Annotated in this window: 53 protein-coding genes and 1 tRNA gene (1 of these 54 cut by a window edge); 24 read left to right on the forward strand and 30 right to left on the reverse strand. The window is 62.9% G+C overall.

Features of this window, described 5'->3' with window-relative positions; translation table 11 throughout:
- From ACIP21_RS27515 to ACIP21_RS27585, 15 genes are all read right to left on the reverse strand, one after another.
- A partial coding sequence (locus tag ACIP21_RS27515) for a thiamine pyrophosphate-binding protein (RefSeq protein WP_082477096.1) occupies positions 1 to 116 on the reverse strand: 116 nt, incomplete at its 3' end.
- Between the two features lie 71 nt (positions 117 to 187).
- Positions 188 to 916, reverse strand: coding sequence for a transporter substrate-binding domain-containing protein (locus ACIP21_RS27520; protein ID WP_400694591.1), 729 nt, complete (start codon positions 914 to 916; stop codon positions 188 to 190).
- A 74-nt stretch (positions 917 to 990) separates the two neighbouring features.
- Positions 991 to 2,244: an OprD family porin gene (locus ACIP21_RS27525; RefSeq protein WP_400694593.1), complete on the reverse strand. Its 1,254-nt coding sequence runs from the start codon at positions 2,242 to 2,244 to the stop codon at positions 991 to 993.
- Positions 2,245 to 2,353: 109 nt separating this feature from the next.
- On the reverse strand, positions 2,354 to 3,670 hold the full coding sequence (locus tag ACIP21_RS27530; RefSeq protein WP_400694595.1) for an MFS transporter: 1,317 nt from the start codon (positions 3,668 to 3,670) through the stop codon (positions 2,354 to 2,356).
- A gap of 62 nt (positions 3,671 to 3,732) precedes the next feature.
- On the reverse strand, positions 3,733 to 4,785 hold the full coding sequence (locus ACIP21_RS27535; protein WP_400694597.1) for a lactonase family protein: 1,053 nt from the start codon (positions 4,783 to 4,785) through the stop codon (positions 3,733 to 3,735).
- A gap of 258 nt (positions 4,786 to 5,043) precedes the next feature.
- Positions 5,044 to 7,722: an aconitate hydratase AcnA gene (acnA, locus tag ACIP21_RS27540; RefSeq protein ID WP_400694599.1), complete on the reverse strand. Its 2,679-nt coding sequence runs from the start codon at positions 7,720 to 7,722 to the stop codon at positions 5,044 to 5,046.
- Positions 7,723 to 7,873: 151 nt separating this feature from the next.
- Positions 7,874 to 8,761 (reverse strand): LysR family transcriptional regulator, encoded by an 888-nt coding sequence (locus ACIP21_RS27545; RefSeq protein WP_400694600.1) that lies wholly within the window; start codon positions 8,759 to 8,761, stop codon positions 7,874 to 7,876.
- A gap of 218 nt (positions 8,762 to 8,979) precedes the next feature.
- On the reverse strand, positions 8,980 to 10,527 hold the full coding sequence (locus ACIP21_RS27550) for an amidase family protein (protein WP_400694602.1): 1,548 nt from the start codon (positions 10,525 to 10,527) through the stop codon (positions 8,980 to 8,982).
- 84 nt (positions 10,528 to 10,611) lie between these two features.
- Complete coding sequence (locus ACIP21_RS27555; RefSeq protein ID WP_400694603.1) at positions 10,612 to 11,496, reverse strand: glycine betaine ABC transporter substrate-binding protein; 885 nt, start codon at positions 11,494 to 11,496, stop codon at positions 10,612 to 10,614.
- Between the two features lie 33 nt (positions 11,497 to 11,529).
- The gene (locus ACIP21_RS27560) at positions 11,530 to 12,192 is read right to left on the reverse strand and encodes an ABC transporter permease (RefSeq protein ID WP_400694605.1); all 663 of its coding nucleotides are present in this window, start codon (positions 12,190 to 12,192) and stop codon (positions 11,530 to 11,532) included.
- Positions 12,189 to 13,187: an ABC transporter ATP-binding protein gene (locus ACIP21_RS27565; RefSeq protein WP_400694607.1), complete on the reverse strand. Its 999-nt coding sequence runs from the start codon at positions 13,185 to 13,187 to the stop codon at positions 12,189 to 12,191. The genes ACIP21_RS27560 and ACIP21_RS27565 overlap by 4 nt, the downstream gene beginning before the upstream one ends.
- Positions 13,184 to 13,867 carry an ABC transporter permease gene (locus ACIP21_RS27570; protein ID WP_400694609.1) on the reverse strand — a complete coding sequence of 228 codons (684 nt, stop codon included), beginning with the start codon at positions 13,865 to 13,867 and terminating at the stop codon, positions 13,184 to 13,186. Before ACIP21_RS27570 ends, ACIP21_RS27565 begins: the two co-directional genes overlap by 4 nt.
- A 366-nt stretch (positions 13,868 to 14,233) precedes the next feature.
- On the reverse strand, positions 14,234 to 15,217 hold the full coding sequence (locus ACIP21_RS27575) for a GlxA family transcriptional regulator (RefSeq protein ID WP_400694611.1): 984 nt from the start codon (positions 15,215 to 15,217) through the stop codon (positions 14,234 to 14,236).
- Positions 15,218 to 15,371: 154 nt separating this feature from the next.
- Complete coding sequence (locus ACIP21_RS27580) at positions 15,372 to 16,337, reverse strand: alpha/beta hydrolase (protein WP_400694612.1); 966 nt, start codon at positions 16,335 to 16,337, stop codon at positions 15,372 to 15,374.
- A 24-nt stretch (positions 16,338 to 16,361) separates the two neighbouring features.
- The gene (locus ACIP21_RS27585) at positions 16,362 to 17,276 is read right to left on the reverse strand and encodes an amidohydrolase family protein (RefSeq protein ID WP_400694613.1); all 915 of its coding nucleotides are present in this window, start codon (positions 17,274 to 17,276) and stop codon (positions 16,362 to 16,364) included.
- Between the two features lie 459 nt (positions 17,277 to 17,735).
- Here ACIP21_RS27585 and ACIP21_RS27590 point away from each other — a divergent pair, with 459 nt between their 5' ends.
- Positions 17,736 to 18,989, forward strand: a complete 1,254-nt coding sequence (locus ACIP21_RS27590) for an OprD family porin (RefSeq protein WP_400694704.1) — start codon at positions 17,736 to 17,738, stop codon at positions 18,987 to 18,989.
- Between the two features lie 931 nt (positions 18,990 to 19,920).
- On the opposite strand, the gene ACIP21_RS27595 is transcribed toward ACIP21_RS27590, so the two are convergent.
- The 11 genes from ACIP21_RS27595 to ACIP21_RS27645 form a co-directional block, all read right to left on the reverse strand.
- Positions 19,921 to 19,996 (reverse strand) — tRNA-Gly (locus ACIP21_RS27595).
- 63 nt (positions 19,997 to 20,059) lie between these two features.
- The gene (gene pgsA, locus ACIP21_RS27600; RefSeq protein WP_400694615.1) at positions 20,060 to 20,620 is read right to left on the reverse strand and encodes a CDP-diacylglycerol--glycerol-3-phosphate 3-phosphatidyltransferase; all 561 of its coding nucleotides are present in this window, start codon (positions 20,618 to 20,620) and stop codon (positions 20,060 to 20,062) included.
- 33 nt (positions 20,621 to 20,653) lie between these two features.
- Positions 20,654 to 22,477 carry an excinuclease ABC subunit UvrC gene (gene uvrC, locus ACIP21_RS27605; protein WP_400694617.1) on the reverse strand — a complete coding sequence of 608 codons (1,824 nt, stop codon included), beginning with the start codon at positions 22,475 to 22,477 and terminating at the stop codon, positions 20,654 to 20,656.
- 6 nt (positions 22,478 to 22,483) lie between these two features.
- Positions 22,484 to 23,122, reverse strand: coding sequence for a UvrY/SirA/GacA family response regulator transcription factor (gene uvrY, locus ACIP21_RS27610; RefSeq protein WP_400694619.1), 639 nt, complete (start codon positions 23,120 to 23,122; stop codon positions 22,484 to 22,486).
- Between the two features lie 63 nt (positions 23,123 to 23,185).
- Positions 23,186 to 23,575 (reverse strand): helix-turn-helix domain-containing protein, encoded by a 390-nt coding sequence (locus tag ACIP21_RS27615; RefSeq protein ID WP_400694621.1) that lies wholly within the window; start codon positions 23,573 to 23,575, stop codon positions 23,186 to 23,188.
- Between the two features lie 352 nt (positions 23,576 to 23,927).
- On the reverse strand, positions 23,928 to 24,359 hold the full coding sequence (locus ACIP21_RS27620; RefSeq protein WP_400694622.1) for a GNAT family N-acetyltransferase: 432 nt from the start codon (positions 24,357 to 24,359) through the stop codon (positions 23,928 to 23,930).
- Positions 24,349 to 24,735: a DUF488 domain-containing protein gene (locus ACIP21_RS27625; RefSeq protein WP_400694624.1), complete on the reverse strand. Its 387-nt coding sequence runs from the start codon at positions 24,733 to 24,735 to the stop codon at positions 24,349 to 24,351. The genes ACIP21_RS27620 and ACIP21_RS27625 overlap by 11 nt, the downstream gene beginning before the upstream one ends.
- Positions 24,736 to 24,780: 45 nt before the next feature.
- Positions 24,781 to 25,479 (reverse strand): glutathione S-transferase N-terminal domain-containing protein, encoded by a 699-nt coding sequence (locus ACIP21_RS27630; RefSeq protein ID WP_400694625.1) that lies wholly within the window; start codon positions 25,477 to 25,479, stop codon positions 24,781 to 24,783.
- Positions 25,480 to 25,585: 106 nt separating this feature from the next.
- Positions 25,586 to 26,329 (reverse strand): OmpA family protein, encoded by a 744-nt coding sequence (locus tag ACIP21_RS27635; protein WP_400694627.1) that lies wholly within the window; start codon positions 26,327 to 26,329, stop codon positions 25,586 to 25,588.
- A gap of 11 nt (positions 26,330 to 26,340) precedes the next feature.
- Positions 26,341 to 26,730 (reverse strand): DUF4398 domain-containing protein, encoded by a 390-nt coding sequence (locus ACIP21_RS27640; protein ID WP_400694629.1) that lies wholly within the window; start codon positions 26,728 to 26,730, stop codon positions 26,341 to 26,343.
- Positions 26,731 to 27,075: 345 nt separating this feature from the next.
- On the reverse strand, positions 27,076 to 27,378 hold the full coding sequence (locus ACIP21_RS27645; protein WP_400694630.1) for a hypothetical protein: 303 nt from the start codon (positions 27,376 to 27,378) through the stop codon (positions 27,076 to 27,078).
- Between the two features lie 237 nt (positions 27,379 to 27,615).
- On the opposite strand from ACIP21_RS27645, the gene ACIP21_RS27650 reads away from it, so the two are divergent.
- Together ACIP21_RS27650 and fusA are read left to right on the forward strand one after the other, a co-directional pair.
- On the forward strand, positions 27,616 to 28,041 hold the full coding sequence (locus ACIP21_RS27650; protein WP_400694631.1) for a hypothetical protein: 426 nt from the start codon (positions 27,616 to 27,618) through the stop codon (positions 28,039 to 28,041).
- Between the two features lie 73 nt (positions 28,042 to 28,114).
- A complete protein-coding gene (gene fusA / locus ACIP21_RS27655; protein ID WP_400694633.1) occupies positions 28,115 to 30,226 on the forward strand; it encodes an elongation factor G in 2,112 nt (703 codons plus the stop codon).
- A 110-nt stretch (positions 30,227 to 30,336) separates the two neighbouring features.
- Here fusA and ACIP21_RS27660 read toward each other — a convergent pair whose 3' ends face one another.
- Positions 30,337 to 31,779, reverse strand: a complete 1,443-nt coding sequence (locus ACIP21_RS27660; RefSeq protein ID WP_400694635.1) for a SulP family inorganic anion transporter — start codon at positions 31,777 to 31,779, stop codon at positions 30,337 to 30,339.
- Positions 31,780 to 31,926: 147 nt separating this feature from the next.
- Between ACIP21_RS27660 and ACIP21_RS27665 the strand changes: the two genes are divergently transcribed.
- The 16 genes from ACIP21_RS27665 (at position 31,927) to nuoN (ending at position 50,727) form a co-directional block, all read left to right on the forward strand.
- Positions 31,927 to 32,691 (forward strand): secretin N-terminal domain-containing protein, encoded by a 765-nt coding sequence (locus ACIP21_RS27665; RefSeq protein WP_400694636.1) that lies wholly within the window; start codon positions 31,927 to 31,929, stop codon positions 32,689 to 32,691.
- A 489-nt stretch (positions 32,692 to 33,180) separates the two neighbouring features.
- A complete protein-coding gene (gene aceA, locus ACIP21_RS27670) occupies positions 33,181 to 34,506 on the forward strand; it encodes an isocitrate lyase (protein WP_400694638.1) in 1,326 nt (441 codons plus the stop codon).
- A 210-nt stretch (positions 34,507 to 34,716) separates the two neighbouring features.
- On the forward strand, positions 34,717 to 35,379 hold the full coding sequence (locus tag ACIP21_RS27675; RefSeq protein ID WP_400694640.1) for a lysoplasmalogenase: 663 nt from the start codon (positions 34,717 to 34,719) through the stop codon (positions 35,377 to 35,379).
- A gap of 381 nt (positions 35,380 to 35,760) precedes the next feature.
- Positions 35,761 to 36,174, forward strand: a complete 414-nt coding sequence (locus ACIP21_RS27680) for an NADH-quinone oxidoreductase subunit A (RefSeq protein ID WP_011534614.1) — start codon at positions 35,761 to 35,763, stop codon at positions 36,172 to 36,174.
- Between the two features lie 10 nt (positions 36,175 to 36,184).
- Positions 36,185 to 36,862 carry an NADH-quinone oxidoreductase subunit B family protein gene (locus ACIP21_RS27685; RefSeq protein ID WP_029614113.1) on the forward strand — a complete coding sequence of 226 codons (678 nt, stop codon included), beginning with the start codon at positions 36,185 to 36,187 and terminating at the stop codon, positions 36,860 to 36,862.
- A 79-nt stretch (positions 36,863 to 36,941) separates the two neighbouring features.
- Entirely contained in the window at positions 36,942 to 38,723 is a 1,782-nt protein-coding gene (gene nuoC, locus ACIP21_RS27690) for an NADH-quinone oxidoreductase subunit C/D (RefSeq protein ID WP_400694642.1), read from the forward strand.
- 2 nt (positions 38,724 to 38,725) lie between these two features.
- Complete coding sequence (gene nuoE / locus ACIP21_RS27695; RefSeq protein ID WP_012273294.1) at positions 38,726 to 39,223, forward strand: NADH-quinone oxidoreductase subunit NuoE; 498 nt, start codon at positions 38,726 to 38,728, stop codon at positions 39,221 to 39,223.
- Positions 39,220 to 40,584 (forward strand): NADH-quinone oxidoreductase subunit NuoF, encoded by a 1,365-nt coding sequence (gene nuoF / locus ACIP21_RS27700; protein WP_400694644.1) that lies wholly within the window; start codon positions 39,220 to 39,222, stop codon positions 40,582 to 40,584. The genes nuoE and nuoF overlap by 4 nt, the downstream gene beginning before the upstream one ends.
- 132 nt (positions 40,585 to 40,716) lie before the next feature.
- Positions 40,717 to 43,431: an NADH-quinone oxidoreductase subunit NuoG gene (nuoG, locus tag ACIP21_RS27705; RefSeq protein WP_400694646.1), complete on the forward strand. Its 2,715-nt coding sequence runs from the start codon at positions 40,717 to 40,719 to the stop codon at positions 43,429 to 43,431.
- Positions 43,428 to 44,435 (forward strand): NADH-quinone oxidoreductase subunit NuoH, encoded by a 1,008-nt coding sequence (nuoH, locus tag ACIP21_RS27710; RefSeq protein ID WP_054884882.1) that lies wholly within the window; start codon positions 43,428 to 43,430, stop codon positions 44,433 to 44,435. Before nuoG ends, nuoH begins: the two co-directional genes overlap by 4 nt.
- 11 nt (positions 44,436 to 44,446) lie before the next feature.
- Positions 44,447 to 44,995: an NADH-quinone oxidoreductase subunit NuoI gene (gene nuoI, locus ACIP21_RS27715; RefSeq protein ID WP_003251442.1), complete on the forward strand. Its 549-nt coding sequence runs from the start codon at positions 44,447 to 44,449 to the stop codon at positions 44,993 to 44,995.
- Between the two features lie 10 nt (positions 44,996 to 45,005).
- Complete coding sequence (gene nuoJ, locus ACIP21_RS27720) at positions 45,006 to 45,506, forward strand: NADH-quinone oxidoreductase subunit J (RefSeq protein WP_400694648.1); 501 nt, start codon at positions 45,006 to 45,008, stop codon at positions 45,504 to 45,506.
- 3 nt (positions 45,507 to 45,509) lie between these two features.
- Positions 45,510 to 45,818: an NADH-quinone oxidoreductase subunit NuoK gene (gene nuoK / locus ACIP21_RS27725; RefSeq protein WP_167069935.1), complete on the forward strand. Its 309-nt coding sequence runs from the start codon at positions 45,510 to 45,512 to the stop codon at positions 45,816 to 45,818.
- Positions 45,815 to 47,674, forward strand: a complete 1,860-nt coding sequence (gene nuoL, locus ACIP21_RS27730; RefSeq protein ID WP_400694650.1) for an NADH-quinone oxidoreductase subunit L — start codon at positions 45,815 to 45,817, stop codon at positions 47,672 to 47,674. Before nuoK ends, nuoL begins: the two co-directional genes overlap by 4 nt.
- Before the next feature lie 43 nt (positions 47,675 to 47,717).
- Positions 47,718 to 49,250: an NADH-quinone oxidoreductase subunit M gene (gene nuoM, locus ACIP21_RS27735; RefSeq protein WP_400694652.1), complete on the forward strand. Its 1,533-nt coding sequence runs from the start codon at positions 47,718 to 47,720 to the stop codon at positions 49,248 to 49,250.
- Between the two features lie 7 nt (positions 49,251 to 49,257).
- The gene (gene nuoN / locus ACIP21_RS27740) at positions 49,258 to 50,727 is read left to right on the forward strand and encodes an NADH-quinone oxidoreductase subunit NuoN (protein WP_400694654.1); all 1,470 of its coding nucleotides are present in this window, start codon (positions 49,258 to 49,260) and stop codon (positions 50,725 to 50,727) included.
- Between the two features lie 68 nt (positions 50,728 to 50,795).
- Here the strand turns inward: nuoN and ACIP21_RS27745 are convergent, their stop codons facing one another.
- Positions 50,796 to 51,047 (reverse strand): ogr/Delta-like zinc finger family protein, encoded by a 252-nt coding sequence (locus ACIP21_RS27745; RefSeq protein WP_400694656.1) that lies wholly within the window; start codon positions 51,045 to 51,047, stop codon positions 50,796 to 50,798.
- Between the two features lie 199 nt (positions 51,048 to 51,246).
- On the opposite strand from ACIP21_RS27745, the gene ACIP21_RS27750 reads away from it, so the two are divergent.
- Positions 51,247 to 51,639, forward strand: a complete 393-nt coding sequence (locus ACIP21_RS27750) for a helix-turn-helix domain-containing protein (RefSeq protein ID WP_400694657.1) — start codon at positions 51,247 to 51,249, stop codon at positions 51,637 to 51,639.
- 2 nt (positions 51,640 to 51,641) lie between these two features.
- On the opposite strand, the gene ACIP21_RS27755 is transcribed toward ACIP21_RS27750, so the two are convergent.
- Together ACIP21_RS27755 and ACIP21_RS27760 are read right to left on the reverse strand one after the other, a co-directional pair.
- Positions 51,642 to 51,989, reverse strand: a complete 348-nt coding sequence (locus tag ACIP21_RS27755) for a hypothetical protein (RefSeq protein WP_400694706.1) — start codon at positions 51,987 to 51,989, stop codon at positions 51,642 to 51,644.
- A gap of 111 nt (positions 51,990 to 52,100) precedes the next feature.
- On the reverse strand, positions 52,101 to 52,349 hold the full coding sequence (locus ACIP21_RS27760) for a response regulator transcription factor (protein ID WP_400694658.1): 249 nt from the start codon (positions 52,347 to 52,349) through the stop codon (positions 52,101 to 52,103).
- Between the two features lie 219 nt (positions 52,350 to 52,568).
- On the opposite strand from ACIP21_RS27760, the gene ACIP21_RS27765 reads away from it, so the two are divergent.
- From ACIP21_RS27765 to ACIP21_RS27780, 4 genes are all read left to right on the forward strand, one after another.
- The gene (locus ACIP21_RS27765; protein WP_400694660.1) at positions 52,569 to 54,632 is read left to right on the forward strand and encodes a TonB-dependent receptor family protein; all 2,064 of its coding nucleotides are present in this window, start codon (positions 52,569 to 52,571) and stop codon (positions 54,630 to 54,632) included.
- A 199-nt stretch (positions 54,633 to 54,831) separates the two neighbouring features.
- A complete protein-coding gene (locus tag ACIP21_RS27770; protein WP_400694661.1) occupies positions 54,832 to 54,978 on the forward strand; it encodes a hypothetical protein in 147 nt (48 codons plus the stop codon).
- A 49-nt stretch (positions 54,979 to 55,027) separates the two neighbouring features.
- Complete coding sequence (locus ACIP21_RS27775) at positions 55,028 to 56,017, forward strand: class I SAM-dependent methyltransferase (protein WP_400694663.1); 990 nt, start codon at positions 55,028 to 55,030, stop codon at positions 56,015 to 56,017.
- Positions 56,014 to 56,794, forward strand: partial view of a YcaO-like family protein gene (locus ACIP21_RS27780; RefSeq protein ID WP_400694665.1) — the 5' portion only. It continues 440 nt past the right edge of the window; the window shows 781 of its 1,221 coding nt (coding positions 1-781); it begins with the start codon at positions 56,014 to 56,016; the stop codon falls past the right edge of the window. The genes ACIP21_RS27775 and ACIP21_RS27780 overlap by 4 nt, the downstream gene beginning before the upstream one ends.

Below are 56,794 nucleotides of genomic sequence, written 5' to 3' on the forward strand. Positions count from 1 at the left end.
TTCGACTTGCGCAGGGATTCCAGCAGGTCGAGGTTTTCCTCACCAGGAATGCCGAACACATACTCGACACCTTCGTTTTCCAGGCATTGCACAACGACATCGGCGGCCTTGGCCATTTTACTTCGTACCTCAGGTTTTGCTTCGGATTGGAGATCACATCGCCCGCCAGGCAGGCGATCGGGTTCAGTCAGCATGTTGCGCTGACATCGGTCTGCCCGGTGGCCAGCAACGCGCCTCGGACAAAGCCACTGCTCAGGCTGCGCTCGACGAAATCACGTACATACGCAGCGGCTGCGTCATTGCCCCTGGGCACCGCCATGGCTTGGCGGATGGCGGTGAAGGCGCCATCCAGCACCCGATAACGCGCGTCACCATCCGCCACTTTCTGCAGCGGCTGGCGAACGCCGGCAGCCGCGTCCAGGCCTTGGTCGATAAACAGGTCGACGGCGCCGGCCGAGGTTTCAGCGCGGACCAACTCGGCAGACTCAAGCGTGCGGCTCAGATACAGGTCGTAAGCTGCGCCTTTGCCGACGGCCAGGCGCAGGCCCGCAGCGTCCAGCTGGTCGACGCTGGCGAACGGCGCCTCCTGCCTGACCAGGTAGGTCCCCTCGATCAGCACGTAGGGCTCACTGAAGAAGATCTGCGCTTCGCGGACCGGTTCGATGGCCAGGAACGCAAGGTTCCAGGCCCCCTCCTCCAGAGCGGCGAAGACTTTGCCGGCGGCATCGAAGGTGTGCATGTTCAGGGTAACCCCGAGTTCTTCAGCCAGTGCCTTGGCCAGGGCGACCGAGACACCCTGGGGTTCGCCATCAGGGCCGCGCTGGGCGAGGACCGGGTTGCCATAGTTGATGGCGGCGGTGAGGATGCCGTTGGGGGCCAGTTCGGCCAGGAGGGCTGGGGTGATTGAGGTGGACATTGGGTTCTCCGGTGTCAGTGAGGGCCTCTTCGCGGCTCAAGCCGCTCCTGCAGGGAGCGCGTAGGAGCGGGGCCTCACCAGATGGGTAAGGTATACGACACGATCAGGCGGTTCTCGTCGGTGCCGCGGGCGAAGTTGGAGCGGTACGCCGCATTACGCCAGCGAATGCCCACGTTCTTCAATGCGCCCGACTGGAACACGTAAGCGATATCGGTGTTGCGCTCCCACTCGCGACCTTCTTCGTTGCTGGTGGCAGGGTCGGCGTGGTCGCCCTTGACGTAGCGGGTCATGAAGGTAAGGCCGGGGATGCCGATCGCAGCGAAGTTGTAGTCGTAGCGCAGCTGCCAGGAACGTTCGCCCGGCTCGGCAAAGTCGTTGAGCTGGATGTAGTTGGTGAGATAAGGGTCGGTGCCGTTGAGGAACGGCATCGAGGTATCACCGTTCATCTTCTGCAGGCCCAAACCGAAGGCATGGCCACCCAGGCTGTAGGTGAACATGCCGCTCAACGCGCCGCTGTCGATGGCGCCGCCCTGGGCGTTGCCGGCATCGTCGCTGAGCATGTAGCGCAGATCGCTCTTGAGCTTGCCAGGGCCGATGCTCCAGCTGTGATTGACGCCGAAGAAGTTCTGCCGGTAGACGTCCTGCAACTCGGCGTACTGGTAGCTCAGGGTCAGCGTCTTGCTCAGCGCATAGTCGGCACCGCCAATCCAGTAGTCATCCCCTTTCACGGCACCGGAAAAACGCCGGTTCTTGTTGTTGAGCGTGATCTTCTGCGCATCGGTGGAATCGCGGTCGGTCATACGATTGAAGCGCGCACCGGTAAAGGTCAGGCCGTCGATTTCGCTGCTGGTCAGCAGGCCACCTTCGAAGGTCTGCGGCAGGATGCGCCCGGTGTTGGCCTGCACGGTGGGCAGCTTGGGGATCAAGGTGCCGTACTTGAGCTCGCTCTTCGACACCTTGACCTTGGCGGTCAGGCCCAATCGACTGAATTCATCCGCCGCACGGCCGTCATCGTGGACTGGCAGCAGGCCGGTACCAGCGCGATCTGGGCTTGAGTCGAGCTTGATGCCGAGCATGCCCAGTGCATCGAGGCCGAAGCCGACGCTGCCTGGCGAGTAGCCGGAGCGAAAGTCCAGCAGGAAACCCTGGGCCCACTCTTCGCGTTTGGACTGTGCACTGCCATCGCGAAAATCGCGGTTCAGGTAGTAGTTCTGCATCTGCAGGTTGAGCTTGCTGTCATCGACGAAGCCCTCGGCGCTGGCTGCGCCGGCGATCATGCAGGGAGACAGGGTGACAAGGGTACGCAGGATGTTCTTGTTGTTGTGCATCTGCCGATTTCCATCTGGTTGGCATGAGACTGCCCGGCCCGGGGCATGGCACCAGGCAATGAAAGGAAGCGAGGTCAGCGAGGGGGCCGGGTGGCGGCCCCCTTCAGGATCAGTGGGCCGAGGCGGCCACGGGCTGATCAGGGTCTTTGTTGGTGACACGCATCAGGGCCGTCATCAGGAAGGCGATGACCAGCAAGGCGCTGAGGAACAGCAAGCCCGTGGCTGCGCTTTGGCTGCTGCCCTTGACCACACCGATCATCGATGGCCCGACGAAGCCGCCGAGGTTGCCGATGGAGTTGATCACGGCAATCGACACCGCTGCAGTGGCACGATCGAGGAACAGCGTCGGCAGTGCCCAGAACGGCGATTTGAAGCTGTACAGGCCGGAAAGCGCGACGCAGATCATGGCCATCGAAGCCACCGCGCTGGGCAGCATGCCTGCCCCGATCAAGCCGAGCGCTGCGACCGCCAGCGGAATGGCCGAGTGCATCTTGCGCTCGTTACGCCGGTCCGAACTGCGCGACCAGATAATCATCGCAGCCGTGGCGACAATGTACGGGACCATGGCAATCAGGCCGATCTGGGTATGGCTCAGGTCGCCGGAGAAGCCTTTGATGATCTGCGGCATCCAGTAACCCACACCCAGGCTGCCGCACTGGTAGACGAAGTAGATGAAGGCCAGGTACAGCACCTTCTTGTTGACCATGGTTTGCAACACGCCCAGACGCTTGACGTTCTTGCGGCTCTGGCGGTCGCGCTCAAGCTCGGCCAGCAGCCAGTCCTTTTCCTGCTGGCTCAGCCATTTGGCCTGCTCAGGTTTGTCGGTCAGGAACAGGAAGCAGGCAATGCCGAGGAACACGGCCGGAATGCCCTCGAGGAACAGCATCCAGCGCCAGCCGCTCCAGTCGAACCACTTGACGTTGTCCATGATCCAGGTGGAAAGCGGAGCACCGATGATGTAGCTGACCGGAATGGCTGCGGTGAACAGTGCCACGGTGGTGGCCAGTTCCTTGGCGCGGAACCAGTAGGTCAGGTAGACGATCACGCCCGGGAAGAAGCCGGCTTCGGCCACACCGAGGAAGAAGCGCAGCACGTACAGCTGGTTGGCGGTCTGGGCAAAGGCGGTGGCGGCAGCAATCGCACCCCAGGTCACCAGGATGCGGGCAATCCACACCCGCGCACCGTACTTGTTGAGCATGACGTTGCTGGGCACTTCGAACAGGAAGTAGCCGATGAAGAAGATCCCGGAAATGAAGCCGAACGCCTCGCTGGTCAGGGCCAGCTCCTTGTTCATCTCCAGCGCGGCATAACCGATGTTGGCGCGATCCAGGTAGGACACGATGTACAGCAGGAACATGAACGGGATGATGCGCAGGGTGACCTTGCGCACGATCGCCTGTTCGTCGACAGTTTTGTTGTTGTTCATAAGGGCCTCATCGAGGGCAAGCCGTGGCCTGCCCCTTTAATTGTTATCGATACAACGGAACATCAGGCAGAAAAGATCATGCACACCGGACTGCCGGTCGAAACCGCGAAGCCGGTCTTGTTCAACGCGCCGGTTTGTGGGTCCACTGCAAACGAGACGATGCTGTCGCTATCCTCATTGAGGGCGAACATGAAGCGCTGGTTGGGGGTCAGGGAGAAGAAGCGTGGCGTCTTGCCTGCGCTCGGTACGTACTCGACCGGGCTGAGCAAGCCACTGCCCTGGTCGATGGCGAACACCGCGATACTGTCGTAGCCACGGTTGGAGGCGTACAGGAAGCGGCCGCTGCGGTCGACCTCGATCTCCGAGGCACGGCTGTTGCCGGTGAAGGTCGCGGGCAGCGAAGGCAGCACCTGCAGCGGGCTCAGCGCACCACTGGCCGCATCGAAGCGGTAGCTGGTGACGGTCGAATCCAGCTCGTTGATCACATAGGCAAACCCGGCTTTCGGGTGCATGGCGATATGACGTGGGCCGGAACCCTCGCGGGCCACGGCGAACGGTTGCTCGGCCGGGTGCAGCTTGCCGTTGTCGAAACGGAAGCTGAAGACCCGGTCCAGGCCCTTGTCCGGCACCAGCACGAAGTTGCCGGAGGCGTCGAACGGGTTGAAGTGCGGCTTGGCGAAGGGCTGCTCGACGCGGTGCGGGCCCAGCGGACCTTCCAGCTTCAGCAACTGGTTGACCGTACCAAGGGCGCCGTCCTCGCCGACATTGAGCACTGCCAGGGTACCGGTGATGTGGTTGGACACCACCATGAAGCGCTCGCTCGGGTCCAGTGCCAGGTGCACGGGGTTCTTGCCTTCGCAGCTGGCCCGGTTGAGCAGGCTGAGCTTGCCGCTTTGTTTGTCGACCGTGAATGCACTGACCTCGCTGCGGTCACCGTGCACGCTGTACAAGCGGTCGCCAGCACGGTTCAAGGCCAGGAAGGATGGGTTGACCAGGTCACCGACCACCTGGACCTTCTCCAGCGTGCCCGCCTGGTGGTCCAGGCGGTAGACCGTGATGCCATCACCACGCGCATTACGCTCACGAGTGGTGCGCGATCCGACGTACGCGAACATAGGGGTGTTTCTCCCGCTTGCAGAAGGGTTCGAAGACAAGGCGCTTGCCGCACTGGCCATGCCAGTCGGCAAGATCGCGCCCAACAGGCCCAGCCCAGCGGCTGCACCCAGTTGTTTGAGGACGATGCGTCTGCCGATATCCGTGTGCTCGGCGCTCACGGCATCGGGCGCGACAACAGGGGGTTGTTCGCGGTGCATAGGGATTTCCCTTTTTATTGTTGTTGTCTGGCGGCCCCGCCAACCGAGGCCGTGGTGAGATCACTGCCGTGTACGCGCCACGACCTTGCGAATCACGAAGGGCAGCACGCCGCCGTTGCTCAGGTAACGCACTTCCTGCTGCGAATCGATACGGGCGATGACCGTGACTTCATCGCGTCGGCCGTCGGCACGGCGGATGATCAGGCCGATCTCGTTCTGCCCCACCACCAGCTCGTCGAGGCCGATGAAGTCGAACTGCTCGTTGCCCTCCAGGCGCAGGTCATCGACGCTCTTGCCGGGCTGGAACACCAATGGCAGCACGCCCATGCCGATCAGGTTGCTGCGGTGAATCCGCTCGATGCTCTGCGCCACCACCGCCTTGACCCCCAGCAGGGCCTGGGCCTTGGCCGCCCAGTCGCGGCTGGAACCGGCGCCGTAGTTGATCCCGGCGAACACCACCATGGGCGTGTGCTGGGCGGCGTAGCTCTTGGCCGCCTCGTACAGGGGCAGGCACTCGCTGTGGTCGGCATTCCAGGCCCAGGCGCCCTGCCCTGGCTGCGACTCCCCGAGCAGGCGGTTCTTCACCGACTTGTTGGTGAAGGCACCGCGCAGCATCACTTCGTGGTTGCTGCGACGGGTGGAGTACTGGTTGAGGTCCTGCGGGTCTTCACCGCGCTCCAGCAGCCATTGGCCGGCCAGGCTGTTGGCCGGAATGGCCCCGGCCGGCGAGATATGGTCGGTGGTGACGTTGTCGCCCAGCACCATCAGCGCGCGGGCACCGTTGATGGCCAGGGAAGCCTTGGGCTCGGCCTGGATATCGGCCAGGTATTGCGGGCGACGCAGGTAGGTCGACTGCGGGCTCCACGGGAACTGCACGCTGCCCTCGGCCGACAGTGCCTGCCAATGGTGGGTGCCGTCCCAAACGGTGGCCAGGCGCTGCTGGAAGAACTCGGGCTTGACCACACGGGCGACTTGCGCGGTGATCTCGGTATCCGATGGCATCAGGTCATGCAGGTACACAGGTTGGCCTTCGGCATCGGTAGCCAACGGCTGCGTGGTCAGGTCGACATCGATGCTGCCGGCAATGGCATAGGCCACGCACAGGGCAGGCGAAGCCAGATAACCGGCCGGCACCTTAGGGTTGACTCGACCTTCGAAGTTGCGATTGCCCGACAGCACGACCACACCTTTGAGACCCTGATCGGCGAACGCCTCGACATGCTCTTCGAGCTTGCCGGAGTTGCCGATGCAGGTCATGCAGCCGAAACCGGCCAGGTCGAAGCCCAGGGCAGAGAAGTCCTCCAGCAGCCCGGCCTCGGCCAGGTAGTCAGCCACTACTTGAGAACCAGGCGACAGCGACGTCTTGACCCAGGGCTTGCGCTGCAGGCCCAGGCTGCGGGCTTTACGGGCCAGCAGGCCGGCCTGGATCATCTGCGCCGGGTTGGCGGTATTGGTGCAACTGGTGATGGCGGACATCACCACGGCCCCGTGGGTGATTGGCTGACCAAACGAAGGTTCGAAAAAGCGCTGCTCCTGCGGCGCATCGATCAGCTTGCCAGCGCCAAGCACTTCTTCATGGAACGAGGCACCCGCCCTGGACAGTGGCTGTCGCTGGTGCGGCTGATGCGGGCCGGCGACGCTTGGCTCGATGCTGGCCAGGTCCAGTTCGATCAGCTCGTCGAACTCTGGCTCGGGCAGTTCGTCACGGCGCCACAGCGGCTGCGCACTCATGTAGCTGACCACCTGCTCGCGCAGTTTCGCCGAACGACCGCTGAGTTCCAGATAGGCCAGGGTTTCGTTGTCGAACGGGAAGAACACCACCGTGGCGCCGTATTCCGGCGCCATGTTCGACACGGTACCGCGGGCCGCCCAGCTCAAGGTGGAAAGGCCAGGGCCGGTGAACTCGACGAACTTGCCGACGACCGAGCGCTGACGCAGGATCTCGGCCACGTGCAGCGACAGGTCCGTGGCAGTCACACCTGGGCGCAGGGCATTGGTGACGCGAATCCCGATCACCTTGGGGAAACTGATCGGCACCGGCTCGCCGACCATCGCCGCCTGCCCTTCCAGGCCTCCTACGCCCCAGCCCAATACGCCGATGGCGTTGATCATCGGGGTGTGGCTGTCAGTGGCGACCATGTCGTCCGGGTGCAGCAGGCGCTCGCCGTTTGCGCCGGGTGTTTGCCAGACCACGTGGGCCAGGGCTTCCATGTTCATCTGGTGAATGATGCCGGTGCCTGGCGGGATCACCCCGAAGTTGTCCAGGCTCTTCTGTGCCCACTTGATGAAACGATAGCGCTCGCTGTTACGACGAAAATCGATGTCCAGGTTCTGCTCTACCGCATCCGCCTCGGCGAAGCGCTCGACAATCACCGAGTGGTCGATGGTCAGCACTGCCGGGATCAGCGGGTTCATCGCCTGCGGGTCACCGCCAAGCTCGGCGACCACGTCGCGCATGCCGGCGAAATCGGCCAGCGCCGGCAGGCATGTAGTGTCATGGAACATCAGTCGATTCGGCTGGAACGGCACCTCGCAATCGGGGCCCTGGCCAATCGCCCTCGCCAACACCGAGCGCAGCGCCTGGGGCGAGCAGCGCGCGACGTTCTCCAGCAGGATACGGATAGAGTAAGGCAGCTTGGCCAGTTGATCGTGATCGAGCATCTTGCTCAGGTCGACGATGGTGAACGCCTCGTCGTTGATCACCAGGGGGCTGAAGAGGTCGCAGGCAGTCTCGGTCATACTGGAATCGCTCGGCTTCTTATAATGTTCACAGGCCCCCTGGGAAAGCAGGCGGCACTGCGCATGAGCCGATACTACGAGCGCGACGACTGAAGGAAAATTGGTCAATCACCATAGCAGCGTTCTCCAAACGAGAACGCTGCCAGGTATCTCAACCAGGCAATTTCAAGTGATCGATGAACGTCTTGAGTGTGGCGGGAGCGCTTTCATAGCTTCGCAGCACCAGCAGCAGCGTGCGCTGGGCCCAGGGTTCGTCCAGCTTCACCGCTTTGAGTTTATGGCTGCGCTGATACTGGCTCACCACGCTGCGCGGGAGGACGGCGACGCCCAGCCCATTGGAAACCATGCGGCACATGCAATCGAAGCTGCTGATCCGGATACGCAGCTTGAGGGCCAGGCCAAGCCTGTTGGCTTCATGGGTGAGCAAGGCATGCACCGAGCTCTCCAGATGCGGACCGACGAACTCATGCGCCAGCGCCTCCTTGAAACTGATCGACATGCGGGTCGCCAGTTCGTGGCCGTGGGGCACGACCAACGTCAGCTCATCGTGCCTGTAGGTAAAGGTTTCCAGGCCCTCGGGGGCAGTTTGCGCGGCAATGATGCCCACATCTGCGCGGCCGTCGGCGACGGCGCGAATCACCGCAGACCCCACCCGCTCTTCGATGTCGAACTTGATCTGCGGATACAACGCAGCAAAGCCCGCGACATCCTGGGGCAGGAACTGGGAAAGTGCCGAGGTGATCGCATGCACCCGGATATGCCCTTTGACGCCACTGGCATAGCCACTGAGTTCGGTGTCCAGTTCAGCCAGCGTCTGTTTCAATTGCCGGGCATAGAACAGCAGCGATTGCCCCGCGGGCGTCAGTTCCACTCCCCGTGCATTTCTCAGCAGCAGCGTCGAGCCGACCTGTGCTTCCAGCTCGCTGATCCGTTTGCTGATCGCCGACACAGCGACGTGCTTGATCCGCCCGGCACGCGTGAGATTGCGCTCTTGGGCGACAGTGATGAACAGATCCAGGCTGATGAGATCGTAACGCACGAAAGATTCCTTGAGGACGCCAGATCATGGTTTGGTCAATGATGTCCGACGTAGCCATTGATGCACTGCTGATTGCGGTTTGAAGCGGTAAGCCGAAGCGATAGGTGATGACCCGCTCGGATCAAGGTAGTCAGTACAGCAGCCCAGACTGGAGCTTTCAACGCCAGTCCGCCTGCCATCAAGCAAAACGGACGCAACGACTCCAAAGGGCATGGCTCCTACTTCCCTAGAAATGCATAGCCCAAGCGGACCACATTCTCATCCTCTGCATATAACCCCAGGAACGAAATACCCACGGGCAAATTGCCCTCTACCGTCCCGGCCGGCACGGATATCTCAGGGAACCCCGTGGCTGAGGCGATATAGGCGCTGGCGTAGGTATCTGGCGTGTTGCAGACATGAGCTGAATCGCGCTGCCCTTCAACCACCGAGGCCGGGCAGTCAATCGTAGGAAACATGAAGGCCTCTGCTCCTGCTTGGTTTAGCAAGGCACTGAGCTCTGTGCGCAGCGAGGGTATGGTGTTGCTGAGGAGGGAAATGTACAAAGGCGAATCTGTTGCAGCTTGCTCGCTCAATGCCTTCAACGCAGCCAGCCGTTTTGGATTCATCAGGTAAGCTTGCTGTTGCTCCTGGTGCTGCTCCGCGCGCTTCACGAACTCAGCCAACGTCTTGGGCTGCCGGGCGTTCAGCGTGCTCAGGTAGCGCTCGAACTGCGGTTGGAATTCGGCGTCGCCGACAGGCCCCAGCACACCGGCCCAGAGTGTTTCATAGCGTTTGGGCAAAACCACCTCGACCAGCTTGGCGCCCTGTTCCCTCGCGCGCTGCCGGGCCGCTTCAAACACGGCATCAACCTGGGCATTGGCACCCATGAAGTTGGTCACCACCGCCAACGTCCGGCCGTTGAGGGTTGACTGCTCCAGCCCTTCGACAAACTGCATCGAAGCCGAATCGACGTTGGCGGTGGCCGCGTCCGCCTGGTCGCTACCCTTTATGACATCCAGCACGATGGCTTGATCGAGTACGCTCCGGGTAATCACACCCGCTGTATCGAAGGCCAACGACAACGGGACGACACCACTGCGGCTGATCACGCCCAACGATGGGCGCAGGCCCACAGTGCCGGTGACACTGGCCGGCGCGCGGATCGACCCGCTGGTATCCGAACCCAATGCAAAGGGTGCGAAGCCCGCCGCGACAGCGGCGGCTGAACCGCTGCTGGAGCCCGAGGCATCATGCTTGAGGTTGTGCGGGTTGAGCGTTTGCCCACCGAGTGAGCTATAGCCGAACCTGCCATAGGAGGCTGCCAGTTCGGAAAGATTGGCCTTGCCCAGCACAATGGCTCCGTCGCTGCGCAGCCGCTCGATAACGAAGGCGTCGCGGGGCGGCATCGAATCACGTAATACCCATGAACCTGCGCTGGTCGGCAGCTGCACGGTATCGATGTTGTCCTTCGCCAGGTAAGGGATACCGGCAAGTGCATTGTGTTTTGCGCCAGGCGCTTTTTTACGTTGTGCATCCCAGTTTCGAGCTTGCTCAAGTGCCTGGTCGTTCAGGCTGATAACCGCATTGATGCGGTCACCCACATGATTGTTGCGCTGAATCTTGTCCTGATAGAACTGCACAAGCTGCTCAGAAGTGAGCCGACCTTCGTCCAGGGCCTGGCGGAGTTGACGAAGGTTCATTTCGTCCGGTGTTTGAGCAGATGCGGATACGCAGACTAGTAGTGACACTGTGCAGGCAATGAGCGAAATCGGGTTGGTGAGCATATCAGGTCCCTGCATGGGCGCGAGTGCGCCCACGGCGCTGTGCAGCCTTGGCACGAGGCTGAACAGTCCATGGGCGGGTGTTGATTACTGGGTGATCAGCTTGTTGCGAACAAGAAACTCGTTGGCGACCTTCTCGATGGATTCCCGCCCCACATCCACCCGAGCGTTGAGCGCGGCGATGGTCTGGCTGTCGATACTGGCTGAAAGCCGGTTGAGCAGCGGCGCAACGTTGGGGTGCAGGTCGAGAAACGCCGTGCGCGCTACCGGGGTCAAGGCGTAACTGGGGAAGAAGCCCTTGTCATCCTCGAGAAGGACGAAGCCGAAGGCCGACACTCGTCCATCCGTTGAAAGCACCAGCGACACGTCGGCCTGGCCCTGGCGCAGCGCCAGATAGGTCAAGCCGCCATCCATGCGCATCACATCGTTGCGCTCGAACTTGAAACCGTAGCGTTGCTGGAGCGGCTGAAGGCCGTCATGGCGCGAGTAGAACTCGGCGTTGCAGGCGAACTTCAGGTGGCCACCATCGTTGACCTTCGCCGCCAGGTCAGAAATCGAAACGATGCCCTTGGCCTCGGCCTCGGTCTTGCGCATGGCGAACGCGTAGGTGTTGTTGGCCTTCGACGGCTGCAACCAGGTCAGCCCCTTGGCAGCGTCGAGTTGCTTGACCCGCTGGTAGGTCTGCTCAGCGTCCAGGTTCTCTTTGATCTTGTTGTAGATGATCAACGAAGTACCGGTGTACTCCCAGTAGATGTCCACCTGGCCATTTTCCTGAGCGGCCCGCAGCACGGTCGAGCCCAAGTCGGAGCGCTTGTCCACGGCCATGCCGTTGCTTCTGAGCAGTTGGGTGGTCATCTCCGAGATCAGCTGCTGCTCGGTGAATTTCTTGCCGCCGACCACCACCGGCTCGGCAGCGAGGCTGGCGCCCGTCAGGAAGGTCATGCAGGCGAAGACGATTGCGCGTGCGGTCATGTGGCACCTGTTGTTGTCGTTGTAGGTCATGGCTCAACGTGCCGCCAGACGCAGGCCACGGGACACCGAGGCGTGCTGCACCAGCCCGCAGAGCATGTCCACCAGCATGGCCAGGCCCGCGGTGGCGATGGCACCCGCCAGCATCATCCCGTAATCGTTAAGGTCGATACCGGTGAAGATCAACTCACCCAGGCCCCCTCCTCCCACCAGGAAGGCAAGCGGCGCAGTACCGACGTTGATCGCAAGGGCTGTGCGCAGGCCGGCGAAGATCACGATCATGGCGTTCGGCAACTCAACCTTGAACAGAATCTGGCGGGGAGTCATGCCCACGGCTTCTGCTGCTTCCAGCAAATGCCGCGGCACCGCACGAAGCCCTTCATAGGTGTTCACCGTGATCGGCAGGAGCGTGGCGACCCACAGCGCGAAGATCGCCGCAGGCGCGCCGACACCGACCAGTGTCATCGCCAGGGCCAGCAGCGCCAGCTTGGGAACCGCCTGGCCAATGTTCAGCACCTGCATCACGGCCAGCGCATGCCGCTGGTTTTGCGAGCGGCTCATCCAGATGCCCACCGGCAAGGCAATGGCGATGGCCAGCGCACTGCTCACCGCCACGATGTGCAGGTGCTGAAGCGACAGGTAGATGACCTCGCTCCAGTAAGCCTGAAGCCACTCCATCATGTTTTCGAGGCTGTTCATCGCGCCACCGCCGTGGTGTTGTCAACCAGCCGCGCGAGGATGTCGCGCTGATGAATGAAGCCCATGAACTGGCCCTGGCGATCCTTGCAGACCGCCCACTCGCGGCCCTGTCCGAGCAGTTGGCACAGCACCTGACGCAGGTCATCGCTTGGCAACACGGTGATTGGCGTGTACGCAGCGGTGCCTGCCTGATCGCCCACGACCTGGATGTGCTCCTGCGGTGGCGTCTGGCTGGCAATGTCGGCCGCTTGCAGCAGGCGCAGGCGTTTCATGATGCGATCGCCGCCCATGAAATTGGCCACGAAGTCGCTGACCGGCCGGGCAAGCAGGTCGTCGGGGGTACCGAACTGCTCCACCTTGCCCGCATTGAACAGCGCGACACAGTCAGCCATCTTCACCGCTTCGTCGATGTCATGGCTGACGAACAGGACCGTCTTGCCGACCTGGCGCTGAATGCGCATGAACTCGTCCTGGATCGTGTCGCGGTTGATCGGGTCGATCGCGCCGAAAGGCTCGTCCATCAGCATCACGGGAGGGTCGGCGGCCAGGGCACGCGCCACGCCAATGCGCTGTTGCTGGCCGCCGGAGAGCTCGCAGGGGTAACGCCTGGCGAACTTCGAAGGCTCCAGGGCGACGACTTCCAGCAACTCGGCGGCTCGCTTGCGGCTCTTGGTCTTGTCCCAGCCCAGCAGGTCAGGCACGACGCAGATGTTGTCCTCGACAGTCATGTTGGGGAACAGCCCCACCTGCTGGATCACGTAGCCGATCGAGCGGCGCAAGGTGACCGTGTCGAGCTCGGCGGTGTCTCGACCACCAATCAGTATTTTGCCGGAAGTCGGCGCAATCAGGCGGTTGATCATTTTCAGGGTAGTGGTCTTGCCACAGCCGGACGGGCCGAGCAGCACGCAGATCTGACCCTCTGGAACGGTGAAGGAAACATCTTCTACGGCCGTGATATTCCCGAATTTCTTATTCAAATTATCAATCTGGATCACAATGTCGTTTCCTTCAGGCTGAGGGTGTTGAGCTTGGTCACGCCCTTGGGCGTCAGCGCACGCTGAAGAAGGGACAGCGCGTAATCGGCAGCGACGGCGATGACACTGATCAGGATCGCCCCGGCAATGAGCTGGCGGGTATCGGACTGGGCGATACCGCGTACGATCAGGCTGCCAAGGCCTCCGGCACCGATGTAGGCGGCGATCGCCGCGATACCGATGTTGATCACCGTGGCGACACGCACCCCAGCCATGATCAGCGGCGTGGCAAGTGGCAGTTCGACCTTCCACAAGCGCTGCCATGACGACATGCCCATGCCCCGCGCTGCCTCGCGCAAGGCGGGTTCGACGTTGGAAATGGCCGTATGGGTGTTACGGATGATTGGCAGCTGCGAGTAGAGAAACAGCGCGATGATGGCGGGGACCATGCCGATGCCCTGCCCCCAGATCGACAGCACCGGGATCATCAGGCCGAACAGCGCGGCAGAAGGAATGGTCATCAGCATGGCGGCGAAGGTCAGGATCCAGCGACCGGCGCGCGGGTGCTGGGAGACGAAGATGCCCAGCGGCACGCCTGTGAGGATGGCAAGGCCGACGGCCATGAAGACGATGTAGAGGTGCTGCCCAAGCAGGTGAGCAATCAACTCCAGGTTCGAGGTGATGAAACTTAACGTTTCCATTGTTCTTGTGCCTTTCTCCACAGGATTGTTATTCGCCGGTTCATCTGGGAGTGGATGCCGGTGTTGATGAAAACATTAACGCCCACAGGCCAAGATCCTGAGACCAAGGTTCGACGATCTCTGTCATAAGTTCGACATTTCGCAGCCTGATCGGGCAACACAGGTGCCTGCGGCACCGTCGGATGGGTCAGCCGTCCCCGCCCGGCGATCAGGGGCTGTACACAGGCGTGCACGTTCGCCGGCCTGCGCGCCTTAACCTGCGCGGCCTATGGGTTCGTGGCGGATCAATGGCAAGCGCTGCAGGCGCCAGCATCAGATTTCTGGAATATCAGCACACGCTTTTATGATCAAAGCGCGACGCCTGGCTCAGATCGTTGCGTCACTATCAAACTTTCGACGCTCTTCCCCAGGGCTGCAACCCCACGCCTTGCGATAGGCGCTGCCCAGATGCGAGGCGGAAACGAAGCCGCACGAGTAGGCGATAGAGGCAATCGACTTGCTGCTTTCACGCAACAGCCGGCGGGCTTCGGCCAGGCGCAGGTCAAGATAGAAGCGCTGCGGGGTCATGCCGAAATGCTGATGCCACAGTCGTTCAAGCTGTCGCTGGGACAGATTGCACTGCTCTGCGACCGTTTCAATGCTGATGACGTGCTCGAAGTTGTCTTCCATGTGGCCAATGGCGGCCGTGATGCGCCGATCATGGACGCCAAAACGCCACTGGATGGACATCCGCTGATGCTCCTCTGGCCCCCGTATGCGCGCATGCAGGAACTGCTCGGCAACAGCCGACGCGAGCTTTCCCCCATAGTCCACAGAGATCTGCGCCAGCATCAAATCGATAGCAGCGGTGCCACCGGCGCAGGTCCAGCGGTTGTCGTGGTTCACATACAATTCGCGGGTGACTTCGATGCCAGGAAATTCTTCGGCGAATTCGTTGATCGACTCCCAATGCAGCGTGCATTTGCGGCCATCGAGCAGCCCGGCCCGGGCAAGGATGAAAGTACCTGTGCTGAAGGCCCCCACCGTCTTGCCCTGGGCGGCGGCACGCTGCAGAAAACGAAGCATCTTCGGCGGGCGCAGGTGTTCGATGTCGAGGCTGGCCAGCACGAAGACCCGGTCCAGCGCGTCGACTTCATCCAGCGCCAAGGTGTTGATCTCTACACCACTGCTGGAGCTGACAGTGCCGCCGGTCTCAGAGAGCAGCTGCCACTGGTAAAGCGTCCTGCCAGCCAGACGATTGGCGGCACGCAGGGGTTCACTGGCACCGGCCAACGCCATCATCGAAAACTGCGGCAGGATCAACAGACCGATCCATTTGCACTCTTCAGTGGATTTGGCGGTTTGAACCATGAGGGGCTCCAGGCAGGTAGGCGATTGACCAGGACCACAGTCAGGTCCGGCATGTCGTCAGGATACGGGAGTGGCTTGGGTTCGGCGAAATGAAGCGAGTGAAGGCAACGTGGGGCGGCAAGGACCCGGAACGGATCCTTGCGGGTGCGGCAGGTTACAGGTGCTGGCGGACGGCTTCATCTATGTTCTGGATGATGGCTTGGAACACAGGGTGGCTCGCCTCGTTCTGCTGACCGTGCTGCATATCGGAAATCACCAATACACCGTCGCCGGCGTCACCCGGGTAACGCGAGTACAGGCGCTCGGACTCCGCCGGCATGTGCAGCGAGTTTTTCGCACCGTGAATGATCAGTGCAGGCGGGAAGCCGCTGGCACCTTCGATGGCCTGCTCAGGGTCGAAGGCGACATACGAGGTGTAGGACTTGGCGCTGACCCAGGCACAACCTGGCCAACGATCGGCCCCGCCTGCTTCGGTATAGGCGCCCAGTTGCTCGTCCACATACTGCTGGGTGGCAGGGTCCAGTGGGTAGTAGCCAAGGCGGGTAGCTTCGGTGCCGGTGTCAAAGGGCGCGATAGCAGCGCTCGGGTTCAGTGCCTTGATGCCCGCATCGGCAGATTTGGCATCGGCACGCAGGGCTTGCAGGGAACGGATGCTGGTGTAGCTCATGGGTACCCAGAATTTCACCTGCTCGCCGTTGCCACGCGCAAGTTCAGCGATCGCTGCCAGGCTTGCCACCGAGCCCATTGCCCACGAAGCGACTACCGGCATCTGACCAAACGCGTTGCGTGCCCAGGCCACTGCACCGAGCACTTCATCTTTCTGATCTTCGAGGCTGACGTTGGTGACGGTCTTGCCGTCGACCTGTGCAGTGTTACGTACCGCCTTGTTGTTGAAGAACCCTGCCACATCGTAGGTCATCACGCGGTAGCCGCGGGCAGCCAGGGCACGACCGAACAGCTGGCCATACATCGAAACGCCGCCGGTGAAGCCGGAGTTGAATACCACGGGTGGCAGGCTTTGATCCGGGTTGGCCGGCTCGAAGACGGTGCCGTTGAGGCTCAGCTTTTCGCCGCCAAAATCAACGTCGAACGTGATGTCGCGAGTAGAGATAGTGCTCATTTTTTCACCTGGTGGCCTGAAGGCTTATTGGTTTGGAAAATCAATGTTGGGAAAAACAATGGGAGCTGCGCCGTGAAGCAGTTCGTCGGCAGTAGCGCTGCAGCATTCGGAGGCGGCATTGGCCAGTCGGCGGACGAAGTCGAATGCGCCGACCGGGTCGAACAAGTCGTTGTAGGCATTACCATGCGGGTCGGCGCCGACATGCGGGGCATCGCTGGCCTGAAGCAACAGTTTGTCTGCGCCCAGGGCATCAACGATGCGGGTCACGAACGGCAAGACCTGGCAGACGTCAGAGCAGGTGCGGTACCCCGGCCCCTTGAACCAGACGTTGCCACGCGCCTGCGCCGCCTCGAGCAGCTCTAGGAAGGCCACGTCATCTGCACCTTTTTCCACCTGGCAGGTGCCCAGATGGTCTAGGACTACACGCACCTGACGCGGGATCTGGCGGAGTACGCGCACATTGGTCTCGGCCGACTGGGCGTAGACATGCACATGCTGGTGCGCGGCCAGACGCTCGTAGAGGGCCATCCACGGCGAGGTACTGTAGGCATCCGGCGCCACACGCTGCGGCGGCGCATCATGCAGCACGATGCGAACGCCGACGACCTGGGGATGACCAAGACGACGTTCATCGGCGTAATCAGGATCGGCCTTGATCGTACCCACCAGGCGGACATGGTCATACTTGCCGGGATGCGCAACCTGCAGTCGAGCAAGTTCGGCAAATGACGAAAACACGTTGGCGGAGTCAGGAAGAATGCTCAGGTGAACATTGTTCAAAAGTACCGGCTTCAGCCCGCTGGATGCCAGCGTCGCGAGATAATCAACCAGCGGATGTGCGTTCGGCAGTGCGTAAGGAAGTTCAGCGCCTGGTGCGGTGAGATCTTCCTGGGTGAAGAAGTGCACATGGCTGTCGATCAATGCGTTGTCATTGTTCATGGGTAAGTTCCCGTTGGCGTGCTAACACGATATGGGCAAACCCTGCCCGACACGTCTCGCCAACCCGACGACTCCTATCAAAAGTTCGACATCGCGATTTCTCCCTTCTGCCCGCAAGTGCTTGAGAGCAGGCTCTCAACCCCTGCCTGCTCGCCCTCCCCTCGCCACTCGGCGAAAAAATGACAGAGGATGTCGATTCCTTGATTCAGCCTCGCGCAGCCCTGATTCGACTATTCAGGCGAGGCGCTGATCCCCACAAGCAGACGCCTTCACCGTTGCCAACCACTCACGCCACCTGCCCTTCAGGTCGTGCGTCATAACTTCAATAAAACGCAGGTATGGCCAATGCTTAACAAGCCTTCCCTTTGCAGCCAAGTGGGCGCGCAAAAGAATGGAGCTGTTCATTTCACCAAAATCGCCACCGTTGGCATTTCAAATGTTGCCGTGCTGGCAGCCTGGATGTTGAGCGGCCCTGCTGTTGCAGCCCAGGCTGAAAGCCAAGGTTTTATAAAAGGCAGTAGCCTTTCGATCCTCGCCAAGAACTATTACTTCAACACCGACAGAGCCGGCGGTCGCAGCAACCAGAAAGACTGGAGCCAGGCCTTTATCGCCAATTACCAGTCGGGTTTTACTCAAGGCCCTATCGGCGTGGGTGTGGATGCATTTGCCTACTGGGGCATCAAGCTCGATGCCGGCAGCGGTCGCACGGGCACCGGCAATCTACCGGTAGGCAATGACGGTGATCCGGACGATGAATACGGGCGAGCCGGTGGGGCGCTCAAGGCGCGTATTGCCGACACCGTTTTACGCTACGGGCAGATTTCGCCGAGTGCGCCGGTGTTCGCGCAAAGTGTCAGCCGCCTGATGCCGCAAACGGCAACCGGTTTCCACCTGCTGAGTAACGACATCGACCGCCTCGCCCTGGAGACGGGGCACTTCACCTCGGGCACCGACCAGGTCAACACCAACCGCGACGGCGAGCTTTGGGCCACCTATGCCCTTGTCACCACACCTGCAGTCGATTACGCCGGTGCACGTTACAAGGCGACCGACCATCTGAGCCTCGCGGCGTATGGCAGCCGTTTCCAGGACATCTGGAACCAGTACTACCTCAATGCCAATTATGCGCTGCCCCTTATCAACGCTCAGGCGCTGACGTTCGATTTCAACCTCTATCGCACCCTGGACAACGGCAGTGCCAGGGCGGGTACGATCGACACCACTGCCGGGGGCATCCAGGCTGCCTACAAGTTTGCGGCTCACACCCTGACCCTCGCCTACCAGCAGGTAACCGGTGACCAGCCATTCGACTATGTGGGCTTTGGCGATACCGGACGCAGCGGGGGCTCGATTTTTTTGCCCAACTCCGTGCAGTACTCCGACTTCAACGGGCCAGGGGAAAAGTCCTGGCAGCTGCGCTACGACCTCAACATGACGGGGTATGGCATACCCGGGCTGACTTTCATGGTCCGCCACCTGCGCGGTCAGGACATCGATGGCACGCGTGTGACCGAGGGCGCCTACGCCAACAAATACGGGGAGGACGACAAGGAATTCGAGACCGATGCCGAGGCGCGCTATGTGGTGCAGAGCGGCGCTGCCAAAGACCTGTCAGTGCGGTTGCGCCTGGCATGGCACCGTGGTGATGGCAGTACCGGTGGTGATCAGGACCAGGTGCGAGTAATTACTGAATATCCGTTTGAGATCTTCTAGCAGGAATTTTGCCGGGCGTAGCGCTACGCATGACCCAACCTCTGCGTCTGCTTTGGGTCGATAGCGGTCTCGCGACCGGCAGCTCTCGACCCGAAGCTGCCGTTGAGCCCGACCACCATCCATTGTGGGAGCGGGTTTACCCGCGAACACCGGCACAGCCGGTGCCATCCACCGCGGCGCCTGCTTCGCGGGCAAACCCGCTCCCACAGGGTGCGCGGTAGCGCTCACGAGATCGTTTCATTTTCAACGGCAGCTCTGGGTCGAAAGCTGCCATTCGCGACTAAGCAGTTATCGACCCCTCGCGGCGATCTTCGTGCCTATCACATGGAAGCCAGAAGATTCACAAGCTCTTCAAAATTATCAAGGGTAACAGCGGTGCAAGGAGCATTTCCGCGCAGCTTTGCATGAGGATTGGTCAGCATGCGGTAGACACCCAAGCGCCCATCGCAGGCAGTGCCTCGAATACCGCAAGCACCAGCTTGAGCTTCAACGGATCAAGCTGCCAATCTGGGACTCGCTGCCCCCCGATTCCCAAGACGGAGTGAGAGCAACCTCCGAGTTTTGATATCCCGATTGAGCTGATCTCGAGATTTGCCTGCCAACCGAGCAAATAAGGGGAGCATATGAAGAATCAGGCCATCGCTGTCAGCAAGCGTATAGTCCTTGCCGGTGACTCGGGCGTGCCGAATCGCCATCTCCGAGAGTGCCATGGTGACCTCCTGAACCTGTCAGAGGCCAAATGCTCGTCTCGTGCTCCACCTAGCTCTACCGGAAAAGCGAATTGGGCGTTTTCCAATTCTGGACTCAATCCTGGACTTAAAATGTCCGGATACTGCCGGTTTTCGGTGGTTTCCGCTGGAACGAAAAAAGGGCCCGAAGGCCCTTTTTTCAACGACTTACAGAATTCCGTGGAACTCTGTAGATCTATAACTGGAGCGGGAAACGAGACTCGAACTCGCGACCCCGACCTTGGCAAGGTCGTGCTCTACCAACTGAGCTATTCCCGCGTCGTGATGGGTGCCATTCTAGCGATATCTGAAACGGCGTCAACCCCTTGATTCAAAAAAGTTTTATTTTTTTTCCGAACCTTCGCGCAGGTGCGGCCAGGCGGCCAGCAGGTAATGCATCATCGACCACAGGGTCAGGGCCGCGGCCACCAGCAGCAACGCGTAGCCAAGCACGACCCAGAAGCTCACCAGCGGCGGGTTGGCCAGCAGGATCACCAGCGCCAGCATCTGCGCCGCGGTCTTCCACTTGCCGAGGTTGGACACCGCCACGTGCGCCCTCGCCCCCAGTTCGGCCATCCACTCGCGCAACGCCGAGACGACGATTTCACGGCCGATGATCACCGCCGCCGGCAAGGTCAGCCAGAAATTGGCGTGCACCTGCACCAGCAGCACCAGCGCCACGGCCACCATCAGCTTGTCGGCCACAGGGTCGAGGAAGGCACCGAATGGCGTGCTCTGCTCCAGGCGACGCGCCAGGTAGCCGTCCAGCCAGTCGGTGGCGGCGGCGATGGCGAACACCGTACTGGCGGCCATGTAGCTCCAGTGATAGGGCACATAGAACAGCAGGATGAAGATCGGGATGAGCAGGACGCGTAGAACGGTGAGCAGGTTTGGAATATTCATCGGTACGACTGGCTGCGGGTTGAGCGGGGCATTCTACTCGCTATGCAGGCTGGCATAAATCGACTCGGCAAGCTTTTTACTGATGCCGGGGGCCTTGGCGATCTCATCGATACTGGCGCGGTTGAGCTCTTGCAGGCCGCCGAAATGTTTCAGCAGGTCGCGGCGGCGCTTGGGCCCTACCCCGGCCACGTCTTCCAGGCTCGACACCCGGCGCGCCTTGCCGCGCCGGGCACGGTGGCCGGTGATGGCGAAGCGGTGCGCTTCGTCACGGATCTGCTGGATCAGGTGCAGCGCCGGGTTGTCGCCCTTGAGGGTGAACTCGTGGGCCACGTCGTTGAGGTAGAGGGTCTCGAAGCCGGCCTTGCGGGTTACGCCCTTGGCCACGCCGAGCAGGGTCAGGTCGGTGAAGGCCAGTTCCTGCATCACTTCGCGGGCCATGTTCAGCTGGCCCTTGCCGCCGTCCACCAGCAGCACGTCGGGCAGCTTGCCTTCGCCGTCCTTGATCCGCCCGTAGCGGCGGGTCAGGGCCTGGTGCATGGCGGCGTAGTCGTCGCCGGCGGTGACGCCTTCGATGTTGAAGCGACGGTAGTCGGATTTCAGCGGGCCTTCGGGGCCGAACACCACGCAGCTGGCCACGGTGGCTTCGCCGCTGGAATGGCTGATGTCGTAGCACTCCAGGCGCTGCGGCACTTCATCCAGGCCCAGCACCTCGGCCAGCGCCTCGAAGCGCGCGGCCATGTGCTGGCGATTGGCAAGGCGGGCACCGAGCGCCTGTTCGGCGTTGGTCACTGCAAGCTGCTGCCAGCGTGCACGGGTGCCCCGCACCCGGTGACTGATGCTCAGCTCACGGCCGCGCAGGCTCTGCAGCGCCTCGGTGATGGCCGCGAAGTCCTCGTGCACCACGTTGACGATCAGCTCGCCGGGCAGTTCGCGCTCGGCGTTGCCCAGGTAATACTGGGACAGGAACGCAGCCATGACCTCGGCCACCTCCTCCTCGATACCCACCTGCGGGAAAAAGTTCTTGCTGCCCAGCACTCGCCCGCCGCGCACGCTGATCAGGTGCACGCAGGCGCCTCCCGGGTTGACGAAGGCTGCCACCACGTCGACGTCGCCGGAACCGCCTTCGATGTACTGCTGATCCTGCACGCGGCGCAACAGGGCGATCTGGTCGCGCAGTTCGGCGGCCTTCTCGAAGTTGAGGGCCATGGCGGCCCGTTCCATCTCCTCGTTGAGCTCGTTGCCCAGCTGCTGGCTGCGGCCTTCGAGGAACATCACCGAGTGGCGCACATCCTCGGCATATTCTTCGGCGCTGACCAGGTCGGTGCAGGGCGCCTTGCAGCGCTTGATCTGGTACTGCAGGCACGGCCGGGTGCGGTTGGCGTAGTAGCTGTCCTCGCACTGACGCACGGAAAAGGCCTTCTGCAGCAGGCTCAGGCTTTCGCGGATGGCGCCGGCACTGGGGTAAGGGCCGAAGTAGCGGCCCTTGGCCTTCTTCGCCCCGCGGTGAATCCCCAGACGTGGGAACTCTCCGTCAGACAAGAATACGTAGGGGTAGGACTTATCGTCGCGCAGCAGGATGTTGTAGGGCGGCCGCCATTGCTTGATCAGGTTCTGCTCAAGCAGCAGCGCCTCGGTCTCGTTGGCGGTGATGGTGGTTTCGACCTGGGCGATACGCCCCACCAGCGCGGCGGTTTTCGGCGCCAGGCCGGTCTTGCGGAAATAGCTGGCCAAACGCTTCTTGAGATTCTTGGCCTTGCCCACGTAGAGCAGCCGCGCCTCGGCGTCGAACATCCGGTACACACCCGGGCGCGCGCTGCAGGTCGCCAGGAACGCGCTGGCATCGAAGACTTGTGACATGAGGGTTTACAGGCTTGCGTCAACCATACCGTGGCGAACGGCCAGCAAGGTCAATTCGACGTCGCTGGTGACCGAGAGTTTTTCGAAGATCCGATAACGGTAAGTATTGACGGCCTTGGGCGACAGGCACAACTTGTCGGAGATGATCTGCACCTTCTGGCAGCCGACGATCATCAGGGCGATCTGGATTTCCCGCTCCGACAGCGCATCGAACGGCGAGCCCTGGGGCTGGAACGACTTCAGCGCCAGCTGCTGGGCGATCTGCGGGCTGATGTAGCGCTGGCCGGCGAAGGCCAGGCGGATCGCCTGGACCATTTCGTCGAGCCCGGCGCCCTTGGTCAGGTAGCCGGCGGCGCCGGCCTGCATCAGCCGGGTGGGGAACGGGTCCTCCTCGCACACGGTCACCGCCACCACCTTGATGTCGGGGTGGCTGCGCAGCAGTTTGCGGGTAGCCTCCAGGCCACCGATGCCAGGCATCTTGACGTCCATCAGCACGACATCCGGCTTGAGCTCGCGGACCAGCTTGAGTGCCGCCTCGCCCGAATCCCCTTCGCCCACCACCTGCAGGCCGTCGATGTCGGCCAGCATGCGGGTAATACCGGTTCGTACCAGATCGTGGTCATCGACCACTAGGACCCTAATCAAGCAGACACCTCGTCAACAGGGCGATTGGATCCCGCCACCTTAACAAAATTTTTCATGGCGGACCTAGCGTAAAACTTCCTTCAGAAACGTCTGACGTTCCGGCCGCTGCAAGCGCGTCGCTTCAAGGCTGCCCGCCTCGCCCGCCAGGCGCCCCAATACATGCCCAAACGCCACCTGGTCTTCTTCCGGCAAGCGCCGGTACGCCCCGAGCAACCCGGTTTCATCCACCGTCAGGCTTTCCAGCGGCGCCGGGGTGCGCACGCCACTCAACACGTACAGCGCATCCACACCTCGGGCCGCCAGGGCCGCCAGGTAGTCGACCCGTGGCGTGCGCTCGCCACTTTCATACTTGCCCTGGGCGTTGGGCTCGACCCCGCCGATATCGCCAAATACCCGCTGGGTCATCCCCAGTCGTTCACGCTCTTCCCTTAGCCGCGGACCGAGTCCGTTCATATGAAGCCTCTCCTTCTTCCCTTTTTTGCCATCCAAAGCCGCTCGCGATCCTGCGGGCAGATGCAGACCAGATGGTCACTATGCCCATCGCTGACTGTGCTCGCAAGCCAGTATTGCGCCACTATCGCCCCACCTGGACCGGGGGCTGCAGCCCGCTGCAACACACTGGCAAAGCGCCGAAGACAACCGTCAAGCAATGGCAGTATGACATGAACATGACGTCAAACAAACGCCGCTCAATGGGATTCATATTTTTGACGCCAAAATCACACCAAGGCTGACTCCGTTGTTTTCACAGGCTTTTTAAAGAAGCAGCAGAGTCTCCCCAAGCGCTATGCTCAGCCGGCACAGGTCAAACGATGGCCCGCTGCATCCTGATGAAGCACTCATCCTCACCCATCTCGACAAACCCATGGCGCACGTACAAACGCCGCGCAGGGTTGCTCTTGAACACCATCAATCGCAGCAATGGCAGGCGCCGTTGCGCAGCCCAGCCCGCCAGCCGCTCCAGCACCAGGCCGCCGACACCCTGCCCTCGGCACTCAGGCAACAGATGCAACTCGCGAATGAACAGCGCCTGGCGGTCCTGGCTCAGGCTGCAGAAGCCCAGCAGGCGATCCCCGTCCACGATCAACCACTGCTCGCGCCAGCCCCAGGCCTGGTCGAACGCCTCCTCGACCCACAGCAGGCCGAATTCACGGTAATACGGCAACATCGCCCGTCGCGTCAGGTCCCGAGCGAAGTTGTGCTGGGCCAGGGTCGCGGATACCAGCTCAACGGGCATAACACACCGGCGAGCTTCCCGGCCCGCGTCGCTCCAGCTCATCTTCCAGCCAGGCCGCCAGCACCTGGGCGTTGTTGTGCTCGGTGTCCTTGCCGGCATACAGCAGGGTCAGGTCGCCCTTGGCGGCCAGGTCCAGCAGCGGGTACCAGTGCTCCGGATGCGCCGCCAGCTCCCGATGGTAACCTTGGGTGAAGCCGGCAAAATCGACCTTGCCCAGATGAAACGCCTTGCGCAATTCATCGGACGGTGCCACCTCGCGCAGCCATTGCGCTTGCAATGCATCCTTGCGTTTATTGCGCGGCCACAGGCGATCGACCAGCACGCGCTGGCCATCTGCGCTCTCTACCGGGTCATAAACACGCTTGCAGCGAATCATGCGGTTCTCCTGGCATTACCGTCCGCCTTGAGCCGAGGCCGGGCATCAACCGAGCGGGATTTTCAGGCCACGCTGCACGGCCGGGCGCTCGAGGAACCTGGCCAGCACGCGTTGCACGTCCTTGAACGCATCGAAATCGACCAGCTCGCGCGCGTTGTAGCGCTCCACCAGGTTGCGCACCCAGGGGAAGATGGCGATATCGGCGATGCTGTAGTCATCGACCATCCATTCACGCCCTTTCAGGTGCCGGTCCAGCACACCCAGCAGGCGCTTCGATTCGTTGACGTAACGGTCACGCGGACGCTTGTCTTCATACGCCTTGCCCGCGAAGAAATGGAAAAACCCGACCTGGCCGAACATCGGCCCGATGCCGCCCATCTGGAACATCAGCCACTGCAGGGTCTGGTAGCGCTGGGCCGGGTCCTGGCTCAGCAACTGGCCGCTCTTCTCGGCCAGGTACTGCAGGATCGCGCCCGATTCGAACAAAGGCAGCGGCTGGCCGCCGGGGCCGTTCGGGTCGAGGATCGCGGGGATCTTGTTGTTGGCACTGAGGGAGATGAACTCGGGGCTCAACTGGTCGTCGCTGTCGAAGCTGACCTTGTGCGGTTCGTAGGCCAGGCCGATTTCCTCCAGCATGATCGACACCTTGACGCCGTTGGGCGTGGGCAGCGAATACAGTTGCAGGCGCTCGGGGTGTTGCGCCGGCCATTTGCCGGTGATGGGGAATGCGTTCAGGTCGGTCATGCTCGGTCCCTGCAATCGTGGAAACGAACACTGTAGGGGCAGCGCTGCGATTTGGCCATCGCAGCGCGGCTGCCAGGCGCAACCGGAGGCTGCGCCTGGCGACGGCTCAGGAGCGCTTGAGCAGCACCACCTCGACGCGCCGATTGAGCTGGCGCGAATGGGCCGTGGCATTGCTTGCCACTGGCTGGTCCTTGCCATGGCCCACGGTGCTGATGCGCTCGGGCGCCACGCCCTGGCGGAGCAACGCATTGGCCACGGAGGCGGCTCGATCCTCGGACAAGCGCCGATTGAGCTGATCGCTGCCGGTGGAGTCGGTGTGGCCCGCCACCTCGATCTTGAGCTCTGGGTTGCCCTGCAGGTACGCCGCCAATTGCTGGATCTTGTAATGGCTGCCACTGTTCAGCTCGGCCTTGCCGGTCTGGAACAGCACGTCACCGAAGGTCACCACGTCACCGCGGGCGCTCGGCTTGGTCTGCAGCGCCCTGAGCTGGGCGGTACGGGCATCCAGCTGGGCCTGGGTACGCTCGATCTCGACACGCTTCAGGTCGGCATCGGTCTTGCGCCAATCGATGGTCTGCTCGGCAAACTCGATCTGCCGGCCAGCCAACGTGGCCAGACGCTCGACCTCGGCGGACTTGCGGTCCTTCAGCGAAGCTGCCTCGGCCTTGCCCAGGGCGGCGTAGGCATCCTGGGTTTCCAGGGCGGCGAGGCGGCTCGACTCGGGTTTGCTCTGCAACACCGAGTAGGCTTCACGGGCTTCCAGCAGCTTCGGGTTTTCCGGCGTGGTGCCGCAGCCGGCCAGCATCAGGCCAAGAAGCGACACAGCGGGCAGCAGATAGACTTTGGACATGGTCACTTCCTTCAATGAACGGATTTGGCAGTCGGGCTGTCAGGCGCGTCGAGGATCTCCTGCTTGAGCACCTCGATCCCCTTGCGCGCAGTCGCCAGCTGTTCCTTGGCCCTGAGTGCCTGGGCCTTGCGCTCGGCGACGCGAGCATCGGCCCTCGCCCCTTCGGCCAGGGTGCGTACCTGTTCGAACTTCTTCTCACCCATGGCACGGTCCATGGCGCTCATCTTGTCCTGGGCGGCGCGCATCTCCACCGGGGCATACTGGGTGGCCTCGGCGGCCACGGCACGGTTGACCGCACTGCGGGCCAGTTCGATCTGTTCATTGGGAACGGTCACGCTGGCGCAGCCGCTCATGATCATGAGCAGGCCGGCAAGCGACATTATCTTGCAGTTGAAACGCATGGATTAGGCTCCTTTGATGCGCTCGCGAATCAGTGGCCACCGACCTCGGCAACCACAGGCAGTTGAAGTACAAACAGCCTGATCGGGAAACGACGCAAGACTATTGCCGCGGAGCTGACAGCCAAATAGGACTTTTCCTAAGTACCCACCTAGCTTGTTCAACAATCGCGCTCGCAAAGGCTCTATTCCTGACGGCTTCGCGCCTTGACGGCACCCGGCCAAATTAGGGCGGGTGCCAACCAGGCGTCTACTGGCAGAAATGCTAGGTAGGGCGCCTCCCAGCGCCCATGAAAAAGCCCATGGCACGGGCCATGGGCTCTGGTACTTCCGGGATGAGGCCGAGGCTTACAGGCCCAGCTCGTCTGGGGTGAGCATGTCGGATTCGAAGGCGATCCAGCCGCCTTCGAGTTCGGCGTGGCCGTTGACGATCGGGCCGTAGTAGGTCAGGCCGTTCTCCAGGGTCACGCAGATGTGCGTGGCGGTTTTTTCCGGGGCCGCGAGCGTACCGACGAAATGCACCTTCTTGAGGGTTTCGGTCACTGCCTCCAGACCGACGCGCATGCCAGGGTTTTCCGAGGCTTCGGTGTCGCCGCCGCGGTCTTCGGCGCTGATGGTCACGTTGGCGGTGTACGGGTACTTGCTGCTCAAGCGGGTTACCTCAAAGGGGAGTCAGGTGTATGGGCGCTTAGAGTACGGCAGGCGGTCTCCGTTGTCTCTACCGGCCTCTTCGCGGGCAAGCCCGCTCCCACAGGGTCTGCACTGAATTCAAAGCCTGTGCGATACCTGTGGGAGCGGGCTTGCCCGCGAAGAGGCCGGGCCTGCAAAAGCGGCCCCGATCTGTTAGGGTGCCCGCCGATGCACGCCACACCACACAAGGACACCTGAGTGAGCGCCGAAGAACCCCTGATCGCCGACCTGTTCGAGGTCGACAAACGCCTGACCCTCAAGCCCGTCGTGGACTTCAACAGCTACCTGCGCAATGCCTTTGGCGAAGGCCCGTGCCGCTGCCACCGCTGTGCCGAAGGCGGCGACGAAAGCACCTACAGCCATGCCCACAGCTTCACCTTCGAAGGCCGCCAATGGCACCGCCGCTTTGCCAGCACCGCCGGCAGCGACGTCGCCCAGGTGCTGAAAAAGGCCTGGCTGTCGTACACCAAGGCCGAACTCAGCCTGATCGGCGTACTGGACCTGGCCACCCTCAAGACCTTCACCGAAGGCGCCCTGCACGAGCGCCTGCTGGCCCTGCTGCCAGCCAGCGGCCTGGCCCGCGAAATCGACGGCCAGTGGATGCTGCAAGCCCAGGCCGACTGACGGCCCGGCGGCACGGCAGGATTCTGCCCGTCTGCTAACGTGGGGGAATCCGCCCACCTGCAGGTAGTCCGCCATGGCCCGTACAACGCCCATCGAGCTGTACCGCAATATCGGCATCGTCGCCCACGTGGACGCCGGCAAGACCACGACCACCGAGCGCATCCTGTTCTACACCGGGGTCAACCACAAGATGGGCGAGGTGCACGATGGCGCCGCGACCATGGACTGGATGGCCCAGGAACAGGAGCGCGGCATCACCATCACCTCGGCGGCGACCACGGCGTTCTGGCAGGGCTCGACCAAGCAGTTCAAGGACAAGTACCGTTTCAACATCATCGACACCCCCGGCCACGTCGACTTCACCATCGAGGTGGAGCGCTCGCTGCGCGTGCTCGATGGTGCGGTGGTGGTGTTCAGCGGCGCCGACGGGGTCGAGCCGCAGTCCGAAACGGTGTGGCGCCAGGCCAACAAATACCATGTGCCGCGCCTGGCCTACATCAACAAGATGGACCGCCAGGGCGCCGATTTCCTGCGGGTGGTCAAGCAGATCGACCAGCGCCTGGGCCACCATCCGGTGCCAATCCAGCTGGCCATCGGCAGCGAGGAAAACTTCATCGGCCAGATCGACCTGGTGAAGATGAAGGCCATTTACTGGAACGATGCGGACAACGGCACCAGCTATCGAGAAGAAGCCATCCCCGCCGAACTGCAGGCACTGGCCGACGAATGGCGCGCGCACATGATTGAAGCCGCGGCAGAAGCCAATGACGAGTTGACCATGAAGTTTCTCGAAGGCGAGGAACTGAGCGTCGAGGAGATCAAGGCTGCCCTGCGCCAGCGCACCATCGCCAACGAGATCGTGCCGACCATCCTCGGTTCGTCGTTCAAGAACAAGGGCGTACCTCTGATGCTCGACGCGGTGATCGACTACCTGCCCGCGCCGTCGGAAATCCCGGCGATCAAGGGCACCGACCCGGACGACGAAGACAAGCACCTGGAACGCCACGCCGACGACCAGGAGCCCTTCTCCGCCCTGGCCTTCAAGATCGCCACCGACCCCTTCGTCGGCACCCTGACCTTTGCCCGGGTGTACTCCGGCGTACTCAGCTCGGGCAACGCCGTGCTCAACTCGGTCAAGGGCAAGAAGGAGCGCATTGGCCGCATGGTGCAGATGCATGCCAACCAGCGCGCCGAGATCAAGGACGTGTGCGCCGGCGACATCGCCGCGCTGATCGGCATGAAGGACGTCACCACCGGCGACACCCTGTGCGACATGGACAAGCCGATCATCCTCGAACGCATGGACTTCCCTGACCCGGTGATCTCCGTGGCGGTCGAGCCGAAGACCAAGGCCGACCAGGAGAAGATGGGCATCGCCCTGGGCAAGCTGGCCCAGGAAGACCCGTCGTTCCGCGTGCGCACCGACGAGGAGACCGGGCAGACCATCATCTCCGGCATGGGCGAGCTGCACCTGGACATCATCGTCGACCGCATGCGCCGCGAGTTCAACGTCGAGGCCAACATCGGCAAGCCGCAGGTGGCCTACCGCGAGAAGATCCGCAACACCTGCGAGATCGAGGGCCGCTTCGTCCGCCAGTCCGGCGGGCGCGGCCAGTATGGCCACTGCTGGATCCGCTTCGCCCCCGGCGACGAGGGCAAGGAAGGCCTGGAGTTCATCAACGAGATCGTCGGCGGCGTGGTGCCGCGCGAGTACATTCCGGCAATCCAGAAAGGCATCGAGGAGCAGATGAAGAACGGCGTGCTGGCCGGCTACCCGCTGATCAACCTCAAGGCGGCGGTGTTCGACGGCTCCTACCATGACGTCGACTCCAACGAAATGGCCTACAAGATCGCCGCGTCCATGGCCACCAAGCAGCTGTCGCAAAAAGGCGGCGCCGTGCTGCTGGAGCCGGTGATGAAGGTCGAGGTGGTGACGCCCGAGGAGTACCAGGGCGACATCCTCGGCGACCTGAGCCGGCGCCGGGGGATCATCCAGGACGGCGACGAAACCCCGGCCGGCAAGGTGATCCGCGCCGAAGTGCCGCTGGGCGAGATGTTCGGCTATGCCACCTCGATGCGTTCGATGACCCAGGGGCGGGCCAGCTTCTCGATGGAGTTCACCCGCTATGCCGAGGCGCCGGCGAGCATTGCCGATGGCATCGTCAAGAAGAACCGCGGGGAATGATTTTCTCCTGTACCGGCCTCTTCGCGGCTAAAGCCGCTCCCACAGGGATCGCATTCCCCCTGTGGGAGCGGCTTTAGCCGCGAAGAGGCCATCACAGGCAGCACACATTTTCAGTGCTGCTCACCAGCCCGTTTCAGCAGCTTCTTGCAGCGCTCCGACAAATGCACCACCCGCAGATGCTTGCCCGCCTTGGCATAGCGCTCGCGCAGGGTCTTCAATGCCGCAACCGCCGAATAATCGACAAAGCTCAGGTGCTGGCAATCCAGGGTCACCTTGGCCGGATCGCCCGCCGGGTCGAACTGGCCGAGAAACGGCGTGGTCGAGGCGAAGAACAGCGTGCCATGCACCTGGTAATGCTTGCCCCCTTCCGCGTCCTCATGGCTGTCGGCGTACAGTTCGCGGGCATGCTGCCAGGCGAAGTTCAGCGCCGCGATGACCACGCCGAACAGCACGGCCGTGGCCAGGTCGGTGAACACCGTGACCACGGTGACCGCGATGATCGCCAGCACGTCGCTCACCGGCACCTTGTGCAGCACCCGCAAGGATGCCCAGGCGAAGGTCTGCTGGGCCACCACGAACATCACCCCGACCAGCGCCGCCAGTGGAATACGCTCGATCAGCGGTGACAGGAACAAGACGAACAGCAGGATCATCACCCCCGCCACCACGCCCGACAGCCGGCCACGGCCATTGGAACTGAGGTTGATCACGGTCTGGCCGATCATCGCGCAGCCGCCCATGCCACCGCACAGGCCGGAAACCACGTTGGCCGCGCCCAGGGCCACGCACTCACGGTCCGGGAAGCCGCGGCTCTCGGTGACCTCGTCGGTCAGGTTGAGGGTCAGCAGGGTTTCCAGCAGGCCGACCATGGCCATCAGCACCGCATAGGGGGCGATGATCTTGAAGGTTTCGAGGTTCCACGGCACCTGCGGCAGGGCCAGTCGTGGCAGGCCGCCGGCAATATGGGCCATGTCGCCGAGGGTGCGGGTCGGCAGATCGAGCAGGTACACCAGCACGCCGACACCGAGAATCGCCACCAGTGCCGGTGGCACTGCGCGGGTCAGCTTCGGCAGCAGGTAGACCACCAGCATGGTCAGCACCACCAAGCCGATCATCAGGTACAGCGGCGCGCCGCCGAGCCAGTGCTCACCTTCCTTGAAGTGTTCCAGCTGGGCCGTGGCGATGACGATCGCCAGGCCGTTGACGAAGCCGAGCATCACCGGGTACGGCACCAGGCGCACCAGCTTGCCCAGGCGCAGCAGGCCGAACAGGATCATCACCGCGCCACCCAGCAATACCGTGGCCAACAGGTACTGCACACCGTGCTGCACCACCAGGGCAACGATCACCACGGCCATGGAGCCTGCTGCACCGGAGATCATCCCTGGTCGACCGCCGAACAGCGCGGTCAGGGTACAGATGATGAAGGCGCCATACAGGCCCATCAGTGGGTTGAGATGGGCCACCAGGGCAAAGGCGATGCATTCGGGCACCAAGGCGAACGAGGTGGTCAGGCCGGCAAGCAGATCGGCGCGTAGTCGGGCGGGTTTCATGGGCATCCTGTGCTGCGGTCCGAATGGACACTACGGAAAAACAAGGGGCGCGATGTTACGGAATTTGTCCGACAGCAGCCACCGCGATACAGGCATGAACGCCCCGCCGTGATCCAGGCCCGGCAAACTCGCGACAAATTTGCCATCATGTCGACTCCACCTGCGGAGATCATGGACATGCCGCTACGCCCTCTTTTCGCCACCCTGCTGCTGGTCGCCAGCCTCACCGCCCAGGCCGCCACCGAAGTGGTGCCCCTGCAGCACCGCAGCAGCGCCGAGCTGCTGCCCGCCGCGCAATCGTTCATCGGCCGTGACGGCACGGTCAGCGCCTTCGAGAACAAGCTGATCGTCAACGCCAGCCCCGAGCGCATCGATGACCTGCGCACGCTGTTGCAACAGCTGGACACCGCGCCCAAGCGCCTGCTGATCAGCGTCGACAATGACGACAGCAACTACCAGGACAACCGTGGCAATGGCCGGGTCATCCACTACGGCACCAGCAACCGCGACGGCGGCATGCAGCAGATCCAGGCCAGCGAAGGCCAGCCGGCGCTGATCCAGATCGGCCAGAGCATCCCGATCACCAGCACCAGCACCGACGGCTACGGGCGCATCCAGAGCAACACCGAATACCGCAACGTGACCCAGGGTTTCTACGTCACGCCGACCCTGAGCGGAGAAACCGTTCGTCTGCAAATAACCACCAATAATGACCGAATGAGCCAGGAACGGGCCGATGTAGTGAAAGTGCAAAGTACCGACACGACAATTACCGGCAGGCTCGGCGAGTGGATCACCCTGGCCGGTTACAACCAGCAGAGCCAAGCCGGCCGCGATCCGTCAAGCCGTACTTACAGCACCCAACGGGGTGAAAACATGACATTGCGGGTCAAAGTCGACCTTCTGGACTGATCCCAGGCAATTCAAGGCCTCGACCCAAGGCCTTGAAACTGACCGTCGAGTCGCACTAGACCAAAGATGTAGTAAGTAGAAAAAAGCACTACAAAAGCGTTGACAGGCACTTTTTGGCAAGGGCATGATGGCCTCGCTCCCGCTAATCAGGGGCCCTGGCAAGGGCCTTCGAGGCGCACTCCCAGCACCCCTGGAGGCACCTCGTGTCTATACGGCCCACAAGGCGGTTCGACGGGATTGCGACTGCAACGAGAAGTTGTCCCGAGGGACGGAAGCGCATCACCGCAGTACTGGCAATCGCGTCGCACCGCAGCAAGGCAACCACGAGCCGACCTGCCGGAGCACCCTTGTGCCTGGCCTGCCCCCTCTTCCCCTTCGAGCCTTTGCGTTCGCCGCCGCACTCCCCCGGACAGGACAGCCGCCAGGTCCCTGATCTGCCCCGAGCATCAGCACAATTAACCCAAGATCGATGCGACGAGGTTTATTTCCATGGCACTGACACGCGAACAGCAAATTGCAGCCCTCGAGAAAGACTGGGCCGAGAACCCGCGCTGGAAAGGCGTGACCCGTACCTACACCGCCGCCGATGTCGTTCGCCTGCGTGGCTCCATCCAACCGGAGCACACCCTGGCCCGCCTGGGTGCAGAAAAACTGTGGAAGCTGGTCACCCAGGGTGCCCACCCGTCCTTCCGCCCGGAAAAAGATTTCGTCAACTGCATGGGCGCCCTCACCGGCGGCCAGGCGGTGCAGCAGGTCAAGGCCGGCATCCAGGCCATCTACCTGTCCGGCTGGCAGGTTGCCGCCGACAACAACTCCGCCGAGTCCATGTACCCTGACCAGTCGCTGTACCCGGTCGACTCGGTACCGACCGTGGTCAAGCGCATCAACAACTCGTTCCGCCGCGCCGACCAGATCCAGTGGAAAGCCGGCAAGAACCCGGGCGACGAAGGCTACATCGACTACTTCGCGCCGATCGTGGCCGACGCCGAAGCCGGTTTCGGCGGCGTGCTGAACGCCTACGAGCTGATGAAGAACATGATCGAAGCGGGCGCCGCCGGCGTGCACTTCGAAGACCAGCTGGCTTCGGTCAAGAAATGCGGCCACATGGGCGGCAAGGTCCTGGTACCGACCCAGGAAGCCGTGCAGAAGCTGGTGGCCGCCCGCCTGGCGGCGGACGTTTCCGGCGTGCCGACCATCATCCTGGCCCGTACCGACGCCAACGCCGCCGACCTGCTGACCAGCGACTGCGACCCGTACGACCAGCCTTTCGTGATCGGCGAGCGTACCCGTGAAGGCTTCTACAAGGTGCGCGCCGGCCTCGACCAGGCCATCTCCCGCGGCCTGGCCTACGCCCCTTACGCCGACCTGATCTGGTGCGAAACCGCCAAGCCGGACCTGGACGAGGCTCGCCGTTTCGCCGAGGCGATCAAGAAGGAATACCCGGACCAGATCCTGTCGTACAACTGCTCGCCTTCCTTCAACTGGAAGAAGAACCTGGACGACGCGACCATCGCCAAGTTCCAGCGCGAGCTGTCGGCCATGGGCTACAAGCACCAGTTCATCACCCTGGCCGGCATCCACAACATGTGGCACGGCATGTTCAACCTGGCGCACGACTACGCCCGCAACGACATGACCGCCTACGTGAAGCTGCAGGAGCAGGAGTTCGCCGACGCCAGCAAGGGCTACACCTTCGTTGCGCACCAGCAGGAAGTGGGCACTGGCTACTTCGACGACATGACCACCGTGATCCAGGGTGGCGCATCGTCGGTGACCGCACTGACCGGCTCGACCGAGGAAGAGCAGTTCCACTAATAGTGGGTGGCTGATCGAGAAAGGCCCGGGGCTTGCGAGCGTCCCGGGCCTTTGTTTTTCCTGTGACGGCCCTTTCGCGGGTAAACCCGCTCCCACAGAGGTATGCGGCTCCCTGTGGGAGCGGGTTTACCCGCGAAAGGGCCGGCACAGGCCGAGGCAAAACCCAGGATCAGAGCTATGCTTCAGGCAGCCCAGCAGCAAGGACCGCCCATGCCCCGTCCAAGCCACCTGATGATGCTCACCCTGGCCGCCGCCGTCCTCTATCTATATGCACTGGCCAGCGTCAATCCCCTGCTCGGCCTGCTGGCCAAACCCATTCCGGTGCTGGCCCTGATCGCCTGGCTGCGCAGCGCCCCGGCCACGACTTATCGCCGCTGGATCACCATCGGCCTGGCCCTCTCGGCCATCGGCGACATTCTGCTGGCGATCCCCACCGACCTGTTCGTGTTCGGCCTGGCGGCCTTCCTCTGCGCCCACCTGGCCTACCTGCGCGCCTATTGCGGCAAGACCCTGCGACCCGCCCTGCCAGCACTGCTGCTGAGCGCCGTCACCGGCATCGCCCTGCTTGGCGTGCTCGCCAGCCACGGCCTCGGCCCGCTATTGATCCCGGTGTCGATCTACGCGCTGGCCATCAGCGCCATGCTCTGGCGCGCCTTGGCCTGTGGCGGTATCGCCGCCCTCGGCGCTTGCCTGTTCGTGTTCTCCGACAGCCTGATCGGCATCGACCGCTTCGTCAGCCCGTTCAGCGCCGCGCCGTACCTGATCATCCTCGCCTACTGGCTCGGCCAGTGGGCAATCGCATCGTCTGCATCCCGGGGCTCAATCGATAAAGTATTGACCCAGAGCGGTGCGCGAGGCGTCGGAAGCTGCTAGAACACGAGTCTTTCGCATTTGCAAGTAGGGGGAATCGGCAGATGAACTTTACAAGGCCCAGAAGAGCCCAATTACATACCACCCAGACAAATGATATTAATTATCATTACGCAAGTTGCAATTCGTTACCAGTCGCAAGAAACATAATTAACAAAACCACGTGCAATGCCCGAATCTCAAGGCTTTCAGCGAGTTAGACGCTGGTTTTGTACTAAATCCTACGAATAAATTTGCAACGGAAATTGTACTTGCGCCGGGTTTACCCATAAAATCAGCGCGATTGATTCAGCTGCGACATTTGGTCACTGCACCTGCGACACCACGTCGCCGCTCTACTTATTTCAGACTGCAGAGCTGGGTCTCTGTATAAGGATTTCTAGCATGTCCGATTCGGCAGGACTCATCGCCCACAACTGGGGCTTTGCCATCTTCCTTCTGGGTGTCGTCGGCCTGTGTGCCTTCATGCTCGGCCTCTCCAGCCTGCTCGGTAGCAAGGCCTGGGGCCGCGCCAAGAACGAACCCTTCGAATCCGGCATGCTGCCCGTCGGCAGCGCCCGCCTGCGCCTGTCCGCCAAATTCTATCTGGTCGCGATGCTGTTCGTGATCTTCGATATCGAAGCCCTCTTCCTGTATGCATGGTCTGTGTCCGTCCGCGAAAGCGGCTGGACCGGATTCGTCGAAGCACTCGTTTTCATAGCAATTCTGTTGGCTGGTCTTGTCTACCTATGGCGCGTCGGAGCTCTTGACTGGGCACCCGAAGGTCGCCGCAAGCGGCAAGCGAAGCTGAAACAATGAGGCTTTGGCAATGCAATACAATCTCACCAGAATCGATCCGGATGCGCCCAACGAGCAATACCCGGTAGGTGATCGGGAAACCGTCACCGACCAGCTGCTCGAAGACCAGGTCCACAAGAACATCTACATGGGGAAACTCGAAGATGTGCTGCGTGGCGCGGTCAACTGGGGTCGCAAGAACTCCCTCTGGCCGTACAACTTCGGCCTGTCCTGCTGCTACGTGGAAATGACCACGGCCTTCACGGCGCCCCACGACATCGCCCGCTTCGGCGCCGAAGTCATCCGGGCATCGCCGCGTCAGGCCGACTTCATGGTCATCGCCGGTACCTGCTTCGTGAAGATGGCGCCGATCATCCAGCGTCTGTACGAGCAGATGCTCGAGCCCAAGTGGGTCATCTCCATGGGTTCGTGCGCCAACTCCGGTGGCATGTACGACATCTACTCGGTCGTTCAGGGGGTCGACAAGTTCCTCCCCGTGGACGTCTACGTGCCTGGCTGCCCGCCGCGCCCCGAGGCATTCCTGCAAGGCCTGATGCTGCTGCAGGAGTCCATCGGCCAAGAGCGACGCCCGCTTTCCTGGGTCGTTGGTGATCAAGGCATCTACCGTGCCGAGATGCCAGCCCAGAAAGACCTGCGTCGTGAACAGCGCATTGCGGTAACCAACCTGCGCAGCCCCGACGAAGTCTGATCCAGCGACCTGCCGCCCGCTCCCCGAGGAGCCGGCGGCCTGGCTTCATTCTTAACGCTGACCCAAAGCGACCGAGACCATGACAGCGGACAACGCTATTTATATTCCGCCTTACAAGGCTGACGACCAGGATGTGGTCGTCGAACTGCACAACCGCTTCGGCGCCGACGCTTTCGTCGCCCAGGAAACCCGCACCGGCATGCCGGTACTGTGGGTTAAGCGTGCCCAGCTCAAAGAAGTGCTCTCTTTCCTGCGCAACGTCGCCAAACCGTACAGCATGCTGTACGACCTGCACGGCGTCGACGAGCGCCTGCGCACCCAGCGCCGCGGCCTGCCTGCCGCCGACTTCAGCGTGTTCTACCACCTGCTGTCGGTCGAGCGTAACAGCGACGTGATGATCAAGGTGTCGCTCAGCGAAGGCGACCTGAACCTGCCGACCGTGACCGGTATCTGGCCGAACGCCAACTGGTACGAGCGTGAAGTCTGGGACATGTTCGGCATCGATTTCGCCGGCCACCCGCACCTGAGCCGCATCATGATGCCGCCCACCTGGGAAGGCCACCCGCTGCGCAAGGACTACCCGGCGCGCGCCACCGAGTTCGACCCGTACAGCCTGACCCTGGCCAAGCAGCAGCTCGAAGAGGAATCGGCACGCTTCAACCCGGAAGCCTGGGGCATGAAGCGTCACGGCGCCAACGAGGACTACATGTTCCTCAACCTCGGCCCGAACCACCCTTCTGCCCACGGCGCGTTCCGTATCGTCCTGCAGCTGGACGGTGAAGAGATCGTCGACTGCGTGCCGGACATCGGCTATCACCACCGTGGTGCCGAGAAGATGGCCGAGCGCCAGTCCTGGCACAGCTTCATCCCCTACACCGACCGTATCGACTACCTCGGTGGGGTGATGAACAACCTGCCGTACGTGCTCGCGGTGGAGAAGCTGGCCGGCATCAAGGTGCCGCAGAAGGTCGACGTGATCCGCATCATGCTGGCCGAGTTCTTCCGCATCACCAGCCACCTGCTGTTCCTGGGTACCTACATCCAGGACGTCGGCGCCATGACCCCGGTGTTCTTCACCTTCACCGACCGCCAGCGTGCCTACACCGTGATCGAGGCGATCACCGGTTTCCGCCTGCACCCGGCCTGGTACCGCATCGGTGGTGTCGCCCACGACCTGCCGCGCGGCTGGGACAAGCTGGTCAAGGACTTCGTCGAATGGCTGCCCAAGCGCCTCGACGAGTACACCAAGGCCGCCCTGCAGAACAGCATCCTCAAGGGCCGTACCATCGGCGTCGCCGCCTACAACACCAAGCAAGCCCTGGAGTGGGGCACCACCGGTGCCGGCCTGCGTTCCACCGGTTGCGACTTCGACCTGCGCAAGGCGCGCCCGTACTCCGGCTACGAGAACTTCGAGTTCGAAGTGCCGCTGGCCCACAACGGCGATGCCTACGATCGCTGCATGGTCCGTGTCGAGGAGATGCGCCAGAGTATCCGCATCATCGACCAGTGCCTGCGCAACATGCCGGAAGGCCCGTACAAGGCGGACCACCCGCTGACCACGCCGCCGCCGAAAGAGCGCACCCTGCAGCACATCGAGACCCTGATCACGCACTTCCTGCAAGTCTCGTGGGGCCCGGTCATGCCGGCCAACGAGTCGTTCCAGATGATCGAGGCGACCAAGGGCATCAACAGTTACTACCTGACGAGCGATGGCGGCACCATGAGCTACCGCACCCGGATCCGTACCCCGAGCTACCCGCACCTGCAGCAGATCCCTTCGGTGATCAAAGGCAGCATGGTCGCCGACCTCATTGCGTACCTGGGCAGTATCGACTTCGTTATGGCTGACGTGGACCGCTAAGCATGAACAGCACGCTTATCCAGACAGACCGTTTCGCCCTGAGCGAAACCGAGCGCTCGGCCATCGAGCACGAAATGCATCACTACGAGGACCCGCGCGCGGCGTCCATCGAAGCCCTGAAGATCGTCCAGAAGGAACGTGGCTGGGTGCCGGACGGCGCCATCCACGCCATCGGCGAGGTGCTGGGCATCCCGGCCAGCGATGTCGAAGGCGTCGCTACCTTCTACAGCCAGATCTTCCGCCAGCCGGTCGGCCGCCACATCATCCGCGTGTGCGACAGCATGGTCTGCTACATCGGCGGCCATGAATCGGTGGTCAGCCAGATCCAGAGCGAACTGGGCATCGGCCTCGGCCAGACCACCGCGGACGGGCGTTTCACCCTGCTGCCGGTGTGCTGCCTGGGCAACTGCGACAAGGCCCCGGCGCTGATGATCGACGACGATACCTTTGGCGACGTGCAGCCCGCTGGCGTTACCAAGCTGCTGGAGGGCTACGTATGACCATTACTTCCTTCGGCCCGGCCAACCGCATTGCGCGCACGGCCGAAACCCATCCGCTGACCTGGCGCCTGCGTGACGACGGCGAGCCGGTCTGGCTGGCCGAGTACCAGTCGAAGAACGGCTACGCCGCCGCGCGCAAGGCGCTGGCCGACATGTCCGCCGACGACATCGTGCAGAACGTCAAGGACTCCGGCCTCAAGGGCCGCGGCGGCGCAGGCTTCCCCACTGGCGTGAAGTGGGGCCTGATGCCCAAAGACGAATCCATGAACATCCGCTACCTGCTGTGCAACGCGGACGAAATGGAGCCGAACACCTGGAAGGACCGCATGCTGATGGAGCAACAGCCCCATCTGCTGGTCGAGGGCATGCTGATCAGCGCCCGCGCCCTGAAGGCCTACCGTGGCTACATCTTCCTGCGTGGCGAATACACCACCGCGGCGAAGAACCTCAACCGCGCCATCGACGAAGCCAAGGCCGCAGGCCTGCTGGGCAAGAACATCCTGGGCAGCGGTTTCGATTTCGAGCTGTTCGTGCACACCGGTGCCGGGCGCTACATCTGCGGTGAAGAAACCGCGCTGATCAACTCGCTGGAAGGCCGCCGCGCCAACCCGCGCTCCAAGCCGCCCTTCCCTGCCGCCGTTGGCGTGTGGGGCAAGCCGACCTGCGTGAACAACGTCGAGACCCTGTGCAACGTGCCGGCGATCGTCGCCAACGGCAACGACTGGTACAAGTCGCTGGCCCGCGAAGGCAGCGAAGACCACGGCACCAAGCTGATGGGCTTCTCCGGCAAGGTGAAGAACCCGGGCCTCTGGGAACTGCCGTTCGGCGTCACCGCCCGCGAGCTGTTCGAAGACTACGCCGGTGGCATGCGCGACGGCTTCAAGCTCAAGTGCTGGCAGCCAGGCGGCGCCGGTACCGGCTTCCTGCTGCCCGAGCACCTCGACGCGCAGATGTACGCCGGTGGCATCGCCAAGGTCGGCACCCGCATGGGTACGGGCCTGGCCATGGCGGTCGACGATAGCGTCAACATGGTCTCGCTGCTGCGCAACATGGAAGAGTTCTTTGCCCGCGAGTCGTGCGGCTGGTGCACCCCGTGCCGTGACGGCCTGCCGTGGAGCGTGAAGATGCTGCGCGCGCTGGAGAACGGCCAGGGCCGCGCCGAGGACATCGAGACGCTGCTGGGGCTGGTCAACTTCCTCGGCCCAGGCCGCACCTTCTGTGCTCACGCACCAGGTGCCGTCGAGCCATTGGGCAGTGCCATCAAGTACTTCCGGTCCGAGTTCGAGGCCGGTGTCGCGCCAGCAAGCGCTGCCGACACCCTGCGCCCTAACCTGGCCAAGCCGATTGTGGTCGGCGCATAAAAAGATAGAAAGCGGGTGGTCCGTGCCACCCGCCAGCCTGCTGGCCGGCCCGCATGACGCGTGGCGTGCCGCAGGCGTACAGATTTCCATTAGCCACGCCCGCTCACGCGGGCCAACGAAGAACTTTGAACAATGGCCACTATCCACGTAGACGGCAAAGCGCTCGAAGTCAACGGTGCAGACAACCTGTTACAGGCCTGTCTGTCACTCGGCCTCGATATTCCCTATTTCTGCTGGCACCCGGCGCTCGGTAGCGTCGGCGCCTGCCGGCAGTGTGCGGTCAAGCAGTACACCGACGAGAACGACACCCGCGGTCGTATCGTCATGTCCTGCATGACCCCTGCCTCCGACGGCACCTGGATCTCCATCGAGGATGAAGAGTCCAAGGCGTTTCGCGCCAGCGTCGTCGAATGGCTGATGACCAACCACCCGCACGACTGCCCGGTGTGCGAGGAAGGCGGTCACTGCCACCTGCAGGACATGACGGTAATGACCGGCCACAACGAGCGCCGCTACCGTTTCACCAAGCGTACCCACCAGAACCAGGACCTCGGCCCGTTCATCGCCCATGAGATGAACCGCTGCATCGCCTGCTACCGCTGCGTGCGCTACTACAAGGACTATGCCGGTGGTACCGACCTGGGCGTCTACGGCGCCCACGACAACGTGTACTTCGGCCGCGTCGAGGACGGCGTGCTGGAGAGCGAGTTCTCCGGCAACCTGACCGAGGTCTGCCCGACCGGCGTGTTCACCGACAAGACCCACTCCGAGCGTTACAACCGCAAGTGGGACATGCAGTTCGCCCCGAGCATCTGCCACGGCTGCTCCAGCGGTTGCAACATCAGCCCGGGCGAGCGCTACGGCGAACTTCGCCGGGTCGAGAACCGCTTCAACGGTTCGGTGAACCAGTACTTCCTGTGCGACCGCGGCCGCTTCGGCTACGGCTACGTCAACCGCAAGGATCGCCCGCGCCAGCCACGCCTGGCCGACGGTACCAAGCTGGGCCTGGACGCCGCCCTGGACAAGGCCGCCGACCTGCTGCGCGGACGCACCATCGTCGGTATCGGCTCGCCACGCGCCAGCCTCGAAAGCAACTACGGTCTGCGTGAGCTGGTCGGCGCCGACTACTTCTACTCCGGTATGGAAGCCGGCGAGCTGGCCCGCGTGCGCCTGGCCCTGAACGTGCTGAACAACAGCCCGCTGCCGGTGCCGACCCTGCGCGACATCGAAAAACACGACGCCGTGCTGGTGCTCGGTGAAGACCTGACGCAAACGGCAGCGCGGGTTGCCCTGGCCGTGCGCCAGGCGACCAAAGGCAAGGCCGAAGCCATGGCCGATGCCATGCGCGTTCAGCCTTGGCTGGATGCTGCCGTGAAGAACATCGGCCAGCACGCGCTGTACCCGCTGTTCATCGCCTCGCTGGCGGAAACCAAGCTCGACGACGTCGCCGAAGAATGCGTGCATGCGGCCCCGGCCGACCTGGCGCGCCTGGGCTTCGCCGTGGCCAACGCCATCGACCCGAGCGCCCCGGCCGTCGAAGGCCTGGACGCCGAAGCCAAAGCCCTGGCCCAGCGCATCGCCGACGCCCTGGTCGCCGCCAAGCGCCCACTGGTGGTCGCCGGTACTTCCCTGGCCGACCCGGCGCTGATCGAAGCCGCCGCCAACATCGCCAAGGCCCTCAAGCTGCGCGAGAAGGACGGTTCGCTGAGCCTGGTCGTCCCTGAGGCCAACAGCCTCGGCCTGGCCATGCTCGGTGGCGAATCGGTCGACGCTGCGCTGGACGCCGTCATCAGCGGCAAGGCCGACGCCATCGTGGTCCTGGAAAACGACCTGTATGCCCGCGTTCCGGCGGCCAAGGTCGACGCAGCCCTGGCCGCGGCCAAGGTGGTGATCGTCGCCGACCACTCGAAAACCCCGACGGTCGACCGCGCCCACCTGGTGCTGCCGGCCGCCTCGTTCGCCGAAGGCGACGGCACCCTGGTCAGCCAGGAAGGCCGCGCCCAGCGCTTCTTCCAGGTGTTCGACCCGCAGTACCTGGACAGCAGCATCCAGATCCACGAAGGCTGGCGCTGGATGCACGCCCTGCGTGCCACCCTGCTCAACAAGCCGGTCGACTGGACCCAGCTGGACCACGTCACCAGCGCCTGCGCCGAAGCCGCCCCGCAACTGGCCGGCATCGTCAACGCAGCGCCAAGCGCCGCGTTCCGCATCAAGGGCATGAAGCTGGCCCGCGAGCCGCTGCGCTACTCCGGCCGTACCGCCATGCGCGCCAACATCAGCGTGCACGAGCCGCGTACCCCACAGGACAAGGACAGCGCATTCGCCTTCTCCATGGAAGGCTACTCGGGCTCGGCCGAACCGCGCCAGCAAGTGCCGTTCGCCTGGTCGCCGGGCTGGAACTCGCCGCAGGCCTGGAACAAGTTCCAGGACGAGGTCGGTGGCCACCTGCGTGCCGGTGACCCGGGCGTGCGCCTGATCGAATCGCAAGGCGATCGCCTGAACTGGTTCAACGGCGTTCCGGGTGCCTTCAACCCGGCCCGAGGCACCTGGACCGCGGTACCGTTCTTCCACCTGTTCGGCAGCGAAGAGAGCTCCTCGCGCGCCGCTCCGGTGCAGGAGCGCATCCCGGCCGCCTACGTCGCCCTGGCCAAGTCCGAAGCCGACCGCCTGGGTGTCAACGAAGGCGCCCTGCTCAGCCTGAACGTGGCAGGCCAGGCCCTGCGCCTGCCGCTGCGCATCAATGAAGCACTGGGCGCTGGCCTGGTTGCCCTGCCCAAAGGCCTGGCCGGCATCCCGCCTGCCATCTTCGGTGCATCCGTCGAAGGTCTGCAGGAGGCAGCACAATGAGCTGGTTCACCCCCGAAGTGATCGATGTGATCCTCACCGTGGTCCGGGCCATCGTGGTCCTGCTCGCGGTGGTGGTCTGCGGCGCGCTGCTCAGCTTCGTCGAGCGCCGCCTGCTGGGCTGGTGGCAGGACCGTTACGGTCCGAACCGCGTCGGCCCGTTCGGCATGTTCCAGATCGCTGCCGACATGCTGAAGATGTTCTTCAAGGAAGACTGGAACCCGCCCTTCGTCGATCGCATGATCTTCACCCTGGCACCGGTCGTGGCCATGAGTGCCCTGCTGATCGCCTTCTGCGTGATCCCGATCACCCCGCTGTGGGGCGTCGCCGACCTGAACATCGGCCTGCTGTTCTTCTTCGCCATGGCCGGCCTGTCGGTCTACGCGGTGCTGTTCGCCGGCTGGTCGTCGAACAACAAGTACGCCCTGCTGGGCAGCTTGCGTGCCTCGGCGCAGACCGTGTCGTACGAAGTGTTCCTGGGCCTGGCGCTGATGGGCGTGGTGGTGCAGGTGGGTTCGTTCAACATGCGCGACATCGTTGAATACCAGGCGCAGAACCTGTGGTTCATCATTCCGCAGTTCTTCGGCTTCTGCACCTTCTTCATCGCTGGCGTCGCCGTGACTCACCGTCACCCGTTCGACCAGCCGGAAGCGGAACAGGAACTGGCCGACGGCTACCACATCGAGTATGCCGGCATGAAATGGGGCATGTTCTTCGTCGGTGAGTACATCGGCATCATCCTCATCTCGGCGCTGCTGGTGACCCTGTTCTTCGGCGGCTGGCACGGCCCGTTCGGCATCCTGCCGCAACTGTCGTTCCTGTGGTTCGCGCTGAAGACCGCGTTCTTCATCATGCTGTTCATCCTGCTGCGCGCCTCGATCCCGCGCCCGCGCTATGACCAGGTGATGGACTTCAGCTGGAAGTTCTGCCTGCCGCTGACCCTGATCAATTTGCTGGTGACCGCTGCGATCGTGCTCTACAACACGCCAGCCGTCGCGGCCCAGTGAGGATTTGACCCATGTTCAAGTATATCGGCGACATCGTTAAGGGCACCGGCACCCAGCTGCGCAGCCTGGCAATGGTGTTCTCCCACGGGTTCCGCAAGCGCGACACCCTGCAGTACCCCGAAGAACCCGTGTACCTGCCGCCGCGCTACCGCGGCCGCATCGTCCTCACCCGCGACCCCGACGGCGAGGAGCGCTGCGTGGCGTGCAACCTCTGCGCGGTGGCCTGCCCGGTCGGCTGCATCTCGCTGCAGAAGGCCGAGACCGAGGACGGCCGCTGGTACCCGGAGTTCTTCCGCATCAACTTCTCGCGCTGCATCTTCTGCGGCCTGTGCGAAGAAGCGTGCCCGACCACCGCGATCCAGCTGACTCCGGATTTCGAAATGGCCGAGTTCAAGCGTCAGGACCTGGTGTACGAGAAAGAAGATCTGCTGATCTCCGGCCCCGGCAAGAACCCTGACTACAACTTCTACCGTGTTGCGGGTATGGCGATCGCTGGCAAGCCGAAGGGCTCTGCGCAGAACGAAGCCGAGCCGATCAACGTGAAGAGCTTGCTCCCATAAGGACCGAATGATGGAATTCGCTTTCTATTTCGCATCCGGGATCGCCGTGGTCTCCACCCTTCGGGTGGTGACCGGGACCAACCCCGTGCACGCCTTGCTGTACCTGATCATTTCGCTGATTTCCGTGGCGATGATCTTCTTTGCCCTGGGTGCGCCGTTCGCCGGCGCCCTGGAAGTGATCGCCTACGCCGGCGCCATCATGGTGCTGTTCGTGTTCGTGGTGATGATGCTCAACCTCGGGCCGGCTTCGGTGGCCCAGGAGCGCGGCTGGCTCAAGCCCGGCATCTGGGCGGGGCCGGTGATCCTCGCCGCCCTGCTGCTGCTGGAGCTGCTGTACGTGCTGTTCGTCTCGCCGAGTGGCGCGGCCATCAGCGGTACCACGGTCAGCGCGAAAGAAGTGGGTATCAGCCTGTTCGGCCCGTACCTGCTGGTGGTCGAACTGGCTTCGATGCTGCTGCTCGCGGCAGCCGTCACCGCCTTCCACCTGGGCCGCAACGAGGCGAAGGAGTAAATCATGGGTGCTATCCCTCTCGAGCATGGTCTGGCGGTCGCCGGCATCCTGTTCTGCTTAGGTCTGGTTGGCCTGATGGTCCGCCGCAACATCCTCTTCGTGCTCATGAGCCTGGAAGTCATGATGAACGCATCCGCACTGGCGTTCATCGTCGCCGGTGCCCGTTGGGTGCAGCCCGACGGCCAGATCATGTTCATTCTGGTGATCAGCCTGGCAGCCGCCGAGGCCAGCATTGGCCTGGCGATCCTGCTGCAGCTGTATCGCCGCTTCCACACTCTCGACATCGATGCTGCCAGTGAGATGCGCGGATGAACCTTCTCTTCCTGACTTTCGTCTTCCCCCTCGTCGGCTTCCTGCTGCTGTCGTTCTCGCGCGGGCGGTTCTCGGAGAACCTGTCGGCGCTGATCGGCGTCGGCTCGGTGGGCCTCTCGGCCGCCACCGCCGCCTACGTGATCTGGCAGTTCAACGTCGCCCCGCCTGAAGGCGGCGCGTACAGCCAGCTGCTGTGGCAGTGGATGTCGGTGGACGGCTTCGCGCCGAACTTCACCCTGTACCTGGACGGCCTGTCGGTGACCATGCTCGGCGTGGTCACCGGTGTCGGCTTCCTGATCCACCTGTTCGCCTCCTGGTACATGCGTGGCGAAGCCGGCTACTCGCGCTTCTTCTCGTACACCAACCTGTTCATCGCCAGCATGCTGTTCCTGATCCTCGGCGATAACCTGCTGTTCATCTACTTCGGCTGGGAAGGCGTGGGCCTGTGCTCGTACCTGTTGATCGGTTTCTACTACAGCAACCGCAACAACGGTAACGCGGCGCTCAAGGCGTTCATCGTCACCCGCATCGGCGACGTGTTCATGGCCATCGGCCTGTTTATCCTGTTCGCCCAGCTGGGTACCCTGAACGTTCAGGAGCTGCTGGTGCTGGCGCCGCAGAAGTTCAAGGCCGGCGACACCTGGATGGTGCTGGCGACCCTGATGCTGCTGGGTGGCGCGGTCGGTAAATCGGCCCAGCTGCCGCTGCAGACCTGGCTGGCCGACGCGATGGCGGGCCCGACGCCGGTTTCGGCACTGATCCACGCCGCAACCATGGTGACCGCGGGCGTGTACCTGATCGCCCGTACCAACGGCCTGTTCCTGCTGGCCCCGGACATCCTCCACCTGGTGGGCGTGGTCGGCGGCGTGACCCTGGTACTGGCCGGCTTTGCCGCGCTGGTGCAGACCGACATCAAGCGTATCCTCGCCTACTCGACCATGAGCCAGATCGGCTACATGTTCCTGGCCCTGGGCGTCGGTGCCTGGGACGCGGCGATCTTCCACCTGATGACCCACGCCTTCTTCAAGGCCCTGCTGTTCCTTGCCTCCGGTGCGGTGATCGTTGCCTGCCACCACGAGCAGAACATCTTCAAGATGGGCGGCCTGTGGAAGAAACTGCCGCTGGCCTACGCCAGCTTCGTGGTCGGTGGCGCTGCCCTGGCCGCCCTGCCGATCGTGACCGTGGGCTTCTACTCCAAGGACGAGATCCTCTGGGAAGCCTTCGCCAGCGGCAACACCGGCCTGCTGTACGCCGGCCTGGTCGGCGCGTTCATGACCTCGCTGTACACCTTCCGCCTGATCTTCATCGCCTTCCACGGCGAAGCCAAGACCGAAGCCCACGCCGGCCACGGCATCAGCCACTGGCTGCCGCTGGGCGTGCTGATCGTGCTGTCGACCTTCGTCGGCGCCTGGATCACCCCGCCGCTGGCCGGTGTGCTGCCGGAAAGCGCCGGCCACGCCGGTGGCGAAGCCAAGCACGCGCTGGAGATCACCTCGGGTGCCATCGCCATCGCCGGTATCCTGCTGTCGGCCCTGCTGTTCCTCGGCAAGCGCCGCTTCGTCAGCGCCGTCGCCAACAGCGGCATCGGCCGTGTGCTGTCGGCCTGGTGGTTCGCCGCCTGGGGCTTCGACTGGATCTACGACAAGCTGTTCGTCAAACCTTACCTGCTGATCAGCCACGTCCTGCGCAAGGATCCGGTTGACCGCAGCATCGGCCTGATCCCTCGCCTGGCCCGCGGCGGCAACGTCGCCATGAGCAAGACCGAGACCGGCCAGCTGCGCTGGTACACCGCTTCGATCGCCGTTGGCGCAGTGCTGGTACTCGGCGCTGTGGTAGTGGCTGCGGTAAACCCATGAACTTTGCGAACCTTGCGACTCTGCGAAAGGAAACCAACCCGTCATGATTTTGCCTTGGCTGATCCTGATCCCCTTCATCGGCGGCCTCCTGTGCTGGCTGGGTGAGCGCTTCGGCGCCACCCTGCCGCGCTGGATCGCGCTGCTGACCATGTCCCTGCTGCTAGGCATCGGCCTGTGGCTGTGGGCGCACGGCGACTACACCCTGGCCCCTGCCCCGGGCGCCGAACCCCACTGGGCCGTGGAATACAAAGTCCAGTGGATCCAGCGCTTCGGCATCAGCATCCACCTGGCCCTCGACGGCCTGTCGCTGCTGATGATCCTGCTCACCGGCCTGCTCGGTGTGCTGTCGGTACTGTGCTCCTGGAAAGAGATCCAGCGCCACGTCGGCTTCTTCCACCTCAACCTGATGTGGATCCTCGGCGGCGTGGTCGGTGTGTTCCTGGCCCTGGACCTGTTCCTGTTCTTCTTCTTCTGGGAAATGATGCTGGTGCCGATGTACTTCCTCATCGCGCTCTGGGGTCACAGCTCGGCGGATGGCAAGAAGACCCGGATCTACGCCGCCACCAAGTTCTTCATCTTCACCCAGGCCAGCGGCCTGATCATGCTGGTGGCGATCCTCGGCCTGGTGCTGGTCAACTACAGCAACACCGGGGTGATCACCTTCAACTACAGCGACCTGCTCAAGGCGCAGCTGCCGGCCGGTACCGAGTACCTGCTGATGCTGGGCTTCTTCATCGCCTTCGCGGTGAAACTGCCGGTGGTGCCGTTCCACTCCTGGCTGCCTGACGCCCACGCCCAGGCACCGACCGCAGGTTCCGTGGACCTGGCCGGTATCCTGCTGAAGACCGCGGCCTACGGCCTGCTGCGCTTCGCCCTGCCGCTGTTCCCGAACGCCTCGGCGGAGTTCGCGCCGATCGCCATGACCCTGGGCCTGATCGGTATCTTCTACGGCGCCTTCCTGGCCTTCGCGCAGACCGACATCAAGCGCCTGATCGCCTTCTCCAGCGTCTCGCACATGGGCTTCGTGCTGATCGGCATCTACTCCGGCAGCCAGCAGGCCCTGCAGGGCGCGGTGATCCAGATGCTGGCCCACGGCCTGTCGGCCGCCGCGCTGTTCATCCTGTCCGGCCAACTGTACGAGCGCCTGCACACCCGTGACATGCGTCAAATGGGAGGCCTGTGGCACCGCATCGCCTACCTGCCGGCCATCAGCCTGTTCTTCGCCGCCGCATCGCTGGGCCTGCCGGGTACCGGCAACTTCGTCGGCGAGTTCCTGATCCTGATCGGCAGCTTCGTCCACGTACCGTGGATCACCGTGATCGCCACCACCGGCCTGGTGTTCGGCTCGGTGTACTCGCTGATCATGATCCACCGCGCCTACTTCGGCCCGGCCAAGGCCGACACCGTGCTGGCCGGCATGGACACCCGCGAGCTGATCATGGTGCTGGGCCTGGCGGTACTGCTGATCCTGCTGGGCGTGTATCCGCAGCCGTTCCTCGACACCTCTGCCGCCACCATGACCGGCGTGCAGCAGTGGCTCGGTTCCGCTTTCACTCAACTCGCTTCGGCCCGGTAAGAGCGCTATGGAATTCACCACTCAACACTTCATCGCATTGGCGCCGATGCTGATCACCACCATCACCACCGTGGTGGTGATGCTGGCGATCGCCTGGAAGCGCAACCACTCGCAGACCTTCCTGCTGTCCACCGTGGGCCTGAACCTGGCCCTGCTGTCGATCCTGCCGGCGCTGAAGGTCGCGCCGCTGGCGGTCACCTCGCTGGTGACCATCGACAAGTTCGCCTGCCTGTACATGGCGATCATCCTGATCGCCACGCTGGCCTGCGTTACCCTTGCCCACGCCTACCTCGGCGAAGGCGCCAAGGGCTTCCCGGGCAACCGTGAAGAGCTGTACCTGCTGCTGCTGATGTCGGCCCTCGGTGGCCTGGTGCTGGTCAGCGCCAACCACCTGGCCGGGCTGTTCATCGGCCTGGAGCTGCTGTCGGTGCCGGTCTATGGCCTGGTGGCGTACGCCTTCTTCAACAAGCGCTCGCTGGAAGCCGGCATCAAGTACATGGTGCTGTCGGCCGCCGGCTCTGCCTTCCTGCTGTTCGGCATGGCCCTGCTGTACGCCGACGCCGGCAGCCTGACCTTCGACCAACTGGGCAAGGCCCTGGCCACCACCAGCATGCCAAGCCTGCTGGCCCAGCTCGGCCTGGGCATGATGCTGGTCGGCCTGGCGTTCAAGCTGTCGCTGGTGCCGTTCCACTTGTGGACCCCGGATGTGTACGAAGGCGCCCCGGCGCCGGTCGCCGCATTCCTGGCCACCGCCAGCAAGGTCGCGGTATTCGCCGTGGTCGTGCGCCTGTTCATGCTCTCCCCTGCCGCCAGCAGCGGCGTGCTGAGCACCGTGCTGGCCGTGATCGCCGTGGCGTCGATCCTGATCGGCAACCTGCTGGCGCTGACCCAGAGCAACCTCAAGCGCCTGCTCGGTTACTCGTCCATCGCCCACTTCGGCTACCTGGTCATCGCCCTGGTCGCCAGCAAGGGCCTGGCCATGGAAGCCATGGGCGTGTACCTGGTCACCTACGTGATCACCAGCCTCGGCGCCTTCGGCGTGATCACCCTGATGTCCTCGCCTTACGCCGGCCGTGACGCCGACGCCCTGTACGAGTACCGCGGCCTGTTCTGGCGCCGTCCGTACCTGACCGCGGTACTGACCGTGATGATGCTGTCGCTGGCGGGCATCCCGCTGACCGCCGGCTTCATCGGCAAGTTCTACATCATCGCCACCGGCGTCGAGTCGCACCTGTGGTGGCTGGTCGGTGCCCTGGTGATCGGTAGCGCCATCGGTGTCTACTACTACCTGCGCGTCATGGTCACCCTGTACCTGGTCGAGCCGAACCTGCGTCGCCACGACGCCCCGCTGAAGTGGGAACAGCGTACTGGCGGCGTGATGCTGCTGGCCATCGCCATCCTCGCCTTCGTTCTGGGCGTGTACCCGCAGCCGCTGCTTGACCTTGTCCAGCAGGCCGGCCTGCAGTTGATCGGCTGATCGACCCGGTAGTAAAAAACCCCGCGCTTGCGGGGTTTTTTTTCGCAGCAATGGCGGCCACTGGCCAGCTAGGAAATATCACTGCGTTGAAGTGCCGAGTCGCGTAGTTCACTGTTGGCAGACGGCAGATGGACCTCTGGGTTGGGCATGCCGCTGGGGGACAGTTCGTGGGTCATTTCGAACTCCGCCCTGACCGACCAACCGCAGGCTTCGTTGATGCATTGCAGATAGGCGACCCTGAGGAAAATGTGGCGTCCCTCACTGGTGCGAATACGCATTCGGTTCTGGCAGTGAGGGCACACCAGCTTGTAAGTACTCATAATGAATATCCACCCAGATTAGAACGTTGTAGGTCCGGTAAGAATAAGCTGCATGCCAACCTGCTATTGACTACAATCTGAGAACGGTTATTCACTAGGTCACTGTACATATCGAGAGACTCCAAATCGAAGGGACGCGTAGCTGAAATGATTAGTTCTAGGCCGTGGAATGCCATTAAACCACTCATGATTACTCAATATGAGTAGTGAACTATTCCCCTCTGTATTGGCCCGCCTCAAGCAACTGACTGGCTCCAGCACCGACGTGCAGTTGGCCAGAAGCCTTGGCATCAGCCCACAGACGCTCAGCAGCTGGAAGATCCGCCAGAGCATTCCGTACTCACTATGCGTAGAGCAGGCGGGTAAACACGGTTGCTCGCTCGACTGGCTGCTACTGGGGGAGCACCACCCCATCTGCGGAGCACCCGCCGGGGCTGACTGGGAACGCGACATGCTCGAACGCTTGCGTAGCCCCTCGGCGGCAGACCGCCAGGCAACCCTCCTGTACATCAAGGACAAGCAGCGTCTTCAGGAGCTGGAGCAGCGATTGGTCACGTTCACCGGGCAGTTGTCACAAGCCATGACAGGCTGAATTCATCGTCGCCAACGCTTGGCAAGCTCGCTCAGATTGACGGCATCCAGCCAGACCATGGCTTTCAGGCTCAGCGGGATCACCACCACGGCAGCCACGAAGGCGGACATGTCGCGCGACAGCATCGGTACAAGGCCCTTGATCAAAGGGCCGAACAGGTAACCGACGCCGAGTACCAGAAACACCAGCATGCACTTGCTGCCAAACGACAGGCGCCTGCGACCTGCAAAGATCATCTGACCTCGCGTGACCGTGACGAACAGTGCCCCCAACAAGGCGCCAAGCAGTACCTTGCCTTCGCTGTGGAACAAGGCTGCAAGTTCAGCCTTCAGGTGCATGAGCTCATCCATCGCGACCTCCACGCCGTGCAGGCCCAAGGCCTCGTATGAACAGGGTTTGCAGCACGCAGCCCTCGAGAAATCGTGCGGCGAGAAACAACGGGCTGGTTCATGGTCTTCACCTCACTGCTCGGCAAGCAGCCCGCAACGAATCGCCTTGGTCACCGCCGCGATCCGCGTCGGCACATCGAACTTGCGCAGGATGTTGGCCACATGAAAGTTCACCGTGGACTCCTGGCACTGGAGGATCTGCCCGATCTCCCAGGAGCTCTTGCCGTAAGTACACCAGAGCAGGACCTGATGCTCTCTGGGCGTCAGGTGGATCGGCGCGGTTTCTCGATTTTCAGATGGCTGTCGAAGGTAGGCAGGCATTATCGGGCTCCACAAATAGTGCTGATGGCATGCTGTCGCGTTACCCACACCTTACGAAGCCTCACCCGGCCACAGCCATCGGCGCGGTGTGTAAACTGCCGCCCTACACAGTCGTCTCTAGGGCATCCGGTCACGATTAATTGAAATTGTCCGTGCTCTGGGTGCCGGTTCGCTCGTCACAACGCCGTCACCTGCCCGCCCTATCTCTGGAGTTGCACGATGCGTCCCGCTTTGCCCCGTTCTTCATGCCTCGGCCTGCTGGCCCTTGTCTCCCTCGGCCAGCAAGCCATGGCTGCGCCGGCCGCCGTCGAACTGGGCCAGGTCCTGATCAGTGACGAAGAGCAGAGCACGCTGGATGACGCCCGCGAACGCCTGCGGACGATCCCTGGCGCCAGCAATCTGGTGGACATGGGCAAGGTGGGCCAGGGCCGGGTGGCCAGCAATCAGGATGTGCTGGCCTACCAGCCGGGTGTGTTCGCCCAGTCGGCGGGCAACGACGGCATCAAGCTGTCGATCCGCGGCTCGGGCATCAACCGCGCTCCCGGTGCCCACGGCTCGGGCGTGTACACGATGTTCGACGGGCTGCCACTGACTGGCCCGGGAGGCACGCCCTACGAGCTGTTCGAACCGCTGTGGCTGAGCCGCGCCGAAGTGCTGCGCGGGGCCAATGGCTTCGACCAGGGCTCGCTGGCCCTGGGCGGGGCGATCAATTACCTGACCCACACCGGCTACGACGCCGCGCCGCTGCAGCTGCGCTATGAAGTCGGCAGCCGCGGCTACCAGCATCGGCAGGTCAGCTCCGGGCAGGTGCTGGGCAACCTCGACTACTACGTGGCCCTGACCGACTCGGAGTACGACGGCTATCAGGCGCACAGCAGCGGCAGCTCGAAAGGTATCGCCGCCAACGTCGGCTATCGCTTCAACCCGAACCTGGAGACGCGCTTCTACCTGCGCTACCGGGAAACCGAGAACGACCTCGCCGGGCGCCTGACCAAGGAGCAGATCAAGCACCATCCACGGGCCGCCAACCCGGGCTACCTGTCGCGCAACGACAGCCGCCCGCAACCGGGCAGCACCTGGGTCGGCAACAAGACCACCTTCTTCCTCGACGACGATTCGCGGCTGGAAGCCGGGCTGGTCTATCACGATTACCCGATGGACCTGCGCGAAGGCGCAATGCGCCTGAAGGTGGCCTACACCGATGTCAGCGGCACGCTCAACTATTTCCGTCGCGACACCCTGTTCGGCCTGGAGAGCAAGACCACCGTCGGTTGGCGCACCACCAAGCACCTGCCCAACAGCGGCGCCTCGCAGTTCTCGCGGGTCAACGACGTGGTCGGCGCGCGCAAGCGCGACTTCAGCTACCAGGGCTCGGATACCGTGGTGCATGTGGGCAATGACCTGGAGCTGCTGCCGGACCTGTGGTTGACCACCGGCCTGGCGATGATCTATACCCGCCGCGAGAGCGACGTAAGCTACCCGGCCAACGGTGGCAAGGTCAGCCAGCACGACTGGGACTATGCACCCCGGCTCGGCCTGCGCTACGACATTCGCCCCGACCTGCAGGTCTACGGCAACCTGAGCCGTTCGGTCGAGCCCCCGCACCCATGGTCGCTGATCTGGAGCGCACCGACCCAGACCCAACCCATCGAGATGCAGAACCAGACCGCCACCACGCTGGAGCTGGGTGCACGCGGTGATTCGGCGCTCGGTCGCTGGGACCTGGCCTGGTACTACGCCCAGGTGCGTCACGAACTGCTGGCCGTGGAGCTGGCACCAGGCATCACCGGCGAATACAACAGCAGCCCCACCGTGCACCAGGGCGTCGAAGCCGGCCTCGACAGCATCCTCTGGGAACGTTCCGGCACGGGCAGGCTGAGCCTGCGCCAGGCCTACACCTTCAGCGACTTCCACTACCGCGACGACGAGCAGTTTGGCGACAACCGCCTGCCCGGCATCCCCATGCACTACTACCAGGCCGAGTTGCGCTACGACTGGCCGAGCGGGTTCCATGCCGGGATCAATACGCAGATGGCCTCCAAGGTGCAGGTCGACTACGCCAACAGCTACGCCGCCGATGCCTACGCCTTGCTCGGCGCGCGCCTGGGCTGGGACTCGCCGAAACAGGACTGGCAGACCTGGCTGGACCTGCGCAACCTGACCAACAAGCGTTATGCGGCAACCGTGACACCGGGCTACAACGATGCCGGCCAGGACATCGCACGGTCGACGCCCGGCGAAGGCTTCGGGGTGTACGCCGGCGTGTCGTACAGCTTCAGATGACGGCGCGAGCCTGACGGCAACGAGCGCCCCGCGGCCGAGGGGGCGCTTGGGGGCGCAAGACTGCTTCAGCAACAGTTCCGATGCTGCTCCTCTCGATCCCAGGGAACACGCTCCTCGTTCCAACCGCAGCGGCCACTCGCAAGAATCGGGCTGCAACGAATGATCGTTGCGATCATCCAGTCCGATCAGGAGAGTCCCTATGGGCATCTACATGGGTATCCGCTTCAACTCGCAACAGGAAGAACAGTCCGAGGCCATCACGCACACCCCTTCGCAAACCAAACCTGAGCAGATCGACGCGCAGCAGCTCGCCGAGCACGAGCAGCAGCAACTGAACGACGAGTAACGTGTCGGGCCTTGTGGCGACCCTGGCCACAAGGCCCTCTGGAGCGACCATGCCATCGTCAGACGAAACGGCCATCCCACGCGACCGGCTCGATGCACAGGCGAAGCATCTCGTCGATGTGCTCTCCCTGCCCCCACCCCACACCAACGGCCACCCGGCCTCCCGCTTGCGAGAGCCTATCGGCCCAGGGCTCAATGACCTGTTTCTGCTGCGTGTCGAGGGGGTCGAGTACCTGGGCCGCAAGTTACCCGACAGCAACGGTGAGCTGGGCAGCCGCCTTGCACCCCACATGCTGCTGGGCCTCTTGCTGGAGGCACGCTGGGACGAGCAGGGTTGGCACTGCCTCTATCAGCCTGTTGCGCAGCAGCGCCGCCGGTGGTTGTTCCAGCAAGCACTCCAGGCCCCCAGCCACAGGGTCCATTTTCCCTTTCCGGAGCTCGACGAGGCGTGCCGGGAACAGATAGCGCCCAGTGCCTTCTGGGATCACCCGCAGACCTTGGCCGCGCGCCTTGACAGGCAGGAGCAGCACTTTCGCGCCACCAGCATCGCGCTGCTGGACAAGCGCCTGCCCCCAGGAGCCGTGGTCCATGATCCGGCATGCTCCACCGGCATGTTCATCGCCACACTGGCCCGCGCGCTGCCGACCGCCCGTTGCGTCGGGGCAGACCGCTCCGCCGCCATGATCGCCCATGCCCGAGCCCATCACTCGTTGCCCAACCTTGAATTGCAGCTGGCCGACGCCCATGCCCCGGTCCTTGCGGCCGGCAGTTGCGACGCGCTGATCCTGCGTTTCCTGAATGCCGAGATGATGACGCGGGAAACGGCCATCACCTTGTTCGAACGCTTGACCCCACTGATGCGCCCCGGCGGCGTGGCGCTGGTGTTTGGCCAATCGACCCTCTTGTTCGAGGTAGAACAGCAGGCGCGTCGCCTGGGCCTGGAGGTCATCCGCAGCCTGGCAGGCACTGCCGAAACGCTGGAGCTGTTCCAGTTCTATGAACTGGTCCGTCCCGCCACACCCATCGAGATCTCACCATGACAAGCGCACTACCTGCCGAACGCGAGTACAGCTTGAGCGACGCACGCGCACGAATCGAAAGTGAATTGCTGCGCCTCGGCTTGCAGCTCAAGGAAACGATTCTCGGCGAGCGGATCGGTTCGGTGCTGGTCGACCTGCAGGCCGAGCCAAGCCAACAGCGCGCTGCCGGCAGCGGCAAGGGAACGCTGGAAGAAGCGGCCATCGGCGCACGTTTCGAGGCGCTCGAGCATTACCTTGACGAACATCAGCCGCGCCAGTTGCAACTGCTCAGCACCGCTTCGCTGGTCGATGACCGTTACCTGCAGGAGGACTTTCTGCAGCCTTGGCTGAAGGCCCAGCCCGACCGGCATCTGGCCTGCCAGCAATACACGGATATCCACGCCAACCCGTTGTTCGCCTACCCGATCACGGTCACCCGCCCCGATTACGCCGATCAGCTGATGCCGGGGGATACCTTCGAGCACTCCGGGCTCAGGCGCTACAGCAGCAACGACGGGGCCGCCATTGGCGCCAGTCGAGATGAGGCCTTGCTGCATGCGCTCAATCAGCTCATCGAACGCGATGCACTCTCGCTGTTCATGTTGCGCCACTTCTACTACCAGCGCCGCGATCCCCTGATGCAAGTGGAGCGCCCATGCGCCTCATCGCCGCTTGCAGGCTTCTGGGCAGAAGCCGAGCGGTGCCTGGCCAGCCCCATTATCGTGCTGGACATCAGCAACGAATTCGCCAGTCGCAGTTTCCTGGCGTTCTGCCTGCGCCCTGGCTCGCCCCTGCAGG

It is taken from the genome of Pseudomonas sp. NPDC089401, from assembly GCF_044749485.1.
Classification (GTDB): Bacteria; Pseudomonadota; Gammaproteobacteria; order Pseudomonadales; family Pseudomonadaceae; genus Aquipseudomonas.

Excerpts from the sequence above, each read along its gene's own strand:
- ACIP21_RS27555 (WP_400694603.1), bottom strand. The coding sequence starts at position 11,496 with ATGACCGCACGCGCAATCGTCTTCGCCTGCATGACCTTCCTGACGGGC.
- ACIP21_RS27745 (WP_400694656.1), bottom strand. The coding sequence starts at position 51,047 with ATGAGTACTTACAAGCTGGTGTGCCCTCACTGCCAGAACCGAATGCGT.
- ACIP21_RS27535 (WP_400694597.1), bottom strand. The coding sequence starts at position 4,785 with ATGTTCGCGTACGTCGGATCGCGCACCACTCGTGAGCGTAATGCGCGT.
- nuoH (WP_054884882.1), top strand. The coding sequence starts at position 43,428 with ATGAGCTGGTTCACCCCCGAAGTGATCGATGTGATCCTCACCGTGGTC.
- ACIP21_RS27635 (WP_400694627.1), bottom strand. The coding sequence starts at position 26,329 with ATGTCCAAAGTCTATCTGCTGCCCGCTGTGTCGCTTCTTGGCCTGATG.
- ACIP21_RS27625 (WP_400694624.1), bottom strand. The coding sequence starts at position 24,735 with ATGATTCGCTGCAAGCGTGTTTATGACCCGGTAGAGAGCGCAGATGGC.
- ACIP21_RS27580 (WP_400694612.1), bottom strand. The coding sequence starts at position 16,337 with ATGAGCACTATCTCTACTCGCGACATCACGTTCGACGTTGATTTTGGC.
- nuoN (WP_400694654.1), top strand. The coding sequence starts at position 49,258 with ATGGAATTCACCACTCAACACTTCATCGCATTGGCGCCGATGCTGATC.
- pgsA (WP_400694615.1), bottom strand. The coding sequence starts at position 20,620 with ATGAATATTCCAAACCTGCTCACCGTTCTACGCGTCCTGCTCATCCCG.
- aceA (WP_400694638.1), top strand. The coding sequence starts at position 33,181 with ATGGCACTGACACGCGAACAGCAAATTGCAGCCCTCGAGAAAGACTGG.
- nuoJ (WP_400694648.1), top strand. The coding sequence starts at position 45,006 with ATGGAATTCGCTTTCTATTTCGCATCCGGGATCGCCGTGGTCTCCACC.
- nuoE (WP_012273294.1), top strand. The coding sequence starts at position 38,726 with ATGAACAGCACGCTTATCCAGACAGACCGTTTCGCCCTGAGCGAAACC.
- nuoI (WP_003251442.1), top strand. The coding sequence starts at position 44,447 with ATGTTCAAGTATATCGGCGACATCGTTAAGGGCACCGGCACCCAGCTG.
- nuoC (WP_400694642.1), top strand. The coding sequence starts at position 36,942 with ATGACAGCGGACAACGCTATTTATATTCCGCCTTACAAGGCTGACGAC.
- ACIP21_RS27775 (WP_400694663.1), top strand. The coding sequence starts at position 55,028 with ATGCCATCGTCAGACGAAACGGCCATCCCACGCGACCGGCTCGATGCA.
- ACIP21_RS27630 (WP_400694625.1), bottom strand. The coding sequence starts at position 25,479 with ATGACCGACCTGAACGCATTCCCCATCACCGGCAAATGGCCGGCGCAA.
- nuoL (WP_400694650.1), top strand. The coding sequence starts at position 45,815 with ATGAACCTTCTCTTCCTGACTTTCGTCTTCCCCCTCGTCGGCTTCCTG.
- ACIP21_RS27590 (WP_400694704.1), top strand. The coding sequence starts at position 17,736 with ATGTTGAGCGGCCCTGCTGTTGCAGCCCAGGCTGAAAGCCAAGGTTTT.
- ACIP21_RS27520 (WP_400694591.1), bottom strand. The coding sequence starts at position 916 with ATGTCCACCTCAATCACCCCAGCCCTCCTGGCCGAACTGGCCCCCAAC.
- ACIP21_RS27665 (WP_400694636.1), top strand. The coding sequence starts at position 31,927 with ATGTCGACTCCACCTGCGGAGATCATGGACATGCCGCTACGCCCTCTT.
- ACIP21_RS27530 (WP_400694595.1), bottom strand. The coding sequence starts at position 3,670 with ATGAACAACAACAAAACTGTCGACGAACAGGCGATCGTGCGCAAGGTC.
- ACIP21_RS27760 (WP_400694658.1), bottom strand. The coding sequence starts at position 52,349 with ATGCCTGCCTACCTTCGACAGCCATCTGAAAATCGAGAAACCGCGCCG.
- ACIP21_RS27550 (WP_400694602.1), bottom strand. The coding sequence starts at position 10,527 with ATGCTCACCAACCCGATTTCGCTCATTGCCTGCACAGTGTCACTACTA.
- nuoF (WP_400694644.1), top strand. The coding sequence starts at position 39,220 with ATGACCATTACTTCCTTCGGCCCGGCCAACCGCATTGCGCGCACGGCC.
- ACIP21_RS27770 (WP_400694661.1), top strand. The coding sequence starts at position 54,832 with ATGGGCATCTACATGGGTATCCGCTTCAACTCGCAACAGGAAGAACAG.
- ACIP21_RS27620 (WP_400694622.1), bottom strand. The coding sequence starts at position 24,359 with ATGCCCGTTGAGCTGGTATCCGCGACCCTGGCCCAGCACAACTTCGCT.
- ACIP21_RS27570 (WP_400694609.1), bottom strand. The coding sequence starts at position 13,867 with ATGGAAACGTTAAGTTTCATCACCTCGAACCTGGAGTTGATTGCTCAC.
- ACIP21_RS27640 (WP_400694629.1), bottom strand. The coding sequence starts at position 26,730 with ATGCGTTTCAACTGCAAGATAATGTCGCTTGCCGGCCTGCTCATGATC.
- ACIP21_RS27615 (WP_400694621.1), bottom strand. The coding sequence starts at position 23,575 with ATGAACGGACTCGGTCCGCGGCTAAGGGAAGAGCGTGAACGACTGGGG.
- ACIP21_RS27660 (WP_400694635.1), bottom strand. The coding sequence starts at position 31,779 with ATGAAACCCGCCCGACTACGCGCCGATCTGCTTGCCGGCCTGACCACC.
- ACIP21_RS27675 (WP_400694640.1), top strand. The coding sequence starts at position 34,717 with ATGCCCCGTCCAAGCCACCTGATGATGCTCACCCTGGCCGCCGCCGTC.
- nuoM (WP_400694652.1), top strand. The coding sequence starts at position 47,718 with ATGATTTTGCCTTGGCTGATCCTGATCCCCTTCATCGGCGGCCTCCTG.
- acnA (WP_400694599.1), bottom strand. The coding sequence starts at position 7,722 with ATGACCGAGACTGCCTGCGACCTCTTCAGCCCCCTGGTGATCAACGAC.
- uvrC (WP_400694617.1), bottom strand. The coding sequence starts at position 22,477 with ATGTCACAAGTCTTCGATGCCAGCGCGTTCCTGGCGACCTGCAGCGCG.
- fusA (WP_400694633.1), top strand. The coding sequence starts at position 28,115 with ATGGCCCGTACAACGCCCATCGAGCTGTACCGCAATATCGGCATCGTC.
- nuoG (WP_400694646.1), top strand. The coding sequence starts at position 40,717 with ATGGCCACTATCCACGTAGACGGCAAAGCGCTCGAAGTCAACGGTGCA.
- ACIP21_RS27585 (WP_400694613.1), bottom strand. The coding sequence starts at position 17,276 with ATGAACAATGACAACGCATTGATCGACAGCCATGTGCACTTCTTCACC.
- ACIP21_RS27765 (WP_400694660.1), top strand. The coding sequence starts at position 52,569 with ATGCGTCCCGCTTTGCCCCGTTCTTCATGCCTCGGCCTGCTGGCCCTT.
- ACIP21_RS27560 (WP_400694605.1), bottom strand. The coding sequence starts at position 12,192 with ATGAACAGCCTCGAAAACATGATGGAGTGGCTTCAGGCTTACTGGAGC.
- ACIP21_RS27685 (WP_029614113.1), top strand. The coding sequence starts at position 36,185 with ATGCAATACAATCTCACCAGAATCGATCCGGATGCGCCCAACGAGCAA.
- ACIP21_RS27755 (WP_400694706.1), bottom strand. The coding sequence starts at position 51,989 with ATGGATGAGCTCATGCACCTGAAGGCTGAACTTGCAGCCTTGTTCCAC.
- nuoK (WP_167069935.1), top strand. The coding sequence starts at position 45,510 with ATGGGTGCTATCCCTCTCGAGCATGGTCTGGCGGTCGCCGGCATCCTG.
- ACIP21_RS27575 (WP_400694611.1), bottom strand. The coding sequence starts at position 15,217 with ATGGTTCAAACCGCCAAATCCACTGAAGAGTGCAAATGGATCGGTCTG.
- ACIP21_RS27525 (WP_400694593.1), bottom strand. The coding sequence starts at position 2,244 with ATGCACAACAACAAGAACATCCTGCGTACCCTTGTCACCCTGTCTCCC.
- ACIP21_RS27680 (WP_011534614.1), top strand. The coding sequence starts at position 35,761 with ATGTCCGATTCGGCAGGACTCATCGCCCACAACTGGGGCTTTGCCATC.
- ACIP21_RS27750 (WP_400694657.1), top strand. The coding sequence starts at position 51,247 with ATGAGTAGTGAACTATTCCCCTCTGTATTGGCCCGCCTCAAGCAACTG.